52 protein-coding genes (1 of these 52 running past the window's edge) are annotated in these 56,969 nt (G+C 63.5%); 22 read left to right on the top strand and 30 right to left on the bottom strand.

Annotated elements, in window-relative coordinates; all coding sequences use genetic code 11:
* Positions 1-52 carry the start of a phosphotransferase family protein gene (locus tag FJ930_RS25175; protein WP_141840536.1) on the bottom strand. It extends 836 nt beyond the left edge of the window, so only the first 52 of its 888 coding nucleotides appear in the window; its start codon is at positions 50-52; its stop codon lies off the left edge, out of view.
* A 382-nt stretch (positions 53-434) separates the two neighbouring features.
* On the opposite strand from FJ930_RS25175, the gene FJ930_RS25170 reads away from it, so the two are divergent.
* Positions 435-1,211, top strand: a complete 777-nt coding sequence (locus FJ930_RS25170; protein WP_141840535.1) for a DeoR/GlpR family DNA-binding transcription regulator — start codon at positions 435-437, stop codon at positions 1,209-1,211.
* On the opposite strand, the gene FJ930_RS25165 is transcribed toward FJ930_RS25170, so the two are convergent.
* From FJ930_RS25165 to FJ930_RS25150, 4 genes are all read right to left on the bottom strand, one after another.
* Positions 1,208-2,107: an NAD(P)/FAD-dependent oxidoreductase gene (locus tag FJ930_RS25165; protein ID WP_141840534.1), complete on the bottom strand. Its 900-nt coding sequence runs from the start codon at positions 2,105-2,107 to the stop codon at positions 1,208-1,210. The two genes, FJ930_RS25170 and FJ930_RS25165, sit on opposite strands and share 4 nt — an antisense overlap.
* Positions 2,097-2,546, bottom strand: coding sequence for an Rrf2 family transcriptional regulator (locus tag FJ930_RS25160; protein WP_141840533.1), 450 nt, complete (start codon positions 2,544-2,546; stop codon positions 2,097-2,099). Before FJ930_RS25160 ends, FJ930_RS25165 begins: the two co-directional genes overlap by 11 nt.
* Positions 2,547-2,613: 67 nt before the next feature.
* Entirely contained in the window at positions 2,614-3,975 is a 1,362-nt protein-coding gene (locus tag FJ930_RS25155; RefSeq protein ID WP_141840532.1) for a HAMP domain-containing sensor histidine kinase, read from the bottom strand.
* A gap of 10 nt (positions 3,976-3,985) precedes the next feature.
* A complete protein-coding gene (locus FJ930_RS25150; protein ID WP_140744606.1) occupies positions 3,986-4,660 on the bottom strand; it encodes a response regulator transcription factor in 675 nt (224 codons plus the stop codon).
* Positions 4,661-4,945: 285 nt separating this feature from the next.
* On the opposite strand from FJ930_RS25150, the gene FJ930_RS25145 reads away from it, so the two are divergent.
* The 9 genes from FJ930_RS25145 to FJ930_RS25100 all read left to right on the top strand — a co-directional run bounded on the left by FJ930_RS25145 (position 4,946) and on the right by FJ930_RS25100 (position 13,686).
* On the top strand, positions 4,946-5,545 hold the full coding sequence (locus FJ930_RS25145; protein WP_141840549.1) for a methyltransferase domain-containing protein: 600 nt from the start codon (positions 4,946-4,948) through the stop codon (positions 5,543-5,545).
* The gene (locus tag FJ930_RS25140) at positions 5,542-6,159 is read left to right on the top strand and encodes a DedA family protein (RefSeq protein WP_141840531.1); all 618 of its coding nucleotides are present in this window, start codon (positions 5,542-5,544) and stop codon (positions 6,157-6,159) included. The genes FJ930_RS25145 and FJ930_RS25140 overlap by 4 nt, the downstream gene beginning before the upstream one ends.
* Positions 6,160-6,234: 75 nt before the next feature.
* Positions 6,235-7,146, top strand: a complete 912-nt coding sequence (locus FJ930_RS25135; protein ID WP_140744603.1) for a LysR substrate-binding domain-containing protein — start codon at positions 6,235-6,237, stop codon at positions 7,144-7,146.
* 217 nt (positions 7,147-7,363) lie between these two features.
* Positions 7,364-8,518: an ABC transporter substrate-binding protein gene (locus FJ930_RS25130; protein ID WP_140744602.1), complete on the top strand. Its 1,155-nt coding sequence runs from the start codon at positions 7,364-7,366 to the stop codon at positions 8,516-8,518.
* 191 nt (positions 8,519-8,709) lie between these two features.
* The gene (locus FJ930_RS25125) at positions 8,710-9,708 is read left to right on the top strand and encodes an ABC transporter ATP-binding protein (protein ID WP_141840530.1); all 999 of its coding nucleotides are present in this window, start codon (positions 8,710-8,712) and stop codon (positions 9,706-9,708) included.
* Between the two features lie 283 nt (positions 9,709-9,991).
* Positions 9,992-10,897 carry an ABC transporter permease gene (locus FJ930_RS25115; protein WP_210243453.1) on the top strand — a complete coding sequence of 302 codons (906 nt, stop codon included), beginning with the start codon at positions 9,992-9,994 and terminating at the stop codon, positions 10,895-10,897.
* The gene (locus tag FJ930_RS25110; protein ID WP_141840529.1) at positions 10,887-11,702 is read left to right on the top strand and encodes an ABC transporter permease; all 816 of its coding nucleotides are present in this window, start codon (positions 10,887-10,889) and stop codon (positions 11,700-11,702) included. Before FJ930_RS25115 ends, FJ930_RS25110 begins: the two co-directional genes overlap by 11 nt.
* Positions 11,703-11,728: 26 nt before the next feature.
* Positions 11,729-13,156, top strand: a complete 1,428-nt coding sequence (locus FJ930_RS25105) for a gamma-aminobutyraldehyde dehydrogenase (RefSeq protein ID WP_141840528.1) — start codon at positions 11,729-11,731, stop codon at positions 13,154-13,156.
* Between the two features lie 44 nt (positions 13,157-13,200).
* Positions 13,201-13,686, top strand: a complete 486-nt coding sequence (locus tag FJ930_RS25100; protein WP_141840527.1) for an ester cyclase — start codon at positions 13,201-13,203, stop codon at positions 13,684-13,686.
* Between the two features lie 82 nt (positions 13,687-13,768).
* On the opposite strand, the gene FJ930_RS25095 is transcribed toward FJ930_RS25100, so the two are convergent.
* The 12 genes from FJ930_RS25095 to FJ930_RS25040 form a co-directional block, all read right to left on the bottom strand.
* On the bottom strand, positions 13,769-15,178 hold the full coding sequence (locus FJ930_RS25095) for an FAD-binding oxidoreductase (protein ID WP_141840526.1): 1,410 nt from the start codon (positions 15,176-15,178) through the stop codon (positions 13,769-13,771).
* A gap of 312 nt (positions 15,179-15,490) precedes the next feature.
* Positions 15,491-15,805, bottom strand: a complete 315-nt coding sequence (locus FJ930_RS25090) for a hypothetical protein (RefSeq protein ID WP_140744595.1) — start codon at positions 15,803-15,805, stop codon at positions 15,491-15,493.
* A gap of 124 nt (positions 15,806-15,929) precedes the next feature.
* Entirely contained in the window at positions 15,930-16,292 is a 363-nt protein-coding gene (locus FJ930_RS25085; RefSeq protein ID WP_141840525.1) for a nuclear transport factor 2 family protein, read from the bottom strand.
* 79 nt (positions 16,293-16,371) lie between these two features.
* Complete coding sequence (locus FJ930_RS25080; protein WP_141840524.1) at positions 16,372-16,851, bottom strand: carboxymuconolactone decarboxylase family protein; 480 nt, start codon at positions 16,849-16,851, stop codon at positions 16,372-16,374.
* Positions 16,852-16,959: 108 nt separating this feature from the next.
* On the bottom strand, positions 16,960-18,513 hold the full coding sequence (locus FJ930_RS25075) for an alpha/beta fold hydrolase (RefSeq protein ID WP_141840523.1): 1,554 nt from the start codon (positions 18,511-18,513) through the stop codon (positions 16,960-16,962).
* A gap of 111 nt (positions 18,514-18,624) precedes the next feature.
* Entirely contained in the window at positions 18,625-18,936 is a 312-nt protein-coding gene (locus FJ930_RS25070) for a formate dehydrogenase subunit delta (RefSeq protein WP_140744591.1), read from the bottom strand.
* Positions 18,926-19,756, bottom strand: coding sequence for a formate dehydrogenase accessory sulfurtransferase FdhD (gene fdhD, locus FJ930_RS25065; RefSeq protein WP_140744590.1), 831 nt, complete (start codon positions 19,754-19,756; stop codon positions 18,926-18,928). Before fdhD ends, FJ930_RS25070 begins: the two co-directional genes overlap by 11 nt.
* 2 nt (positions 19,757-19,758) lie before the next feature.
* Positions 19,759-22,671 (bottom strand): formate dehydrogenase subunit alpha, encoded by a 2,913-nt coding sequence (gene fdhF / locus FJ930_RS25060; protein ID WP_141840522.1) that lies wholly within the window; start codon positions 22,669-22,671, stop codon positions 19,759-19,761.
* Positions 22,672-22,681: 10 nt separating this feature from the next.
* On the bottom strand, positions 22,682-24,238 hold the full coding sequence (locus FJ930_RS25055; protein ID WP_141840521.1) for an NADH-quinone oxidoreductase subunit NuoF: 1,557 nt from the start codon (positions 24,236-24,238) through the stop codon (positions 22,682-22,684).
* Positions 24,235-24,714: a formate dehydrogenase subunit gamma gene (locus tag FJ930_RS25050; protein WP_141840520.1), complete on the bottom strand. Its 480-nt coding sequence runs from the start codon at positions 24,712-24,714 to the stop codon at positions 24,235-24,237. Before FJ930_RS25050 ends, FJ930_RS25055 begins: the two co-directional genes overlap by 4 nt.
* A gap of 194 nt (positions 24,715-24,908) precedes the next feature.
* Entirely contained in the window at positions 24,909-25,808 is a 900-nt protein-coding gene (locus FJ930_RS25045; RefSeq protein WP_140744586.1) for a LysR family transcriptional regulator, read from the bottom strand.
* 105 nt (positions 25,809-25,913) lie between these two features.
* Positions 25,914-26,291 (bottom strand): VOC family protein, encoded by a 378-nt coding sequence (locus FJ930_RS25040; protein ID WP_141840519.1) that lies wholly within the window; start codon positions 26,289-26,291, stop codon positions 25,914-25,916.
* 216 nt (positions 26,292-26,507) lie between these two features.
* On the opposite strand from FJ930_RS25040, the gene FJ930_RS25035 reads away from it, so the two are divergent.
* Positions 26,508-27,680, top strand: coding sequence for an Mrp/NBP35 family ATP-binding protein (locus FJ930_RS25035; protein WP_246677021.1), 1,173 nt, complete (start codon positions 26,508-26,510; stop codon positions 27,678-27,680).
* Positions 27,681-27,910: 230 nt separating this feature from the next.
* Here FJ930_RS25035 and FJ930_RS25030 read toward each other — a convergent pair whose 3' ends face one another.
* Positions 27,911-28,363, bottom strand: coding sequence for a carbon monoxide dehydrogenase subunit G (locus FJ930_RS25030; protein WP_141840517.1), 453 nt, complete (start codon positions 28,361-28,363; stop codon positions 27,911-27,913).
* A gap of 150 nt (positions 28,364-28,513) precedes the next feature.
* Here FJ930_RS25030 and FJ930_RS25025 point away from each other — a divergent pair, with 150 nt between their 5' ends.
* The 3 genes from FJ930_RS25025 to chrA all read left to right on the top strand — a co-directional run bounded on the left by FJ930_RS25025 (position 28,514) and on the right by chrA (position 32,734).
* A complete protein-coding gene (locus FJ930_RS25025; RefSeq protein WP_141840548.1) occupies positions 28,514-30,319 on the top strand; it encodes an IlvD/Edd family dehydratase in 1,806 nt (601 codons plus the stop codon).
* 166 nt (positions 30,320-30,485) lie between these two features.
* A complete protein-coding gene (locus FJ930_RS25020) occupies positions 30,486-31,322 on the top strand; it encodes a chromate resistance protein ChrB domain-containing protein (protein WP_141840516.1) in 837 nt (278 codons plus the stop codon).
* The gene (gene chrA, locus FJ930_RS25015) at positions 31,319-32,734 is read left to right on the top strand and encodes a chromate efflux transporter (RefSeq protein ID WP_141840515.1); all 1,416 of its coding nucleotides are present in this window, start codon (positions 31,319-31,321) and stop codon (positions 32,732-32,734) included. The genes FJ930_RS25020 and chrA overlap by 4 nt, the downstream gene beginning before the upstream one ends.
* 87 nt (positions 32,735-32,821) lie before the next feature.
* On the opposite strand, the gene FJ930_RS25010 is transcribed toward chrA, so the two are convergent.
* From FJ930_RS25010 to FJ930_RS25000, 3 genes are all read right to left on the bottom strand, one after another.
* The gene (locus tag FJ930_RS25010; protein ID WP_141840514.1) at positions 32,822-34,051 is read right to left on the bottom strand and encodes an aromatic ring-hydroxylating dioxygenase subunit alpha; all 1,230 of its coding nucleotides are present in this window, start codon (positions 34,049-34,051) and stop codon (positions 32,822-32,824) included.
* Between the two features lie 63 nt (positions 34,052-34,114).
* A complete protein-coding gene (locus tag FJ930_RS25005) occupies positions 34,115-35,704 on the bottom strand; it encodes a trimethylamine methyltransferase family protein (protein ID WP_141840513.1) in 1,590 nt (529 codons plus the stop codon).
* A gap of 190 nt (positions 35,705-35,894) precedes the next feature.
* Positions 35,895-37,388 (bottom strand): PLP-dependent aminotransferase family protein, encoded by a 1,494-nt coding sequence (locus FJ930_RS25000; protein ID WP_140691141.1) that lies wholly within the window; start codon positions 37,386-37,388, stop codon positions 35,895-35,897.
* Positions 37,389-37,687: 299 nt separating this feature from the next.
* Here FJ930_RS25000 and pgi point away from each other — a divergent pair, with 299 nt between their 5' ends.
* The gene (pgi, locus tag FJ930_RS24995) at positions 37,688-39,331 is read left to right on the top strand and encodes a glucose-6-phosphate isomerase (RefSeq protein ID WP_141840512.1); all 1,644 of its coding nucleotides are present in this window, start codon (positions 37,688-37,690) and stop codon (positions 39,329-39,331) included.
* A 5-nt stretch (positions 39,332-39,336) separates the two neighbouring features.
* Entirely contained in the window at positions 39,337-40,059 is a 723-nt protein-coding gene (locus tag FJ930_RS24990; RefSeq protein WP_140744576.1) for an HAD family hydrolase, read from the top strand.
* Here the strand turns inward: FJ930_RS24990 and FJ930_RS24985 are convergent.
* On the bottom strand, positions 40,043-40,711 hold the full coding sequence (locus FJ930_RS24985; RefSeq protein ID WP_140744654.1) for a 50S ribosomal protein L11 methyltransferase: 669 nt from the start codon (positions 40,709-40,711) through the stop codon (positions 40,043-40,045). The genes FJ930_RS24990 and FJ930_RS24985 overlap by 17 nt on opposite strands.
* A gap of 98 nt (positions 40,712-40,809) precedes the next feature.
* On the bottom strand, positions 40,810-42,825 hold the full coding sequence (locus tag FJ930_RS24980) for a long-chain fatty acid--CoA ligase (protein ID WP_141840511.1): 2,016 nt from the start codon (positions 42,823-42,825) through the stop codon (positions 40,810-40,812).
* 472 nt (positions 42,826-43,297) lie between these two features.
* Between FJ930_RS24980 and FJ930_RS24975 the strand changes: the two genes are divergently transcribed.
* The 5 genes from FJ930_RS24975 (at position 43,298) to FJ930_RS24955 (ending at position 48,551) form a co-directional block, all read left to right on the top strand.
* The gene (locus tag FJ930_RS24975) at positions 43,298-44,890 is read left to right on the top strand and encodes an ABC transporter substrate-binding protein (RefSeq protein ID WP_141840510.1); all 1,593 of its coding nucleotides are present in this window, start codon (positions 43,298-43,300) and stop codon (positions 44,888-44,890) included.
* 50 nt (positions 44,891-44,940) lie between these two features.
* Entirely contained in the window at positions 44,941-45,948 is a 1,008-nt protein-coding gene (locus tag FJ930_RS24970; protein WP_140744573.1) for an ABC transporter permease subunit, read from the top strand.
* Between the two features lie 70 nt (positions 45,949-46,018).
* Positions 46,019-46,873 (top strand): ABC transporter permease subunit, encoded by an 855-nt coding sequence (locus FJ930_RS24965; RefSeq protein ID WP_210240615.1) that lies wholly within the window; start codon positions 46,019-46,021, stop codon positions 46,871-46,873.
* 2 nt (positions 46,874-46,875) lie between these two features.
* Positions 46,876-47,727 carry an ABC transporter ATP-binding protein gene (locus FJ930_RS24960; protein ID WP_141840547.1) on the top strand — a complete coding sequence of 284 codons (852 nt, stop codon included), beginning with the start codon at positions 46,876-46,878 and terminating at the stop codon, positions 47,725-47,727.
* Entirely contained in the window at positions 47,724-48,551 is an 828-nt protein-coding gene (locus FJ930_RS24955; RefSeq protein ID WP_140744571.1) for a dipeptide ABC transporter ATP-binding protein, read from the top strand. The genes FJ930_RS24960 and FJ930_RS24955 overlap by 4 nt, the downstream gene beginning before the upstream one ends.
* 167 nt (positions 48,552-48,718) lie before the next feature.
* Here the strand turns inward: FJ930_RS24955 and FJ930_RS24950 are convergent, their stop codons facing one another.
* From FJ930_RS24950 to FJ930_RS24925, 5 genes are all read right to left on the bottom strand, one after another.
* Positions 48,719-49,984 (bottom strand): cysteine desulfurase-like protein, encoded by a 1,266-nt coding sequence (locus FJ930_RS24950; RefSeq protein ID WP_141840508.1) that lies wholly within the window; start codon positions 49,982-49,984, stop codon positions 48,719-48,721.
* Positions 49,985-50,027: 43 nt separating this feature from the next.
* A complete protein-coding gene (locus tag FJ930_RS24945; RefSeq protein ID WP_140744567.1) occupies positions 50,028-50,702 on the bottom strand; it encodes an amino acid ABC transporter permease in 675 nt (224 codons plus the stop codon).
* 219 nt (positions 50,703-50,921) lie between these two features.
* The gene (locus tag FJ930_RS24935; RefSeq protein WP_141840506.1) at positions 50,922-51,719 is read right to left on the bottom strand and encodes an ABC transporter substrate-binding protein; all 798 of its coding nucleotides are present in this window, start codon (positions 51,717-51,719) and stop codon (positions 50,922-50,924) included.
* Positions 51,720-51,809: 90 nt separating this feature from the next.
* Positions 51,810-53,000 (bottom strand): pyridoxal phosphate-dependent aminotransferase, encoded by a 1,191-nt coding sequence (locus FJ930_RS24930; protein ID WP_246677018.1) that lies wholly within the window; start codon positions 52,998-53,000, stop codon positions 51,810-51,812.
* 159 nt (positions 53,001-53,159) lie between these two features.
* Entirely contained in the window at positions 53,160-53,957 is a 798-nt protein-coding gene (locus FJ930_RS24925; protein ID WP_141840504.1) for an HpcH/HpaI aldolase/citrate lyase family protein, read from the bottom strand.
* A gap of 123 nt (positions 53,958-54,080) precedes the next feature.
* On the opposite strand from FJ930_RS24925, the gene FJ930_RS24920 reads away from it, so the two are divergent.
* Positions 54,081-55,172, top strand: coding sequence for an LLM class flavin-dependent oxidoreductase (locus FJ930_RS24920; RefSeq protein ID WP_141840503.1), 1,092 nt, complete (start codon positions 54,081-54,083; stop codon positions 55,170-55,172).
* 60 nt (positions 55,173-55,232) lie between these two features.
* Here the strand turns inward: FJ930_RS24920 and FJ930_RS24915 are convergent, their stop codons facing one another.
* A complete protein-coding gene (locus tag FJ930_RS24915; RefSeq protein ID WP_141840502.1) occupies positions 55,233-55,628 on the bottom strand; it encodes a RidA family protein in 396 nt (131 codons plus the stop codon).
* Positions 55,629-55,706: 78 nt separating this feature from the next.
* Positions 55,707-56,855 (bottom strand): acyl-CoA dehydrogenase family protein, encoded by a 1,149-nt coding sequence (locus FJ930_RS24910; RefSeq protein ID WP_141840501.1) that lies wholly within the window; start codon positions 56,853-56,855, stop codon positions 55,707-55,709.
* Positions 56,856-56,969 lie beyond the last annotated feature (114 nt).

The raw sequence follows: 56,969 nt of genomic DNA, 5'->3' as shown, positions 1-56,969 counted from the left end.
CGATGCTGCCAGTCCAGCAGGGCAGGGCGCGGATGCGATCTTCGGCGGTCACGAGCTTGCCCCGGGTTTAGCCAGTCTTCGACATAGCGGCGGTGAGAAAGAACGGAAAATCTCGTCGGTGCGGGATACCGGGAACTGTATCCCGCACCGCACCGACGAGCCCCTTGGCCGGTTTTTGATTCCGGCATCCGCCCCCGCGGATCTGAAAAACCTGGCGCCAGGCACGTTCCAGACGAGCTGGTCAGTCGGTTGCGGCTCTGCCATCACCCTCCCGTGGCAGTTCCGAGCCTGTCACGAAGTCAATCTCACGCCAGCGTCGCGACGCTGTCAATAAAAAGCTGTGACTTTTTTTGGGTGTTTTGCCCGAAACCATCAGCTATCTCCTTTAAAAGCATTAGGAATGCCCTAGAATCGGTCAATTTCGGGACGTTCAGATGATCCACTCGAAACGGCATGGCGAAATCCTGCGGCTACTGCAGGAAGAGGGAACCATCACCATCACCAGCCTGGCCGACCGGCTGGGCGTTTCGCTCGAGACCGTGCGCCGCGATGTCAAGCCGCTCACCAGTGACGGCTCGGTGTTGAAGATGCATGGCGCCATCGGCCTGCCGTCGATGATCGGCGAAGCGCCCTTCGAACGCCGCATGCGCGAGAATGCCGATGCCAAGCGCGTCATTGCACGCATGGTTGCCGCCACCATCCGCGATGGCGAATCTATCATGCTCGACACCGGCACCACGACCTCGTTCCTGGCGCGCGAGCTGCTCGGCCACCGGCGCCTGACGGTGGTCACCAACTCGTCTGATATCGCCCGCACGCTGGCCACCATCAATGGCAACAAGGTCTACATGGCAGGTGGCGAGCTGCGCAACGATTCAGGGGCCGCTTTCGGAGCCTCGGCCATCGAGTTCGTCGGCCGCTTCTCGGTCAGCCATGCCATCATCTCCATCGGTGCCGTCGATGCGATGACAGGCGTCATGGACTACGATCTGGAAGAGGCCGAATTCGCCCGCGTGGTGCTGTCGCGCGGCCAGCGTTCGCTCGTCATCACCGACCACAGCAAATTCGGCCGTCAGGGTCTTGTTCAGGTCTGCGGCTTCGACGGCTTTTCCGAGCTTGCCACCGACCTGGCGCCGCCGCGTGACATAGCCGCCGCCCTGGCGCAGGCCGGAGCGCGGCTTAGCATCGCCGGCGGCGAAGCGGGATTTTAGCCGAAGACCAGCGATTGGTGGGCGCAAACACCCGCGAACGTCCCGCCCGACACGGCGAAGGCGATGTTGTGCATCGCGCGTGCCGCGTCTCCGGCGGCATAGACGCCGGGAACCGTCGTCTGCTGCCTGTCGTCGACGGATATCACCGGGCCGAGGAGGCCGTCCTTGAAGCCGCAGCCGAGCTGCTCGGCCAGCGGGCTCGCCATCGTATTGCGCGGCGCGGTGAACAGCGCCCTGACGCCCGCCTTCCGGCCGCCGTCGAGATGGACGATCAAGCCACCGGCGCCGTCTTCCCGCAATTCGCTGACGATCGCGGGCTCGAACCTGACATTCTTGCTCTCCAGGGCGAGCATCTGCTCGGCGTCAGGTTCGATCTGGCCGTTGCCGAAAAGCGTGACGTCGCCCCAGTCGGCGATCAGCTGCGCCTGATGCATCGACATCGGGCCGGTCGCGAGCACGCCAAGCGGCTCGCCGGAAACCTCGTAGCCATGGCAATAGGGGCAATGCAGAACGGTTTTGCCCCATTGCACGGCGAGTCCGGGTACTTCCGGCAGGATGTCGCGTACGCCGGTGGCCAGCACCAGTCGCGCGGCGCCGAAGGTATCGCCGCCATCGGTGGTGATCTCGAAATCGCTGCTGCTGTTGGCGACGGCCCTGTCCGCTCGTGCGTTGACAAGCCTGGCCGTCGGATAGGCAAGCAATTGCCGCCTGGCATCGTCGAGGATGGCGCCGGGCGTGCGCCCGTCCTGGCCGAGGAAGCCGTGCGAATGCGCGGCAAAACGGTTGCGCGGCTGGCCGGCGTCGATCACCACGACGTTGCGGCGGGCCCGCGCCGCCTGGATGGCGGCCGACAGGCCGGCAAAGCTGCCGCCAACGACGGCGAGATCATACTGCATGGGTGGAAACTCCAATGAGGTCGTAACGGCGGCGGAAATCGGCGGTCAGGTCGGCCAGCGTGATGCGGCTGAGCTTGTCGGCCAGCAGCTTTTCGGCCGCGATGCGAAAATCGTCGAGCACGGCGATCACCGCCTGTTCGACGAGACAGCCCGGGCTTTCCGGCTCCGTGCTGAACGGCAGCAGCGGCTCGCCGAGCGCGGCGCTGATTTCGGCCAGCGAGATGTTTTCGGGCGTCCGCCCGAGGAGCCAGCCGCCGCCATGTCCGCGGGACGAGGTGACGATGCCGGCGTCACGCAGCCCGGCGATGGTGCGGCGCACCACCACCGGGTTGGTGTGGATGAAGGTGGCAAGCTGCTCGGAGGTCAGTGCCTGCCCGGGCTTCTCGGCCATGTGGACGAGAATGTGCAAGGTGGCAGACAGCCGGCTGTTTCGCTTCATGTAACTTAATTAGTTACGATTCATCACGATGTCAAACGCATCGCCGTCGTTGGTGCTTACGGTGATGCTATGCTGGCAAAGCGCGAAAACTCATCCTGAAGCAGGCGCCGCTCGGCTTGCCATCGAAGATCTCGATGCGTCCGCCATGCAACTGCATGATTTCCTGCACCAGGTTGAGGCCGAGCCCGGCGCCGTGATCCTGCGGGCGCAGCCGGTAGAAGGGCTCGAAAATGCGCTCCCGCTCGGCTGGCGGCACGCCGTCGCCTTCGTCGCGCACTTCGATGGTGGCGCGTGTCGTGACGCTGACGGTGATCTTGCCCGCGCGGCCTCCATGTTCGATGGCATTCTGGACGATGTTGGTCACGGCGCGTTCGATCGCGATGCGGTCGCCGGTGGCGAAAACCGTGTCCCCTTCCGGCTCGAACGACATTTCGTAACCGGCCGAAAACGCCATCGGCGCGAGGTCGACGATGACGCCGCGCGCGATCGCCACCAGGTCGACCGTTTCGAACGGCGACGTCTGCCGGTCGAGGCGCTGCAGGTCGAGCAGCTGGTCGGTCAGCGTCGAAAGCCTGGCTGCGTCCTGCAGCAGCCGCGCCCGCTCTTGTGTCGGCGGCAGTGAGGCAAGGCGCGTGTTGAGGATGGCGAGCGGTGTCCTGAGCTCATGGGCGGCGTCGGTCAGGAAGCGCTTGTGGCGCTCATAGCCTTTGTCGAGGCGCGCAAGTGCGGCGTTGACCGCCTTCACCAGCGGTGTCACTTCCCGCGGCACGTCTTTCAGCGGCAGTTGCACGCCGCGCTGGTCGATGTCGATGCGCTCCGCCTCGGCCGCCGCATGGCCAAGGCCCGACAACGCGCCACGCACCACCCAGGGCGTCGCGAACAGCGTGGCCAGCGCCATCAGTCCGGCAAGCGGCAATATGCCTTGCAGGAAGAATTGCGGCGCTTGCCCGAGCACGCGCAACAGCGAGAGCCCGCCCTTGGTGCCGGTGAAGATCTGGACATTGCCGGCCGCCGTGTCGGTCCAGCGGATCTTTCCCTCCGGCGGCGCGCTTTGCCCGAGTGCGGGGTCGATGCGGGCGTCACTGATGTTGTCCAGCAGTCCGGCGAAAGGCTGGAAGACGGCCGGCACGGTGCCTTCCTGCAGCCGCTGTCCCTGCTTGTCGCGGATGATGAACCAGAGGTCGGGGACACCGGACCGCAGCTTCGTCAGATCCGAGGTCTCGCGCAGGATGAGCTTGCCGCCTGCGTCGCGCGCCACGGCATCCGCGAGCACGTCCATGGTGCCGTCCTCATAGTCGTGTGGGATGATGCCGGTGGCCAGCATGGCGCCGAGAATGCCGACGATGATCAGCGTCAGCATCGCACATTGCAGCAAGGCGATGCGCAGCACCAGGCTCCATTTCAGCGAACGCGGGCGCTCGATAGTCATCGCCTGGCGCTCAGTTCGTTTCGCGCAGGAGATAACCGACGCCGCGAATGCCGTTGATCGTCACGCCGGCATCTGCATCGGCAAGCTTGCGGCGCAGGCGCGAGACATGGGTGTCGAGGGCATTGGACTGAATCTCATCGTCGAGGCCGAACACCGCTTCCATCAATGCCTCGCGCTGGACCATGCGGCCGGTGCGCCGCATCAGCGCCTCCAGCACCAGGAGCTCGCGGCGGGGCAGGCTGAGCGGCTCGGCACGGATCGACGCCTCGCGATGGCCGACATCGAGCACCAGATGGCCGGCGCGGATGAATTGCGACTGCAGCGGCGCGGGGCGCCTCAGCAGCGCGCGCAGGCGGGCCAGCAATTCCTCGAAAGCGAACGGTTTTGCCAGATAGTCGTCCGCGCCCATGTCCAACCCATCGACCTTGTCCGCCGTATCGCCTCTTGCCGTCAGCATCAGCACGGGCGTGGTGTTCTTCGCCGAGCGCAATCTGGGCACCAGCGATAGCCCGTCACCATCCGGTAACTGGCGGTCGAGCAGGATGGCGTCGTAGCTGTCGGCGGCAACGAAGCCCTCCGCCTCGATGAGCGAGCCGGCGTGATCGACCACCATGTCGTGACGCTTCAGCGCGGCACGCAGGGCAGAGGCCATTTCAGCCTCGTCCTCGACCAGCAAGATACGCATCCACACTCCTCCAGCAACGGCCACGGCTTCGGGGCTACCGCGCCAACATTGCGCAAACATGGCAAAGCTGAACGGCCCGAGGCCCGCAAGGTCTTTCTTTGCATCCGTGATATTGCGCAATGTCTATGCAATCCAGTCGCGGCAAACAGCCCCGGCCGGCAAGAACCGCCCATGCCGGCGTCGAGGCGTCGGGCCCGAATACGCAACAGGTCGGGCCCGACGCTAAAATGAAATCGAGCGGCCACACCTCTGTCTAGCGTGCCGCTGTCCGGGATTGAGATTACCATGCCTGCAAGTGATGCTTTGTCCTTTCTCCTGGCTTGGGTCGCTGCGCCGCTGCGCGTTGCGTCGGTGACACCGTCCAGCGCCAGCCTGGCCGCGCTGATGACGCGCGACATTGGCCCCGACACCGGTCCCGTGCTTGAACTTGGTCCCGGCACCGGACCGTTTACGCGAGCGCTGTTGGCGCGCGGCGTCAAGGAAGAGGATTTGACGCTGATCGAGTCCGGTGTCGATTTTGCCGCCCTGCTCAAACAGCGTTTTCCGAAGGCCCGCACATTCGAAATGGATGCCACAGCCTTGCGCCATCTACGGCTTTTCGAAGGTCCAGTCGTCGGCGCCGCGGTTAGCGGCCTGCCCTTTTTGTCGATACCGACGCGCAAGACTCAGGCTATTCTCGAAGGCGTCTTTGCTAATCTTCGGCCCGGCGGCGCACTGTATCAGTTCACCTACGGCAGGCGTTGCCCGATCAACCAATCACTGCTTGACCGACTGGATCTGAAAGCCACGCGGATCGGCCTTACTCTTCGCAATCTTCCGCCTGCCACCGTCTATCGCATCGCCCGCATCAAGGCTGCCGAGAGCTACGACTGGCGCTTCGCATGATGGATCCTCTGTCGACCATCCTCAGCTTCGGTCTGTTCGGCGTCTTCTGTCTTGCCTTCACCGAGAAGATACTGCCGGTTCCGCCCTCGCATGTGCTGCTGCTGTTCCTCGGCATGACAGCGGCGGCTGATGGCGCGTCGCTGGCGATCCTGCTGGCGGTGACGACCTCCGCCTCCTTTGCCGGCTGCCTTGTGTGGTACACGGTGGGCCGCCGGATCGGATTTGACCGTGCCGGCAGGCTTATCGAACGTGCCGGCAGATATGTCTTCCTGCGTCCCGAAACGTACCACAAGCTTGGCCAGGCCTATCGCCGCAATCATATCAGGGTGTCCTTGCTGGCGCAGTTCATCCCGACGGTGCGCAATTACCTGCCGATCGCGGCAGGCGCGCTTCGTTTGCCGGCGTTGACGTTCGCCCTGGCGACGTTGCTCGGCGCCGCCATCTGGAACGCGGGCTTCCTCCTGACCGGCTACCTCCTGCGCGGCAGCGGCCAGGATTCCCTCACGATAGGCTTCCGCATCATTGTCATCGTCGTGATGCTGGAGACGGCGTTCATGCTGGCACTGCGCTACGGCCCCGCATGGCGGCGGCGCATCAGGCTGGTGCTCGGCTGATCGCCGGCTCTCCAGCCACGGGATAAGCACTGCCGCTGGCTTTTCTTCGTGGCTGCGGCGGTGTTTAGTCCGGCCATGGCCTTCACCATCCGCCAGTTGCAGTTCTTCGTCGCCGTCGCCGAGCAAGGCACGGTGTCGCGCGCGGCACAAAATCTCTCCATCTCGCAATCGTCGGTCACCGAAGCGATCAAGGAACTCGAAAGCGATCTCGGCGTCGAACTGTTCGACCGCCATCCGCGCGGCCTCAACATCACCCACAAGGGCCACCAGTTTCTGCGCCACGCGACGAAGATACTCGCCGACGTGTCCGACGCCCGCCGCTCTTTTTCCGGCGAGAAGGCTGCTTTCGGCGGCCGGCTGCAACTCGGCGTCACCTCACTGGTCGCCGGTTATGTGTTGTCGGACCTGCTTGCCCGCTACCGCCGCGCCTATCCCGGCGTCGAGGTCTCGGCCATCGAGGACAATGGCGACTATCTCGAACATCTGTTGATCGGCGGCAAGCTCGACATTGCCGTCATGGTCACGTCCAATCTGCGCGATCGCACGGCATTGCAGTCGGAAATCCTCGAAGTTTCGGCCTATCGCCTCTGGCTGCCGCTCGGCCATCCGCTCGCCGGTGCCGACATCATCGGCATCGGCGATATCGCCTCCGAGCCGCTGATCATGCTCACCGTCGACGAAATCGAGGAGAACACCGGCAAGCTGCTGACGGCGATCGGCGCCAAGCCGCATGTCGCCTTCCGCACCCGCTCCGTGGAAGCCGTGCGCAGCCTTGTCGCCACCGGCGCTGGCGTGGCGCTGCTGCCTGACCTTGTCTACCGGCCATGGTCGCTGGAAGGCGACCGTATCGAATCGCGCGATGTTTCCGGCGCTTTGCCAGTGGTCCAGGTTGGCATGGTCTGGCGGCGCGGCTCCGGTCTGCCGCAGGCGGCGCGCGACTTCATCGGGCTTGCCCAGTCGCAGCGGATGGTCCGGCAGCGCCCTTGATGACTTGTTTGACATATCGGAAAAACCGATACCGCATTTCTGATAAATGAATTTGCGAAACCGGAATTTTCCAAGCACCTTGCGCTCCAGGAACAAAGCCGCCACCAGAGCGGCATCAAGTCCATCGGACGAACTGACAGTTTTTCGGTCCGCGCATGACCTCTGGCGAAAACCGGAACCGGTTTTCGGGGGCAGGCGCCAAAATGGGAGATTGATGATGAATTCATTCCTGAAGTCATGCACTGCGCTGACGGTCGCGCTGACCTTCTCCGGTCAGGCCATTGCCCAGGTGAAGGAGCTCGGCAAGGGCGAAGGCCAGGTCAACATCGTTGCCTGGCCGGGCTATATCGAGCGCGGCGAAACCGACAAGGGTTATGACTGGGTCACGTCCTTCGAGAAGGAGACGGGCTGCACGGTCAAAGTCAAGACGGCCAACACCTCCGACGAGATGGTCTCGCTGATGAACGAAGGCGGTTTCGACCTCGTCACGGCTTCGGGCGATGCCTCGCTGCGCCTCGTCGCCGGCAAGCGCGTGCAGCCCATCAACACCGATCTCATCCCCAGCTGGAAGACGGTCGACGACCGCCTGAAGGATGCGCCATGGTTCACCGTCGGTGGCGTCCACTATGGCGTGCCCTATCAGTGGGGCCCGAATATCCTGATGTACAACACCGACGTGTTCAAGGAAGCGCCGAAGAGCTGGAACGTCGTGTTCGAGGAGATGAACCTGCCGGATGGCAAGTCCAACAAGGGTCGTGTCCAGGCCTATGACGGTCCGATCCACATTGCCGACGCCGCCAACTACCTGATGTTCCACAAGCCGGAGCTGGGTATCAAGGACCCCTACGAACTGAGCGAAGACCAGTACAAGGCAGCACTGGCGCTGCTGCGCGTCCAGCGCACGCTGGTCGGCCGCTACTGGCATGACGCGGCGATCCAGGTCGACGACTTCCAGAACGAAGGCGTTGTCGCTTCGGGTTCTTGGCCGTTCCAGGTCAACACGCTGGTCGCCGCCAAGAAGCCGATTGCCTCGACCGTTCCCGAGGAGGGCGTCACAGGCTGGGCCGACACCACCATGATGGAAGCCGACGCGGCCAATCCGAACTGCGCCTATAAGTGGCTTGAACACTCGCTGGCACCGAAAGTGCAGGGTGACGTTTCCGCCTGGTTCGGTTCGCTCCCGGTCGTGCCCGCCGCCTGCAAGGGCAATGAGCTGCTCGGCGAGGAAGGCTGTAAGACCAATGGCTACGAGAACTTCGACAAGATCAAGTTCTGGAAGACGCCGGTCTCGAAATGCGCCAGCCAGAATGACCAGTGCGTGCCCTACTACCGCTGGGTGTCGGATTATATCGGCGTCATCGGCGGTCGGTGACTTAGCCTTACTTTGCAGAGATTGGCGCCGCCCCTCACCCTTACCCTCTCCCCGTGAAGGACGGGGAGAGGGAGCGGCCGTCGTTGGAGCGCTTTCCTTCTCCCCGTCAATACACAGGGAGAAGGTGCCGGCAGGCGGATGAGGGGCAGCACTGCCGCTCGAATTGAAAGCCTGAAAGATCAGGACAGCCCATGACCTCAGCCGTCTCCTTCCAGAAAGTCTCGCGCCATTTCGGTAGCGTTCGCGCCGTCGATGCGGTCGATCTCGACATCGCGCCGGGCGAGTTCTTTGCCATGCTCGGGCCGTCCGGATCCGGCAAGACGACGTGCCTGCGCCTGATTGCCGGCTTCGAGCAGCCGACGGCCGGTTCGATCTCGATCTTCGGTGAACGTGCCGAGGGCGTGCCGCCTTACCGCCGCAACGTCAACACCGTGTTCCAGGACTACGCGCTGTTCCCGCATTTCGATGTGCTCGACAACGTCGCCTATGGGCTGATGGTCAAGGGCGTCGGCAAGGCCGAACGGCACAAGGCTGCCGAAGAAGCGTTGTCGCTGGTGCGGCTACCCGGCTATGGCGCCCGCCGGCCCGGCCAGCTTTCCGGCGGCCAGCGCCAGCGTGTCGCGCTGGCTCGCGCGCTGGTCAACCAGCCCAAGGTGCTGCTGCTCGACGAGCCGCTCGGCGCGCTCGACCTGAAGCTGCGCGAAAACATGCAGGAGGAACTGCAGTCGCTGCAGAAGGCGCTCGGCATCACGTTCGTCTTCGTCACCCACGACCAGGGCGAGGCGCTGTCGATGGCCGACCGTATCGCCGTCTTCAATGACGGCAGGATTATGCAGATCGGCACGCCGGAGGATATCTACCAGCGGCCGAGCACCCGCTTCGTCGCCGACTTCGTCGGCTCGTCCAACGTGTTGCCGCCGGACTTCGTCCAGCGTTATTCCGGCCAGCGCCGCTGGGGCAGCCTGCGCCCTGAATCCATTTGCGTTTCAAACGCAACGGACGGGGACGGTGTTGCTGCCCGCCTGGTCGGCACGAATTTTCTCGGCGCCACCACAAGGCTGGCGCTCGACGCAGACGGGCTGAGGCTTCACGCCATGGTGCCGGCCGGCATACCCCTGCCGGCTGAAGGCGAGGCTGTCATGCTCACCTTCAATCGCGAGAGCCTGCATCTGATGGATGAGCCTGCATGATGACGGTTTGCGAGAGGCGCCCCCCTCTGTCCTGCCGGACATTTCCCCCGCAAGGGGGGAGATTGGCTGTCGCCACGGGCTTCGCCAATTTTCGACGTTGCAGAACTGGCGGGGCAGACAAGCTGCTGATCTCCCCCCTTGCGGGGGAAATGTCCGGCAGGACAGAGGGGGGTGTGAAGGATCACGGCCTTGCCGCCATTGAACCAATCGCCACGGCTATGTCATGACAGTCGCGGCGCTCAACTCCAATCCAGCCCCCGCCATCCTGCCGGGCAGCGGCGGCATGCGCGGCGCGCTGTCGGACCTGTTATGGCGCAGGCCGCAATTCCTGCTCCTGCTGATGCTGATGCCGCCTGTGCTGTGGCTCGGCATCGTCTACATCGGCTCGCTGTTCGCCCTGCTGGCCCAGAGCTTCTTTTCCATCGACGAGTACTCCGGCCTCATCAACCGCCAGTTCACGCTGAAGACCTATGGCGACCTGTTCCAGGCCGCCAATCTCGACATCATCCTGCGTACGGTGACGATGGCGGCGCTGGTCACGTTGGCCTCGGCCATCGTCGCCTTCCCGATTGCCTACTATGCCGCGCGTTATGCGCGCGGCCGCTGGAAGGCGCTGTTCTATCTCGGCGTCATGCTGCCGCTGTGGTCGAGCTACCTGGTCAAGATCTATGCCTGGAAGCTGATCCTCGCCAAGGAAGGCATCCTGACCTGGCTGCTCGCCAAGCTCAATCTGTCGTGGCTGCTCGATGCATGGCTGTCGTTGCCGGTCGTCGGCGGCAACTCGTTGTCGGTGTCGTTCACCGGCACCTTCATCGTCTTCGTCTATGTCTGGCTGCCGTTCATGATCCTGCCGGTGCAGGCGGCACTCGAACGCGTGCCCGGCAACCTGGTGGAAGCCTCGTCCGATCTCGGTGCTTCGCCCGGCCAGACCTTCCGCAACGTGCTGTTCCCGCTGGCGCTGCCTGGCATCGTCGCCGGCTCGATCTTCACCTTCTCGCTGACATTGGGCGACTACATCATCCCGCAGATCATCGGCACCTCGCGCCTGTTCATCGGCCAGGCGGTCTATTCGCAGCAGGGCACGGCCGGTAACATTCCGCTCGCCGCCGCCTTCACCGTGGTACCCATCGTCATCATGGGGTTCTACCTCTGGGGCGCCAAGCGCATGGGAGCCTTCGATGCGCTCTGACCGTGGCCAATCCGCCCCCCTCGGCCTGAAGATATCAGCCGCCTGCGGCCTGCTCTTCCTGCACCTGCCGATCCTGCTGATCTTCGTCTATGCCTTCACCACGGAGGAGAAGAGTTTCGTCTGGCCGCCGCCAGGGCTCACCACCCAATGGTTCGCCGTCACCTGGAACCGGCCCGACGTCTGGCAGGCGCTGTCGCTGTCGGTGCGCGTCGCCGCCATCTCGACCACGATTGCGCTGGTGCTGGGCACGCTTTGCGCCGCCGCGGTGTCGCGGACGAAATTCTTCGGCCGCGAGACAATCTCGCTGCTGGTCATCCTGCCGATCGCTCTGCCCGGCATCATCACCGGCATCGCGCTGCGCTCGGCCTTTGCGCTGGCCGACATCCCCTTCTCGTTCTGGACGATCGTGCTCGGCCACGCCACTTTCTGCGTGGTCGTCGTCTACAACAACGCGGTCGCCCGCTTCCGCCGCACCTCGGGCTCGATGATCGAGGCCTCGATGGATCTCGGCGCCGACGGTTTCCAGACCTTCCGGCACGTCGTGCTGCCCAACATCGCAACCGCGCTTCTTGCCGGCGGCATGCTGGCCTTCGCTTTGTCGTTCGATGAGGTCATCGTCACCACCTTCACCGCCGGCCAGCAGCAGACCGTGCCGATCTGGATGCTGGAGGAACTGATCCGCCCGCGCCAGCGCCCGGTCACCAATGTCGTGGCCATGGTCGTCGTGCTGGTGACGCTGCTCCCCATCCTGCTTGCCTATTACCTGACCCGCGACGGCGACCAGATCGCCGGTTCGGGCAAATAACGCCAGTTCATAAGGGAGAGACGTCCATGGACACCCAGATGCTGATCGGCTCGAAATTCGAGAAGGGCACCGAAACCGAGGAGCCGATCCTTAATCCGAAGACCGGGGCCAACATTCTCAACCTGCCCGAAGCCAGCCCAGCGCAAATCGAGGCGGCCGTCGGTGCCGCCGAACAGGCGTTCGTCCTGTGGTCGCGCACCACGCCGGCGCAGCGCTCGGGTTACCTGCTCAAGATCGCCGACCGTATCGAGGCCGAGGCGAAGGACTTCGCGGCACTCGAGGCCCTGAACTGCGGCAAGCCGATCAATGCCGTGCTCAATGACGAGATCCCGGCGATCGTCGACTGCTACCGCTTCTTTGCCGGCGCGGTCCGCTCAATGCCTGGCCAGGTCGCGGGCGAATATCTGCCCGGCCACACCTCGATGGTGCGGCGCGACCCGATCGGCATCGTAGCCTCCATCGCGCCATGGAACTATCCGCTGATGATGATGGCCTGGAAGCTGGCGCCGGCGATCGGCGGCGGCAACACGGTCGTCTTCAAGCCGTCGGAACAAACGCCGCTGACGGCGCTGAAGCTGGCGAGGATCCTTGCCGAGATCCTGCCGGAAGGCGTGGTCAATGTCGTGCTTGGCCGTGGCGACAGCGTCGGCAACACGCTGATCAACCATCCCAAGGTCAACATGATCTCGATCACCGGCGATGTCGCCACCGGCAAGAAGGTGCTGCAGGCCGCCGCCAAGTCGGTCAAGCGCACGCATCTCGAGCTTGGCGGCAAGGCGCCCGTCATCGTCTTCGACGACGCCGATCTCGGTGCTGTGGTCAACGGCCTGCGCGCCTTCGGCTACTACAATGCCGGCCAGGACTGCACCGCCGCCTGCCGCATCTATGCCGGCAAGAAGGTCTACGACAAGCTTGTCGCCGACCTTTCCTCGGCCGTTTCGACCATCAAGTACGATCGCCCTGACGATACCGAGAACGAGATCGGCCCGCTGATCTCGCGCCGCCAGCGCGACCGCGTGTCGAGCTTCGTCGAGCGCGCGTCCGAATTGAAGCACATCGAGATCACCACCGGCGGCAAGCCGGGCGAGGGCACCGGCTTCTACTACCAGCCGACCGTCGTTGCCGGCGCGCTGCAGGAGGACGAGATCGTGCGCCGTGAAGTGTTCGGCCCGGTCGTCTCGGTCACCCGCTTCTCGGAAGTCGACGAGGCGGTGAAATGGGCCAATGACAGCGACTATGGCCTGGCGTCATCGGTGTGGACCAAGGACGTCTCGCGCGCCATGGCGACGGCTGCCCGCCTGCAATATGGCTGCACCTGGATCAACACCCACTTCATGCTGACCAACGAGATGCCGCATGGCGGACTGAAGCAGTCCGGCTATGGCAAGGACATGTCGCTCTACGCGCTGGAGGACTATACCGCCGTGCGCCATGTCATGGTGGCGCACACGTAACATTTTCGAAAAAGCGCAGGCATTCAACCAGGGAGGAACGAACCATGCATCGCCGCCAGTTTCTGACATCCGCAGCCGTCGCCGCCACACTATTGGCCGCATCGCCAACCTTCGCAGCCGATACCGCGCAAGCGGTGGTCGAAGCCTATGTCGCCGCCTGGAATGCGCATGACTCGGCCAAGGCCGCCGGTTATTTCGCTGACGAGGTCACCTATTACGATGCTTCCGTAGGCAAGCCGGTCACCGGCAAGGAAGCCGCCAAGACGGGCGTCATCGACAATTTCCTCAAGGCCGTCCCAGACGCGGTGTGGACGATGAAGGGCAAGCCCGTCATCGACGGTGACCGCGTTGCGTTCGAATGGGAATTTTCCGGCACCAACACCGGGTCCTGGGGCGATGGCACGGCCGCGACCGGCAAGAAGTTCTCCTTCACCGGCGCCTCGATGTTTTCCGTCAAGGACGGCAAGATCGCGACCCAGAGCGACTATTACGACGCGCTCGGCTTCTACAAGCAGCTTGGCCTGATGTAGTCACGGCTTCCATTCTCCCCGTAAACGCCGTTCACGGGGAGAATGTGACCCAAAGGACAGACGAGCACCAGCGGCCCGGCAGCTATGCGGCCGTCCTACCCGGCTCCGCCGATGTCGCGGGCTTGATGTTCTGGTTGACCCGGAAGACGTTGGATGGGTCATAGGTCCGCTTCACCTGGCTCAGCCGCTCGTAATTCGCGCCATAGCTCGCCCGCAAGCGTGCCTCCCCTTCGTCATCCATCATGAAATTCACGTAGCCGCCTTCGCCATTGTGGGGATGGATGCTCGCCCAGTAGTTCTTGGCCCATTTGGTCAGGTCGGCGGCCTTGCCTGGATCGGGATCGATGGCCGCTATGACCATTGACCAGCTTGCGTCGCGTGCGTTCCAGGCGGTCTCGTCCTTGCCGACGCGGCGCACGGCGCCGTCGATCGGGTAGAGGTGCATAAGCGACAATTCGCTGGGCGCCTGGGCGGCCTGCGCGATATGGGTCGCGATGGCTTCGTCGGGAAGCGATTTGACGAAGTCGCCCTTCCAGTACCATTGCAGGCCTTTCGGAAGGAGCGGGTCGAACAGCGACTGCAGCGCCGGGAACGGCATTACGCCCATCCAGTTGAAGATCGGCGGCGGCAAGGTGTCCAGCAGCGGTGCCATGGCCTTGCGCCCCTCCTCCTCCGTACCGTTGTAGCACGAGATGATGGCGCAGACGCGCTTGCCCCAATACTCGCGCGGGAAGGGATCTGTCGAGGGGACGGACTTCAACCCGACAAAGGCGCCGAGCTCTTCTGGTGCCTCGGGCAGATAATCGCGATAGGTACGCATGACCGCCGGCGCGTCCTTGGCCTCCCAGAACACCGGGCCGCCGAAGATCATGTTCACGGGATGGGCCTGGAACAGGAAGCTGGTGACAACGCCGAAATTGCCGCCGCCGCCCCGCAGCGCCCAGAACAGGTCGGGATTCTCGCTTTTGCTCGCCCTTACCATGCTGCCATCGGCCAGCACCAGATCGGCCTCGATCAGATTATCGATCGTGAGGCCATACTTGCGCGTGAGATAGCCCGTTCCACCGCCGAGCGTAAGGCCGGCGACGCCCGTGGTCGAGACGATGCCGAACGGAACGGCGAGCCCGAAAGGATGGGTGGCGTGGTCCACGTCGCCCGAAGTGCAACCGGGTGCGACCCTCACAGTCCGGGTTTTCGGATCGACATGAACTCCCTTCATCATCGACAGGTCGATGACGAGGCCATTGTCGCAAATCCCCAATCCGGCACCGTTGTGTCCTCCGCTGCGCACGGCGATCAGCAGGTCGTTGTCGCGCGCATACGTCACCGCGGTGATCACGTCGGCGACATCGGCACAGCGCGCAATCAGCAGCGGGCGCTTGTCGATCATGCCGTTATAGACCCTGCGCGCCTCGTCATATCCGCCATCCTCGCGCAGGATCAGCTCTCCGCGCAGGCCTTCACGCAGTTTTGCATGGGTTCCGTCGGTCATCGGTTTTCTCCCTGGTCGCGCCCGCGCCATGCGGCTTCGCCGCGAGGACTAATCTTGTTAGTTGTTTGTGCCGCCCATCCGGCGGGTGCGTAGGGATGGCGCAGGAACGGCACATTGCACCGATCTGATTCTCCGCTGCTTCGCCCGAAAGGGCCAATGGTATGATGGCCCATGAGAGCCATAGGCTGGCTCCCGCAAGCTGCGGGATGCCCGAGCCCTCGCGCTTGGGTTGCTTGCACCACGAAGGTGGCCGCCCGTCGCTGCTACCCTTTTCCATGGTGCTCGCAGACCTCTTCCGGCGCTCGACCGCTTCTATTCGACGATGCGGAAAATCTGCCAGAGACTGGTCCCCGACACGACATAGGGCTCCATCTCCTTGCCCCATTTGGCGTGCGCGTCGATCTTGGCGATCTTGGCGAATAACGCCTCCAACTGGGCCAGGCTCTCGACCTGGTGATGGGATTCGACCGTCGCCTCCCGGGCGCCGATCGAGCCGGTCATGATCCGAAACTCAAGGTCGGCGAGACCGACTTGTGAGCCGATCTCGCGCTCCCATTTCTTCATCAATTCGAGCACGGTCTGCTTGTGTCCGAACTTGGCATCGATCTGCCATCTGGCGCTGAACATTTTTCTTCTCCTCCGGTTACGGCCGAGCATGATCCCGAAAAGTGGCATCCGATTTTGAGGGCGTGCTCCGGCACTGAGACAGCTCCATCCCGTTCGATCGGGGTTGACAGGCTTCCGCGGTTGACTACTCGTCCCAGGCTTGCACGACGGTCTGCCGGGCGATGCGCCCGTCCTTCAGCTCGAGCATCGACGCGCAGAACACTTTCGTGCCGTCAGGATAGGCACAGGCCTGGGTGAAGGCGAGGCTGTCGCCCTCCGCGACGGTGGCGTCGACCTTGTGGGTCATGGCCCGGCTGCAGATGTCGTCCCAGAAGATGCTGATCGCCGCGCGGCCGCGGATCTCGCGCGGCTTGCTCGGCGGATTGTTGCGGTCGATCACCCGCACCGTTGCATCGTCGGCATAGAAGCCCGACAGCATCTTGCCGTCACGGCCTTCGATCGCCCTCTTGATCGCTGTGCCGTCCACTGCGTGGGTCTTGGTCAACATTTTATCCTCCATGGCCCGTCTTCGCGGTCGGGCGGTTGATGTCGGGAAGTGCCCGACGTCCATCGACGGGCAGTGTCGTTCATTGCGACTTTGCCTTGACCGCCGCGAACACGTCGTCGGTCTGCTTCTTGAAGGTCGCCAGATCGACCTGGCTGCCGTTGAGTATCGTCGACCAATGGCGCACGATTGCCGCCATCGCGATCGTCTCCTTGATCTCCTCGTCGCTGGCGCCGTTGAGCTTGGCCGCCTCGGTGTGGAAATAGATGCAGTACTGGCATGGGATCTGCGAGGCGACCGCGAGGCCCATCAATTCCTTGGTCTTGCCGTCGAGTGCGGTTTTGGGGTTGAGCTGCACGCCCTTGATCTCGGCCCAGGCGCCTGCAATGGCGACGTCAGGCAGTGTCTTGAACATGTCCGGCACCGAGCCGAGCGTCGCCTGGATGTCCTTGTAGGCGGCTGTCGCCGATGCGTCCTCGGCTTTTGCGGGAGAGATCGCGGACAGTGCGCCAATGCCTGCCGCGATCACAAGTGATCTGACATTCAGTTTCGACTTGAGCATTTCATCCTCCGTTCGCAGTGCTTTACCGGCTACATCCGCCTGGCCTGCATGGGGGAATTGATAGCGCCTGCATCGGTATGGCCGCTTCGCCCGAAAGCGCCATGGCCCTCATGGCCCATCCAGGCCAGTGTGCCTGACGGAAAATGCCGCCGCCGCCGCCCGCGATGGCAGGTCGAGCTTGAGCAGTATGTTGGCGACATGGCGCTTGACCGTATGTTCGCTCAGCCTGAGTTCGGCGGCGATCGCGGCATTGCTCTTGCCGGCGGCGATCAGATTCACGACCTCGCTCTCGCGCGCCGTCAGGCAAGCGGGCTCGGTCGCCTTGGCCTTGGGGCGGCAGGCCGGTTCCAGATGCTGTTCGGACATCGCCCGGACAAGTGCCATGGGCTCGTCCAACTCGTCGATGCTGATGCGGCCGGCGTCGGCGAAATGAAGCCCGGAGCCGGCTGCCAGGTCAGCGACCAGCCGCGACGCCAGTATGTCGCCGCGCCCGGCATGGGTGGCGAGGTGCATTGTCACGCGGCCTGTCAATCCGGCCGGTGGCCCGCGCGCCTCGATCTCGCCGACATGCGCGCCCTGGGCACTCGCCACGCCGATTTGCTGTGCAGCTTCGCGCAACGCCGCCGCGCAACGCAAGGCACGCCCTGGCCCGTCGAAACGAGAAATCATCATTTCGCCATGCATATCCACGCAGCGCCCGCCATGGCGCCCGACAAGCGTTCGCCATGTTTCCTGGAAGCGCTGGCTGCGTTCGCTCCACATCCGGTCGCCAAGCCTTGCCGTGTCGTAGATGCGCGTCACCAGCAGCGCTGCCAGGACGCGTTCGGCTTCCGTCACCGCGCATTCGCCGGTGAGGAATTCCTCGATCAGGTCGGCCACCCGGTCAACATCGCCGGTCCAGATTGGATGGTCGCGTCCCGGGATCTCGGCCAGCCGCGCATTCGGGATATTCCTGGCCAGGAATCGGCTGGCGTCGGGATCGACCCGGACATCGTTGCGGCGGTGGATCAGCAGCGTTGGCGCGCTGATCGCCGCCAACACGCCGCGCACATCGATTTCCGCGTTCATCCGTGCCAGTGCCGCCGCCGCGGTCGGGCTCGCCGACTGGCGCTCGAAGCGTGCCCACCAGGTCGAGAAATGCGGGTCATCCACCCGGCCGGGTGCGAAATTGGGCAAGGTGGCGCCGGTGCCCCAGCCCGTTTCGGCCGTTTCGATGAAGGCCTCGAGCCGTTCGGGCGGCATCACCCATTTGTGGAAATGCGCATAGCCGCCATAGAGCGCCAGTGCTCGCGTCCGCTCCGGATAGGTGGCGGCAAACAGCATTGCCATCGGCGCGCCCTCGGAGGCCCCGAGCAATGCGGCCCGGCCGCTGCCGGTCGCGTCCATCACCGCGCGCACATCGTCCATGCGGGTTTCGAGGCTGGGCAGGTGATGGATATCGACACGGTCGGAAAGACCCGTGCCACGCTTGTCGAACAGGATCAGCCGCGAGAATGCCGAAAGCCGTTTCAGGAGCCTGGTATAGCCCTCGTCTTCCCAATGCAGGTCGAGATTGGAAATGAAACCAGGGATGAAAACGAGATCAAGCGACCCCTGGCCGACCACCTGATAAGCGATCCGCACCTCGCCACTGACTGCATATCGAGTCTCGATCGGCCTCACGAGTTGTTCCGCCTGGCCTGACGATTTCTGATCGCCGACCATAGCAGAGCCGCGTCGATGGCGGCAGCTTAAACTTTAGCGGAAAGAAATATAAGGCCGTCAGGCCCCCGGCTATTTCTGCGATGCGGCAGCGTCGCCCGGAGGAACCTTGAGCCCGAGTTTCAAATCCGCCTCGGCCGGCGTGATTGGGCGCTTGATCCTGGCGGAGGCTACCACGACGAGTTCGTCGAAGCCTTCGGCGCCGCTGTCCAGCATCTCGAAGAACTGCCGCCGCATCCTCGGCTCCCAGAACTTGTTGATGTGCTCGGCAACGCCGGTAATGCCTTCCTCGCGCGGCCTGGAATGGAAAAAGGCAGCGATCTGGTTGGCCATGCGTATCAGCTTTTCGCTGGTGCTCATGATGTGATCTTCGTCATGCGACATGCTGGGTAACTCCGAAAACCACGCGGTCGGGCTGGGTGAAAACATCGAAATCGTCGCCGCGCACCAACGCCACCAACGTCATGCCGGCCTGTTGTGCGGTGCGGATGGCCAGCGCGGTCGGGGCCGAGACGGCGACGATGAAGGCAGAGCCGATCGCCGCCGTCTTCTGCACCATCTCGACCGAGACGCGTGACGTGACGATCACGGCACCCGAAGCGCCATCGACGCCGGCTTTCGCCAGCGCGCCGGCCAGCTTGTCCAGCGCATTGTGGCGGCCGACGTCCTCGCGCGCCATGACGACACCCTTGCCCGGTATGTAGAAGCCGGCGGCATGCACCGCGCCTGTTTCGCTGTGCAGCGGCTGCATCTTGGACAGCAGTTTGACCGAGCGGGTAATATCATTCGCCTCAAGCGTAAGCCTTGACGCACCGACGGCGTCGACCGAACGCATCGCTTCCTCAATGGATTCGATTCCGCAGAGCCCGCAGCCGACCGGCCCGGCAAGCCGCCGCCGCCGCGCTTCGAAGCGTGTATTGGCTTGATCCTTCAAGCGGATCTGGATGTCGATGCCGGCGCCGAGATCCTCGACCTCGATCGCCTCGATCTCGTCCGGAGCGGCGATGATGCCTTCAGTGAGCGAGAAGCCGAGCGCGAAATCCTCGAAGTCGGCCGGGCTTGCCATCATCACCGCATGGGTGGTGCCGGCGAAGGAGAATGCCACCGGCGTCTCCTCCGGCACCATGCGGTTGGCGGCAGCGGTGCCGCTGGCGCGGTGCGCCAGCCGCGAGATCTGTGTCGTGGCTTTGCGGCGCGCGCTCAAGACTACTCCGCCGCTTGCAGCGGAGCGATGCGCCGGCTGTTGCGCGCCTGCTCCTCATAGTCACGCTGCCAGTCCGACGGCCCGTTGGAGGCACCGACCTGGACCGCCGTCACCTTGTACTCCGGACAGTTGGTCGCCCAGTCGGAGAAGTCGGTGGTGATGACGTTGGCTTGCGTGTCCGGGTGGTGGAAGGTGGTGTAGACCACGCCGGGCGACACCCGGTCGGTGATCAGCGCCCGCAGCGTCGTCTCGCCCGAACGGCTGGTCAGCCGCACCCAGTCACCATCGCGCAGGCCGCGGTTCTCGGCATCGTGCGGATGGATTTCCAGCCGGTCCTCCGAGTGCCACATGACATTGTCGGTACGCCGCGTCTGCGCGCCGACATTGTACTGGCTGAGGATGCGCCCGGTGGTGAGCAGCAGCGGGAAACGCGGCCCGGTCCTCTCATCCGTCGCGACATATTCGGTGCGGATGAACTTGCCCTTGCCGCGCACGAACCCGTCGACATGCATGATCGGGGTGCCGAGCGGCGCCTTGTCGTTGCAGGGCCATTGCACGGATCCGACACGGTCGAGCAGTTCGAAGGAGACGTTGGCGAAGCTCGGCGTCGTCTTGGCGATCTCGTCCATGATTTCGGAAGGATGCTGATAGTTCCAGTCCAGCCCCATGGCGCGGGCAAGCACCTGCGTCGCCTCCCAATCGGCGTAGCGCGCCTTGGGCTCGAGCACCTTGCGCACCATGTTGATGCGGCGCTCGGCATTGGTGAAGGTGCCGTCCTTTTCGAGGAAGGTCGAGCCCGGCAGGAACACATGCGCGTAGTTCGCCGTCTCGTTGAGGAAGAGATCGTGCACGACCACGCATTCCATCGCGGCGAGGCCCGCGGCGACATGCTTGGTATCGGGGTCCGACTGCAGAATGTCCTCGCCCTGGATGTAGATGCCCTTGAAGGTGCCATCGACGGCGGCATCCAGCATGTTGGGGATGCGCAGGCCCGGCTCGTCGTCGAGCTTCACGCCCCACAGGCTCTCATAGATGTCGCGCACGGCTTCACCGGAGATATGGCGATAGCCGGGCAATTCGTGCGGGAAGGAGCCCATGTCACAGGAACCCTGCACATTGTTCTGGCCGCGCAACGGGTTCACGCCGACGCCGGGCCGGCCGATATTGCCGGTGGCCATGGCAAGGTTGGCGATCGCCATCACCGTGGTCGAACCCTGGCTGTGCTCGGTGACGCCAAGGCCGTAGTAGATCGCGCCGTTACCGCCAGTGGCGTAGAGGCGGGCCGCGCCGCGGATCAGTTCAGGATCGACGCCGGACAGCTTGCCGACGGTTTCGGGACTGTTTTCCGGCAGGGCCACGAACGATGCCCAATCCTGGAACTCCGCCCAGTCGCAGCGTTCGCGGATGAATTCCTCGTCGAAAAGACCTTCGGTGACGATGACATGCGCCAGCGCCGTGAGCACCGCCACATTGGTGCCGGGCTTCAAGGGCAGGTGGTACTCTGCCTCAACATGCGCCGACTTGACCATCTCGGTGCGCCGCGGATCGAGCACGATCAGCTTGGCGCCCTCGCGCAACCGCTTCTTCAACCGCGAGGCGAACACCGGATGGGCGGTAGCCGGATTGGCGCCGATGACGACGGCGACGTCGGTGAATTCGACGGAATCGAAATCCTGCGTGCCGGCCGAGGTGCCGTAGGTCTGGCCAAGGCCGTAGCCGGTCGGCGAATGGCACACGCGCGCGCAGGTGTCGACATTGTTGTTGCGGAAGCCCTGCCGAACCAGCTTCTGGACGAGGTAGGTCTCTTCGTTCGTGCAGCGCGAGGAGGTGATGCCGCCGATGGAAGCGCGTCCGTACTGATACTGGATGCGGCGGAATTCCTTCGCCGTATGGGCGATCGCCTCTTCCCAGCTCACTTCACGCCAGGGATCGCTCACCTTCTCGCGGATCATCGGCGACAGGATACGGTCCTTGTGGGTGGCGTAGCCGTAGGCGAAACGGCCCTTCACACAGGAGTGGCCGTGGTTTGCCTTGCCCTCCTTGTAGGGCATCATGCGGATGACCTCGTCGCCCTTTACCTCGGCCTTGAACGAGCAGCCGACGCCGCAATAGGCGCAGGTGGTGACAGCAGAACGCTCCGGCAGCCCCTTCTCGAGCACGGTTTTCTCGCGCAGCGCATCGGTCGGACAGGCCTGCACGCAGGCGCCGCACGACACGCATTCCGAGGCGATGAAATCCTCGTGCATGCCGGCGACCATGCGCGATTCGAAGCCGCGGCCTTCAATGGTCAGCGCGAAGGTGCCCTGCACCTCTTCGCAGGCCCGCACGCAGCGCGAACAGACGATGCATTGGGCCGGATCATAGGTGAAGTAAGGGTTCGATTCATCACGGGCGATGTAGTCGACCGCCAGCGAGCCATGGCCGGGCGCGATGCCGTCTTCCTGCTTGACGTGGTTGCGCCCCTCGATGCCGTAGCGGTTCTCGGTCAGGCCGACCGACTTCGCCACCGTGTCGAACTCGCTGGCGCCGGTGCCGGCCTTTTCGTTCCAGCCGGTCGGATGGTCGGAAACATAGAGCTCCATGACGCCACGGCGGATGGCGTCAAGGCGATCCGACTGCGTGTGTACAATCATACCTTCGCCGACCGGCGTCGTGCAGGAGGCCGGCGTGCCGCCGCGCCCTTCGATCTCGACCAGACAGACGCGGCAGGAGCCGAAAGAGTCCAGCATGTCGGTGGCGCAGAGTTTCGGGATTTCGACCCCGCCCTCCATCGCCGCGCGCATGATCGAGGTGCCTTCCGGCACGCTGATGCTGCGGCCATCGACGGTCAGCGTGATCTGCTTGGTCGCTTTCGATTCCGGGGTTCCGTAGTCGAGCTCTTCGATGAGCGTCGGGAAGTCGGCCTTGATGTTCATCTGCCAGCTCCTATTCAGCAGCCACGCGCGCCGGCGCGGGCTTGAAATCCTCGGGGAAATGCGTGATCGAGCTCATCACCGGGTAGGGCGTGAAGCCGCCCAGCGCGCACAGCGATCCGAACTTCATCGTGTTGCAGAGGTCGGTGACCAGAGCCAGGTTCTTTTCCGGTTCGATACCGGCGGCGAGCCTGTCGATGGTCTCCACCCCGCGCGTCGAACCGATGCGGCAGGGCGTGCACTTGCCGCAGCTTTCGATGGCGCAGAACTCCATGGCGAAGCGCGCCTGCTTCAGCATGTCGGCGGTGTCGTCGAAGACGGTGATGCCGGCATGGCCGATCAGACCGTCCCTCGCCGCGAAAGCCTCGTAGTCGAACGGAGTGTCGAACAGCGCGCGCGGGAAATAGGCGCCGAGCGGCCCGCCGACCTGCACCGCCTTCACCGGACGCCCGGTCGCCGTGCCGCCGCCGATATCGTCGACGATCTCGCCCAGCGTCAGGCCAAATGCCGTTTCGAACAGGCCGCCATGTTTGATGTTGCCGGCGATCTGGATCGGGATCGTGCCGCGCGAGCGGCCCATGCCGAAATCCTTGTAGAAGGCGGCGCCCTTGTCCATGATGATCGGGACGGAAGCCAGCGAGATGACGTTGTTGATTACCGTCGGCTTGCCGAACAAACCCTGGATCGCCGGCAGCGGCGGCTTGGCGCGCACCACGCCGCGCTTGCCCTCCAGGCTGTTCAAGAGCGAGGTCTCCTCGCCGCAGACATAGGCGCCGGCGCCGACGCGGATTTCCATGTCGAAGGCGTTGGGGGAACCCAGCACGTTGACGCCGAGCACGCCTGCCTCGCGGGCGATTTCGACGGCCTTGTTCATCGTCGCCACCGCATGCGGATATTCCGAGCGGATATAGACGAAGCCCTTGGTGGCGCCGGTGGCGATGCCGGCGATCGCCATGCCTTCGATCAGCACGAAGGGATCGCCTTCCATGATCATGCGGTCGGCGAAAGTGGCGCTGTCGCCCTCGTCGGCGTTGCAGACGATGTATTTGCGCTCGGATGTCGTATCGAGCACCGTCTTCCATTTGATGCCGGTCGGGAAACCGGCCCCGCCGCGTCCACGCAGGCCGGACTCCGTCACCTGCTTGACGATATCGGCTGGCGCCATCGCCACCGCGTTCTGCAGGCCCTTCAGCCCGCCGAGCGATTTGTAGGCGTCGAGCGACAGCGGGTCGTTGATGCCGCAACGGGCAAAGGTCAGACGGGTCTGCTTGGCCAGGAACGGGATCTTGTCCGGCGCGCCCAGCCAGCGCTTGTGGTGGCCGCCGGTGAGGAAGCCGCTGTCGAACAGGCTCTTGACGTCGGAGGGCTTCACCGGCCCGTAGGCGACGCGGCCATTGGCGGTCGCCACCTCGACCATCGGTTCGAGGAAATAGGCGCCGCGCGAGCCGTTCCGTACGATCTTGGCCTCGATGCCACGCTCGGCGAGTTCCGCGCGAACAGCCTTGGCGACCTTTTCGGCGCCGAGCGCGAGCGCACCGGAATCGCCGGGAATGTAGATGCGGGGGATCATGAGCGCACCTCGGCAACGATCTCGTCGATCTTGTCGTCATCGAGCCGCCCGATCACCTCGCCGTCGAGCATCGCCGATGGCGAACAGGCGCAAAGCCCGAGACAATAGACCGGCTCGAGTGTAACCGATCCGTCGCGGGTGGTCTCGTGGAAATCGATGCCGAGCAACTGTTTGACCTTGGCGGCGACCGCATCGGAACCCATCGACTGGCAGGCTTCCGCCTGGCAGAGCTTGAGCACGTGGCGGCCGGCCGGCCGGGCACGGAAATCATGATAGAAGGTCACGACGCCGTGGACTTCGGCCCTCGACAGGTTCAACCCGTCGGCGATGACGGGCAGGGCGTCCTGCGGCACATGGCCGAATTCTTCCTGGATGCCGTGAAGGATCGGCAGCAGCGGACCCTCGAGGTCCTTCAACTCCTGAATGATCGCCGCCGTGCGCGATGCGATCTCGGTACTTGCAGGCTGCATCGTCATGCAGCGCCCTCCCTGGTCGTGGCGTCCAATATATATATGTCGCCCAAAAGCTGAAGCGGTTTTGGGGCAACGACATGCATAGGCGCAATATCGCTAAGTGCTTAAGAAATCAGAGGAAACCTCCGAAATCAATAAAGCCATTCCGTTGTTCGATAGAAATATTCTATCAAGCGTCGTCAGCCGCCACTTCTAGCCTAGCGATGGGCACGGAAATCGTCTGCCAGCGCCATCGCCTCGTCCAGCAGCGCCTGCACCAGCGGCGTGTGGGGCTCGCGCGGCGCCGCCACCAGCCCGACCGTGTGGCTGGCGTCCGGCTCGACGATCGGGATGGCCCGGATCGGCTCGGAAAAGCCGAATGTTTCCGCGAGGTTGAGCGGCATGATCGATGACCATTTACCGGTCCGGATGTGCGAGAACAGGACGATCATCGAATTGGATTCCAGCGTCGGTCGCATCTGCACGCCCGCTTCGGCCAGATGTTGGTCGATGATGCGGCGGTTCTGCATATCCGGCGTCAAGAGGCAGAGCGGTAGGCTGCTGAGCTCCGCCCATGTCACTTTGTCGCGGTCGAAATAGGGGTTCCCGACAGCCGTGATCAGCTGATAGCGCTCATCGTAGAGCGGCACGCTGGTCACCCGCCCGAGCGGCTCGTTGTCGAGATAGGTGATGCCGGCGTCGATGTCGAAATTGCCGAGCAGCGACAGCACCTCTATTGATGTGCGCGACAGCACCGAAAAGGTGACGCCGGGGTGCTTGGCCCGAAACGGTGTCGTCAGCCGTGCCACCATGGCAAGGGCCGTGGGGATGGCGGCGATGCGGATGCGTCCGGAAAGGCCGTGGCGCGCCGCCCGCATCTCCTCGCGCATGGTTCTTGAGTCGCCGACGATGCGGCGCGCCCACACCAGCACCTGCTTGCCTTCCGGCGTCAGGCCCTGGAAGCGCGAGCCGCGCAGCACCAGCATCACGCCAAGCTGGCCTTCCAACTGCTTGATGCCGGCCGACAAGGTCGGCTGGGTGACGCCGCACACTTCAGCCGCCCGGCCGAAATGCTCCTCCTTGGCCAACGCGATGAAGAATTCCAGCTTGTCGATCATCGACGCAAGCTATCGGGCGCGGGACGGCTGCGCCAGATGGTGCCGGCGTCACCACGACACAATCCCGCCGTCAGGCAGGGGGTGGCCGTTGCTGCGTGGCCATCGCTATTTGTCCACGAGGTTCAGGATGTTGCCGTCAGGATCCTTGAACCAGGCAACCTTCATGCCGTGGCCGACATGGATGTCGCCTTCGAGCGACAGGCCGGGCATCTCGTAGTGTTCGAAGGCGACACCCTTCGATTTCAGCGACTTGACGATCGGCTCGATCTGGTCGCCGACAGTCCAGGTGACCGCCGTCGCCTTGTTGGTGCCGGCGAATTGCGAATGATAGACGTTGATGAGGGTGCCGCCGCTCTTGTACACGACCAGTTCGCCTTCCATGTCGTCGACCTGTTTGAGGCCGAGCGTTCCCTCATAAAAGGCCTTCGCTTTTGCCATATCCTTCACCGCCAGATTGGCCGTCGCGTTGCTGTTTTCGAGCATGACCGTCTCCTTTCCTGGTTGTCGTTCTCATGCCGATCATCGAAATAGCGCTGCATGGCCTGTTGACGACGGTCACATGCCGATTTGTCTGGCCGGCGGCGGGGAATGCGGCCGGATGGATGCGGCGATGTGCCTCTATCTTTTTCAGGGCAGGCCGATGCAGCTTGGTTCCGTCCGGAAACTGCATTATCTGAACCGGCAAAAGCCAAGGGAAAGATCATGGCCGTAACCAAGGAAATCGTCGTCGAGCGCCTGAAGACGGTCAACGGGCCGGATTTCACCGGCAACATCGTCGACCTGGGCATGGTGTCCGAGATATTCATCGCCGATTCGAAAGTGTTCTTCTCGATCACGGTTCCGGCCGCCCGTGCGCAGGAAATGGAGCCGTTGCGCGCCGCTGCCGAGCGGGTCGTCAAGGCGATCCCAGGAGTCGCCGGCGCCGTGGTGGCGCTGACGGCGGAAAAGAAGGGCGGCGGCATGGAAGCGCCGGTCCCGCAGCGCCAGGCGCCAAGGCCGACGCCATCCGCGGCGCCTCAACGTCCCGTTCCGCATGCCCCCGCCTCGCACAGCCAGGGCAAGCGCGGCGTGCCTGGCATCGAGGCGATCATCGCGGTTGCCTCGGGCAAGGGCGGCGTCGGCAAGTCGACCACCGCCGTCAACCTGGCGCTTGGCCTCGCCGCCAACGGCCTGCGGGTCGGCGTGCTCGATGCCGACATTTATGGCCCGTCGATGCCGAGGCTCCTCAACATCCACGGCCGGCCGCAGACGGTTGACGGCAAGATCCTGAAACCGATGGAGAATTACGGCCTCAAGGTGATGTCGATGGGCTTCCTCGTCGACGAGGAGACGCCGATGATCTGGCGCGGCCCGATGGTGATGTCGGCGCTGACGCAGATGCTGCGCGAGGTCGAATGGGGACGACTAGACGTGCTCGTCGTCGATATGCCGCCCGGCACCGGCGACGCCCAATTGACCATGGCGCAGCAGGTGCCGCTGGCCGGCGCCGTCATCGTTTCCACGCCGCAGGACCTGGCGCTGATCGATGCCCGCAAAGGACTGAACATGTTCAGGAAAGTCGACGTGCCGCTGCTCGGTATCGTCGAGAATATGAGCTACTTCATCGCCCCGGATACCGGCAAGCGCTACGACATCTTCGGCCATGGCGGCGCGCGCCGCGAGGCCGAGCGGCTAGGCGTCACCTTCCTCGGCGAAGTGCCGCTGGAAATGGGCATCCGCGAAAGCTCGGATGCCGGTGCGCCGGTGGTTGTCTCGAAGCCCGATGGCGCCGAGGCGAAAATCTACCGCGACATCGCCGCCAAGGTCTGGGACCGGGTCAACGAGGAACGGGGTGCTGCGGAAGCGGCGGTGCCAAGCATCGTGTTTGAGTAGTTTTCTGCTTGGTTGGCGCCGCCCCTCATCCGCCTGCCGGCACCTTCTCCCCGTATAGTGACGGGGAGAAGAGACCTAGCCTCAACCTCGGCGCCTAACCTGCCATGCCGGTGATTGGCCGAACCGTCGGCGCGGGCTTCTTCTCCCCGTCACTATACGGGGAGAAATGCCCGGCAGGGCAATAGGGGCGGCGCCGGCCTTAAATAGGTAGGGCTTCAATCGAGCCGCAACTAAGGCGCGCCCACCTTCTCACCGAATGTCGAAAAGAACTGCCCTGCCAGTTTCTTCGATGTCGATGCGATCAGCCGGCTGCCGAGCTGGGCGATCTTGCCGCCGACATCGGCCTTGGCCGCGTATTTCAGGACGGTGGCGTTCGGCCCATCCTCGGTCAGCGTCACGTCGGCGCCTCCCTTGGCGAAGCCGGCAACGCCGCCCTTGCCTTCGCCCTGGATGGTGTAGGCATGTGGCGGCTTCAGGTTTTTCAGCGTCACTTCGCCATTGAAGGTCGCCTTGATCGGCCCGATCTTCAACACGACCGTCGCCGTCAACTCGGTGTCCGATTTCTTCTCCAGGCTCTGGCAGCCGGGAATGCTCTCCTTCAGCACCGCCGGATCGTTCAGAGCCTCCCAAACTTTCTGGACGGGTGCGGCGATGCGTTCCTCGCCTTCGATCACCAAAGCCATCAAGACCTCCCGGATTGCTGATGCCGATTGGTCCTAGCGCGCGGCCAGATACATGTCTATCGCACCAAAGTCCGGATTCAGATCACGCGTGGCCCTTGCCTGCATCCGCGCGTTGTCATATCGATTTGTCATACAAATACGGAGACCATGATGGCTGGCGCCCCCACACACAAGAAAAAATTTCGCTCGCAGGAGTGGTTCGACAATCCCGATAACCCGGGAATGACGGCGCTCTATCTGGAGCGTTACCTGAATTACGGGCTGACGCGCGCCGAACTGATGTCGGGCAAGCCGCTGATCGGCATCGCCCAGACCGGCTCGGATCTTTCGCCTTGCAACCGCCACCATATCGAGCTTGCCAAGCGCGTGCGCGAAGGTATCGTCTCGATGGGCGGCATTCCCTTCGAATTCCCCTGCCATCCGATCCAGGAAACCGGCAAGCGCCCGACCGCCGCCCTTGACCGCAACCTCGCCTATCTCAGCCTGGTCGAAGTGCTCTACGGCTATCCGCTCGACGGCGTCGTTCTGACCATCGGCTGTGACAAGACCACGCCAGCGCTGCTGATGGCGGCGGCCACCGTCAACATCCCGGCCATCGCGCTGTCGGTCGGCCCGATGCTCAATGGCTGGCACAAGGGCAAGCGCACCGGTTCCGGCACCATCGTCTGGGAGTCGCGCCAGCGCCTGTCGGCCGGCGAGATCGATTATGACGAGTTCATGGACATCGTCGCCTCCTCGGCGCCCTCCACCGGCTACTGCAACACCATGGGCACCGCCACCACGATGAACTCGCTGGCCGAGGCGCTCGGCATGCAGTTGCCGGGCTCCGCCGCCATCCCGGCGCCCTACCGTGAGCGTGGCCAGATCGCCTACGAGACGGGCAAACGCATCGTCGACATGGTGCACGAGGATTTGAAGCCCTCCGACATCATGACGCGCAAGGCCTTCGAGAATGCCATCGTCGTCAATTCCGCGATCGGCGGCTCGACCAACGCGCCGATCCATCTCAATGCGATTGCCCGCCATCTCGGCGTGCCGCTCGACAATGACGACTGGCAGAAAATCGGCCTCAGCGTGCCGCTGATCGTCAACCTGCAGCCGTCGGGCGAATATCTCGGCGAGGACTATCATCATGCCGGCGGCGTGCCGGCGGTGGTGGCCGAACTCATGAAGGCCGGGCGTCTGCCGCATCCTGACGCCATGACCGCCAACGGCAAGACCATCGGCGACAATTGCCAGAACGCCGTCAACGAGAATGCCGACGTCATCCGCAGCGTCGACAAGCCGCTCAAGGCCAATGCCGGCTTCATCAACTTCAAGGGCAATCTGTTCGATTCCGCGATCATGAAGATGAGCGGCATCTCGCCGGAATTCCGCGAACGCTATCTGTCCAACCCGAACGATCCGGAAGCCTTCGAGGGCAACGCCATGGTCTTCGACGGGCCGGAGGATTACCACGCCCGCATCGATGATCCGGCGCAAGGTATAGACGAGCACACGATCCTGTTCATGCGCGGCGCCGGTCCGGTCGGCTATCCCGGCGGCGCCGAGGTCGTCAACATGCAGCCGCCGGCTTACCTGATCAAGAAGGGCATCCATTCGCTGGCCTGCATCGGCGACGGCCGCCAGTCCGGCACGTCGGGCTCGCCGTCGATCCTGAACGCCTCGCCGGAGGCCGCGGTCGGCGGTGGGTTGGCGCTGCTGAAGACAGGCGACCGCGTCCGCATCGATCTCCGGAAAGGCACTGCGAACATCCTTGTCAGCGACGACGAGATCGCGCGGCGCCGCGCCGAACTGCAGAACAATGGCGGCTATCACTATCCGAAGCACCAGACGCCGTGGCAGGAGATCCAGCGCGGCATGGTCGACCAGTTCTCGGCCGGCATGGTGCTGAAGCCGGCCGTGAAATACCAGGACGTCGCGCATACAATGGGCATTCCCCGCGACAATCACTGATTGTTGCATGCACAACGCAAGCGGCTTGATCGCGATCAGGCCGCTTGCCATCCTTGACAAGCGCGCCCGACAAATCCACCATCGGGGCAAGGGGTGTATCGCGACGACCCCGTGAGGCGTCAGCCCAACGTTCGCGTCCAAACTTCTCTATCAGGAGGTGGACGCCATGCCGTCAACAACCGCCATCACCGTTTCGCAACTGTCCCGTCTGGTCGGTCTGCCGGGCGCGCCCGCAATCGTCGACGTTCGCATCGATGAAGATTTCGACGCCGATCCGCGCCTGCTGCCGGCTTCGAGCCGGCGCGATTTCAAAACCGTTTCGACTTGGGCATCGGATTTCGCCGGCAAGCCGGTGGTGGTGGTCTGCCAAAAAGGCCGGAAACTCTCGCAAGGTGTTGCCGCATGGCTGCGGCATGAGGGAATTTCCGCCGAAACCCTCGAAGGCGGCTTTGAAGCCTGGCGCGAAGCGAAGGGGCTTCTGGCGCATTCAGGCAAGATACCGTCCCGCGACCCCAGCGGCCGAACCATCTGGGTGACGCGGGCCCGCCCGAAGGTCGACCGCATCGCCTGCCCCTGGCTGATCCGGCGTTTCGTCGATCCTGACGCGGTGTTCCTGTTTGTCGAAGCGGCCGAAGTGCCCGATGTGGCCGACCGCTTTCAGGCCGTGCCGTTCGACATCGACAATGTGTTCTGGAGCCATCGCGGCGAACGCTGCACTTTCGACACGATGATCGAGGAGTTCGGGCTGAAATCCGAGGCGCTCGATCGCCTTGCCTTGATCGTGCGCGCCGCCGACACCGCGAGACTCGATCTGGTACCCCAGGCTGCCGGCTTTCTGGCCGCCTCGCTTGGCCTGTCGCGCATGTTTCGCGACGATCTGGAACAGCTGGAAGCAGGCATGCCTTTCTACGACGCGTTCTTTCGTTGGTGTCGCGACGCCATCGAGGAAACGCACAACTGGCCCGGTGCGGGCGCGGACAAACAAATAGGGACGAGCCGATGAACAAGGCCGAGAGCATCAAGGCGACGCCGGCGAGACTTTCCGGCACGCCGGCTCATGGCATTCCGTTCAGCGAAGCCGTCCGCGTTTGGGCGCGGGTCGCGGCACTGAGTTTTGGCGGCCCGGCGGGGCAGATCGCAGTGATGCACCGTATCCTCGTCGAGGAGAAACGCTGGATCGGCGAGACGCGGTTCCTGCATGCGCTGAACTACTGCATGCTGCTGCCAGGCCCCGAGGCTCAGCAACTCGCGATCTATATCGGCTGGCTGCTGCACAAGACCAAGGGCGGGCTCGTCGCTGGTATCCTGTTCGTGTTGCCTGGTGTCCTTGCCATCATGGCGCTGAGCTGGATCTACGCAATCTTTGGCAATGTCGGCATGATCCAGGCTCTGTTCTTTGGATTGAAAGCCGCTGTGCTGGCCATCGTGCTTGAAGCTGTGGTCCGGGTCGGCAAGCGGGCGCTCAGGAACAACGTCATGGTGGCGCTCGCCGCCGCCGCCTTTATCGCGATCTTCTTCTTCCGCATGCCGTTTCCGCTGATCATACTGACGGCCGCGGTGATTGGCTTCATCGGCGGGCGGTCGGAACTGGCGCCGTTCATGGCCGGCAACGGGCATGGCAAGGTCGGCGGCCAGCAGGTTGCCGATGCCGACACGGCGCTGGGCGAAGACACACCAGTCCATGCGAGGCCGACCCTTGGCTGGTCGCTCAAAATCGCCGCCGTGTTTCTGGTGCTATGGTTCGCGCCGGTCCTCGGCCTGTTGGCGTTGTTCGGGCCCGGGGATGTCTTTACCGACATCGCCATCTTCTTCTCGAAGATGGCCGTGGTGACCTTCGGTGGCGCCTATGCGGTACTCGCCTATGTCGCGCAGCAGGCCGTCACGACCTATGGCTGGCTCAAGCCTGGCGAGATGCTCGATGGCCTCGGCATGGCCGAGACCACGCCTGGCCCTTTGATCATGGTTACGCAGTTCGTCGGTTTCATGGGTGCGTTTCGCGCGCCGGGCACGCTTCATCCGCTCGTTGCCGGAACCCTGGGCGGCCTTTTGACGACGTGGGTCACCTTTACGCCGTGCTTTCTCTGGATCTTTCTCGGCGCCCCCTACATCGAGAAATTGCGAAGCAACAAGGCGTTGTCCGCCGCGCTCGCGACGATCACCGCCGCCGTCGTTGGCGTGATCCTGAACCTGGCGGTGTGGTTTGGGCTCCACGTGCTGTTTCGCGAGCTGCATGAAAGGCAAGGTTTCGGCATGAATGTCGACGTGCCGGTGCTGAGTTCAATCAACATCCCCTCGCTGGTCCTGACGTTGGGGGCATTGCTGGCCGTCTTCCGCTTCAAGGTTGGCATGCTGCCGGTGTTGGCTGTCTGCTCGATGCTTGGAGTGCTCTACGGCTTCGCCACCGGCGCGATATAGGCGGAGCGATCTCGACCGCGCGGCAGGCTTGGTCCGTGCCGTGCGCTGGCTTTGTATTCCTTTGGCCAAAATGCCGGGACTAAACTGCTAAGGCCGACCTATCTCTTCCAGATACCAGCCGATGTAGCGCAGCTCGTTGTATTCCATCGGCGCGATCGGCCCCGGCACGAAGTAATGCGAGCGCACGCCGCGTGCGGTGTGCTCGATGATCTTCTTGTCCTCGTCGGTGGTGACCTTCCACAGCCAGGTCAGTTTTTCCAGGTCGTAGTCCTGGCCCTCGACCGCATCGCCCCGTATCAGCCAGATCAGCTCCATTTCGCAGGTCTGTGCCGTCTTCGGGATGAAGCGGTAGATCATGCCATGGTCCGGGTAGCAGACCAGGAAGGTCGTGCCGCCGAGATGGATGGACGTGACACCGCCATCGTAGTCGGTGAAGCGGCCCATCAGCGGCGCTACCGGCGAGCCATCCTGGCTGCCGCTCGAAACGCCGTCATAGAGAGCATAGCGGAAAGTGTGGATCGCTTCCTGACCGGCGGCCGAGTTCTGCCAGCGGTCGCCGCTGCCGATCTCGATGCCGAGCGCGCAGGTGCGCTGCTCCATCGCGGCGTTGAGCTGCTCGATCATCTCCGCCGGTTTTTCCAGCGCGTGCGTCTGCGAATATTCCGGATGTGCCGGTCCGCAGTGGTAGCACTCGACATAATTCTCGACGGCGAGTTTCCAGTTGGCATCGAGCGGATAGCTCTGCCTGTAGGCGACCTTGGCATCGCCCCAGCCATACTGGCCGCAGCTGGTGCGCAGCGACTGTTCGATCGGATCGAAATCGAGCGGCGTCTCGGCGAAGGAAATGAACACCAGCCCCGAGGCGACACGGACGTGGAGCTTCTTCAGCCCGTGCGCGGTGCGGTCGAACTCCTTTGGCATCAGGCGGGCGGCGCGAAGCGATCCGTCGTTTGAATAGGTCCAGGCGTGGTAGGGGCAAACGAAGACCTTCGCATTGCCCCTCTCCTTGGTGCAGACCTCGGCGCCGCGATGGCGGCAGACGTTCAGCATGGCGTGGATGGTGCCATCCATGCCTCGCGACAGGATCACGGCCTCGTCGCCGAGCTTGAACCGTTCGAAGTCGCCCGGGTTCGGAATGACGCTGGCATGCGCCAGGCAATGCCAGTGGCGGCGGAAGACGCGCTCCATGTCGCGCTCGAAAATATCCTGGTCATGGTAGAAGGCGCGCGTCAGGCCGTAGCCCGGCCGGTGCGAGGCGATCAAGCGGTCGATTGCGTCGGCGGCATTGGAGGTTTGCTGGATAGGATGGAGACTCATTTGTCGTTCTGCCCGATGGTTGGTCCTGGCTGGTGGCTGTATGGCTGCAAGCCTGTTTCCTGGCTAACCGCCCATGCTTGCGCGCGGCAAGTGGATCAGGTTGCCGAAACGGGCGCGTAATCTGTCGTCGACCGGTTTTGGCACATGGCGCGGAAATCGCTCGGCAAGAACGCGTTTCTTCTCGGCGATTGCCCGCGCCAATATATCAGGCCGGCCCTTTTCGTTCCATTCCTTCGGTGAGGAACGATCGCCGAAGGCGGGGTAGGAATTCTCGGTCTGCGTAAGCTTGAGCGTCTGCTCGTTGTCAAGATAGTGGCCTGGCCCCTTGAGGCAGACATCGGCGATGGTTTCGATCGACAGTGCTTCATCATTCACTTCGATGCCGCGCGCGCAGCGCAGGCACTCACCGAGCATATCGTTGTCGATGATCAGGCTTTCCAGGCAGAAGCCAAGCAGCGAGGCGTGCATGCCGGCCGCTTCATAGATGAGGTTGAGACCGGAAAGGCCCGCCATCACATTGGTGATACCCTTCTCGTAGCCGGACTGGATGTCGGGCAGTTTCGAATCGGTCATGCCAGCCGCGGAACCGCCCGGCAGGTCGTAGAACCGCGCCATCTGCGCGCAGGCCGCCGTCACCACCGCCTGTTCGGCCGACCCGCCGGCCATCGTGTTGGTGCGCAGGTCCGACATGAACGGCCATGCTCCGAAGATTGCCGGATGACCTGGCTTGAGGGCGTTGACATAGACGAGGCCGGCCAGCACCTCAGCCACCGCCTGCGCGATAGCGCCGGCCATCGCTGCCGGGGCGGTCGTCCCGGACTGGCCGGTGGAAAGGAGCAGGATAGGGATGCCTCCTTCCACGCAGGCCTCGAGCACGCCACAGGCATCCTCGGCGAACTTCATCGGCGGCACGACAAAGGAGTTGGAGTTGGAAACGAATGGCCGGGCGCGGAAATTCGCCTCGCCGCCGGCAATGGCATAGAGCATTTCGAGCGCCGGTTTGACGTTTTCGCGCACCGTGAAGGACGTGCCGACGTGTTTCGAAGTCCCCATCACGCACGCATAGAGCGTATTGAAATCCATATCGAGCGGATCGGCGATGTCGCGCGCCACCATCGGTCGCTGGAAGAAGTGGATGTTGTCCAGCCCATCGACGATGCGGGCGGCGTCATAAATGTCCTGCAGCTTGGATTCGCGATACTCACGCTTTTCGAGATCCACCAGATGCACGGCAATGCCGGCCGTACCGAAGTGCACACGGGTGCCCCGCATCACCATGTCGTGCCTTGCATCCTGGCCATGGAGCGTAAAATGCCGGGCTGCGCGCTTGATGGTATCGAGCACGAGCGCACGTGGGAAGCGGATGCGGCCGTCATCGCCATGGATGGCGCCTGCCTTGGTCAGCGCTTCAATGCACGAAGGGATGGCGTTGGCGAAGCCGACCGTTTCAAGAAGCGTCAGCACCCCCTCATGGATGCGTTCGCAGTCGTTCCCGCGCAAGGGCCCGTAGCTGCCGCCTTCGGTGGATTGGCCTCGTGGTCCAGTGTCTCCCGCCAGGGAAACTGATCGCATGGCATGGCCTGTTTCGCAGTCGCCGGAGCGCTGTGGACGACGGGTAGCCGACATGTCCTCCCTTTCAACAGCCGCTGGCATGAAGCACTCCACCTTTGTCGGCAGGAGCTCGCGGCGGTTGATCCACCATCGGCCTGCTTCTTCCCCTGACGCCGACTATGCCGCTGGCACTGGCCCATCCTATGAGCCAGCTGGCCCAGTTACATGTGCCAGTACTAAAACAAGCCGGAGCCGCCAAGGGCGGCTCCGGCGACGAGATCGAGGCGATTGATCAGGCGGCAGCGGGCCTGCGTCCCGCGGCCGTGGCAAGTTCACGGATGCCGGGCTCGATGTGCTGCAGCGCGATCGAGGAAATGCCCAATCGCATGAAACGCGAAGGCTTTTCGGTGCGGTCGAAGAAGCGGTCGCCTGGCTCGATGATGACGCTGCGCGAGGCGGCGGCCTCGGCCAAACCGCGGGAATCGGTACCCCGCGGCCCCTCCAGCCACAGCGAAGTGCCGCCGGCCGAGTCGGTCGAACGCCATTCCGGCAGGAAAGCGGAAATCGCATGGACCAGACGCTTGCGCCGTTCGTCGAAGGCGCTCGACAGCCGCCGCACCAGCGCTTCGTGATGGCCGAGCGACAGGAAGAGTGCCACGGCGCGCTGGTTGTTGGCCGGCGGATGGCGCAGCATGAAGCGGCGCAACGCCCTGAGTTCCGCGATCAGTCCAGCGGAGGCGACGATGTAGCCAAGCCGCAGGCCCGGAGCCAGCGTCTTCGACATCGAGCCGACATAGACGACGCGGCCGGAGCGATCGAGGCTCTTCAGCGCCTGCTGCGGCGCCTCGTCGAGAAGCTGACTGTCATAGCCGTCCTCGATGATGATCTGGTTGTGCCGGTTGGCGCGCGCCAGAAGGTCCTGCCGGCGCTCGGCCGACAACGGCACCATGGTCGGGCAATGATGGCTGGGCGTGACGAACACGAACCCGGAATCATTGGGAATAGAAGAGGTTACGATACCGGACTGGTCGACCGGAACTGGCTGGATGTCGGCTCCGGCAAGCCTGAAAATCGAGCGCGCGTCGGGGTAGCCCGGATCTTCCATCGCCACCTTCGAGCCCTTGGTCATCAAAAGCGACGCCAGCATGTAGAGCGCGTTCTGGGCGCCGAGCGTGACGATGATCTCGTCGGGGTTGGCGAAGATGCCGCGCCTGGGCAGCAGCCGCGCCTGGATCTGCTCGATCAGCAGCGGATCGTCACGGTCGACCATGTCGGACGCCCAGTTGCGGATCTCGAGCACGGCCAAAGCCATGCGGTTGCATTCGCGCCATTCGGCGGTCGGGAACAGCGCCGGGTCGAACTGGCCGTAGACGAAGGGATAGGACGACTTGATCCAGTTCTCGTGCTTGGCCGGGGGCGGCATGTCACTGGCCGCGATCTGCCGGCGTGCCTTCCAGTCGATCTCGTTGGCCTGGTCGGGCGCCTTCTGGTGCGGCTTGGCGGGGGTCGCCAGCACGTCTGGATTGACGAAATGGCCGCGCCGCTCGCGCGCCACCAGGAAACCCTGGTCGACGAGCTGCTGGAAGGCCAGCACCACGGTTCCGCGCGCCACGCCGAGTTTCTCGGCCAGGATCCGGCAGGAAGGAAGCGGCATCGAAGCGGCGATCTGACGGTCGAGAATGGCGGCCACGATCGCTTGGCGGATCTGCGCCTGCAGGGTCTGGCCGGATTCAGCCGATATCCGGAACAAGCCGGACCATATCGCCGTGTCGTTTCTCTGTGGCATGGGAGATGTTCCTCGATGGCCAGCTTTTTTCACTTGGCTGGACCAGTCGAATGTAACGGTGGCACAAGGGGTTGCGCCAATCAATTTTTCTGATCTTTGGGATTTATGCCAGTGATCCTTCGGCCGAATGAGGTGCTGTCACGTGGCTGGTGACACATTATGTCCTCACCGCGTGACAGAAAGTGTCGTCGCCGCGTATTGACCGGACGGAATTCGGCTCAATAGTTTTGCCGCGACGACACGCGCCGGAAACATCCGGTCTGATATGGTGTGTCGAAAAACGCCAGGAGCCCCCGCCAGTGGATCAGTCAGCCTTCCAGAAACAGCTCGCCGCCTTGCGCGATCATCGCGCCGCGGCGCCCGCCTCGATGCGCCAGGCCTTCGCCGCCGATCCGCAGCGATTCGCGACATTCTCCGCCGCCGACGGCGACCTGCTGCTCGACTGGTCGAAATGCGCCGTCGACGCGACCACCATGGATCTGCTGGAAAAGCTCGCCGTCGCCGCCGATCTTGAAGGCCGCCGTGCCGCCATGTTCGCCGGCAAGAAGATCAATATCACAGAGGACCGTGCCGTGCTGCACACGGCGCTGCGCAACCTCAGCGGCAAGGGCGTTACAGTGGATGGCCAGGACGTCAAGGCGGATGTCATTTCCGTGCTCGATGCGATGGGCGCCTTCGCTGATGCCGTCCGCTCCGGCAAGGCGACCGGCGCCACCGGCAAGAAGATCACCGACATCGTCAACATCGGCATCGGCGGCTCCGACCTCGGCCCGGCCATGGCGACGCTGGCGCTCGCTCCCTATCATGACGGTCCGCGCGCGCATTATGTCTCCAACATCGACGGCGCCCACATTCATGACACGCTGAAGGGCCTGTCAGCCGAAACCACGCTGTTCATCATCGCCTCGAAGACCTTCACCACCGTGGAGACGATGACCAATGCGCAGACCGCGCGCGATTGGGTGCAGAAGGCACTTGGCAAGGAAGCGGTCGGCAAGCATTTCGCCGCCGTCTCGACGGCGCTCGACCTGGTGGCGAAGTTCGGCATCGAATCGGATCGCGTCTTCGGTTTCTGGGATTGGGTCGGCGGCCGCTATTCGGTCTGGGGCGCGATCGGCCTGCCTGTCATAATCGCTGTCGGTCCGAGAAATTTTCGCGCTTTCCTCGATGGCGCCCATGAAATGGACGAGCACTTCCGCTCAGCAACGCTCCAGAAGAACCTGCCGGCGCTTCTGGGGCTGATCGGCTGGTGGCATCGCGTAATCTGCGGCTATCCGGCCCGCGCGGTCATCCCCTATGACCAGCGCCTGTCCAGGCTGCCTGCCTATCTTCAGCAACTCGATATGGAATCGAACGGCAAGGGCGTCACCCTTGACGGCGCTCCGGTGACGACGCCGACCGGGCCGCTGGTTTGGGGCGAGCCCGGCACCAATGGCCAGCACGCTTTCTTCCAGCTCCTGCATCAGGGCACCGACCTCATCCCGGTCGAGTTCCTTGCCGCCGCCATGGGGCACGAGCCTGACCTCAAGCATCAGCATGACCTGCTGCTCGCCAATTGCTTGGCGCAGTCGGAAGCCCTGATGAAGGGCCGCACCCTGGAGGAGGCGCGCGCGCAGATGCTGGCCAAGGGCATGAAGCCGGCCGATGTCGACAGAATAGCGCCGCATCGCGTTTTCTCCGGCAACCGGCCTTCGGTGACCATTCTCTATCGCAAGCTCGACCCGCGCACTTTCGGCCGGCTGATCGCGCTCTATGAGCACCGCGTCTTCGTCGAGGGCACGCTGTTCAACATCAATTCCTTCGACCAGTGGGGGGTCGAGCTCGGTAAGGAACTGGCGACCGGCCTGCTGCCTGTCGTGGAGGGCAAGGAAAGCGCCGCAAACCGGGACGCCTCGACGAGGGGCCTTGTGGAACGCATCCACCAATTGCGTGGTTCGGAGTGACTGATTTGGCAGACATCAAGGGGATATTGTTCGACAAGGACGGGACACTTGTCGACTTCAACGCGACCTGGCTCGGCGTCGCCGACTTCATGGCCATGGACGCATCCGACGGCGATCGCTGGAAGGCGGACAGGTTGCTTTCGGCCGCCGGCTTCGACTTCGCCAACCGGCGCTTCAAGCCGGACTCGATCTTTGCCTCCGGCACCAATCTCGACGTCGTCGAACTCTGGTTTCCGCGCCTGTCGAATGAGGACCAGATGCTGGCCGTCGCCCGCTTCAACGAGATCACCTCGGTACAGGGTTCGGCGATGGCGGTGGCGCTGCCCGGCATCGTCGACACCTTGGCCGTGCTGCACAAAAGATCCTACCGGCTTGGTGTCGCCACCAACGATTCGACCAGCGGCGCGGAAAAGACTCTGGTCACGCTCGGCGTCGCCCAGCTTTTCGACGCCGCCTATGGCTATGACGCCGTGGCCAGTCCCAAACCCGCGCCCGACACCATCCAGGCCTTTTGCGACCTCACCGGCCTGAAGCCGGCGGAGATCGCCATGGTCGGCGATAACAGGCACGATCTCGAAATGGCGCGCGCCGGTGGCTGTGGTCTGGCGGTCGGCGTGCTCTCCGGCACCGGTACACGCGAGTCGCTCGCCGAGATTGCCGACATCATCCTGGATTCGGTTGCCGATCTGCCGGATTTCCTTTCGGCGCGGGTTAGGGAGACTGTTTGATCGCTCCGGGCAGGGCGGGCGCGGTCCCGGCCTCGAAACGAAAGACGCCGCTCGGCTTCAGCGCGGACTCTTTCGCCTCGCCGAAATCCGGCACCTTGTACTCGGCAAGCAGGCGCAGCCGTGATCGTGGCAGACAGGTCCGGCCGGGATCGCCGACCAGGACCTCGATGCCGGCGGCGAGGCAGCGGTCGAGGAAAGGCATCACCCTCAGGGCGACATCCTGCCCGTAGAACACGTCACCGGCGAGCACCAGGTCGACGGCGGGTGGCGGCCCCGTGGTGATGTCGTGTCCAATTACGGCGATAGCGGTGCCATTGGCGGCAGCGTTGAGAGCCAGCGCGGCAACGCCATTGCGGTCGGTTTCGGCTGCGATCACCTCGCGCGCGCCAGCCTTCGCCGCGGCAATGCCCACGATGCCGGAGCCGGCCCCAAGGTCGAGCACGCGGCGGCCTGTCACGGTCGTCGGATGGTCGAGGATGTGGCGCGCCAGCACGGCGCCGCCGGCCCATGTATAGGCCCAGTAGGGCGGCTGTGGTTCCGACAGGTCGTCGTCCGCATCGTCCTCGGGGTCGACGAGGCGCCTCAAACCGCTGCCCGGGTGGGCGGTGTAAAGCTGGATTTCGGGAAGCGCGGGCACCCGCACGAGCCGCATGTTGGCCTTGATGAACGCCGCCGGGTCGAGGCGCGGGCGCCGGTCAGGCAAATCCTTATCCGGCGCCTCGTCGCCGACGGTATCGTCACCCACTGAAATCAGCCGCGCAGCGCCCGCCGCAGGATCTTGCCGACCGGCGTCTTCGGCAATTCGGTCCTGAATTCGATGTATTTGGGCCGCTTGTAGCCGGTCAGGTTCTCGCGGCAATAGGCGGTGATGGCTTCGACGGTCAGGGCCGGATCCTTCTTGACGATGAACAGCTTCGGCACTTCGCCGGAGTGTTCGTCCGGCACGCCGATCGCCGCCACTTCAAGCACGCCCGGATGCAGCGCCACCACCTCCTCGAGTTCCGTCGGATAGACGTTGAAGCCGGAGACGAGGATCATGTCCTTCTTGCGATCGACGATCTTGGTGTAGCCGCGCTCGTCCATGAAGCCCATGTCGCCCGACTTGAAGAAACCGTCCTTGGTCATCACCCTGGCGGTCTCGTCCGGCCGATTCCAGTAGCCGGCCATCACTTGCGGTCCCCGGATGCAGATTTCGCCGACCTCGCCCAACGGCACGTTGTTGCCGTCATCGTCGCGGATGGCGATTTCGGTCGAGGGCAACGGCAAGCCGATTGTGCCGGTGAACTCGCTGGACGAGAACTTGTTGGCCGTGGCCACGGGGGAGGTCTCCGAGAGACCGTAACCTTCGCTGACCGGACAGCCGGTCAGCGCTTTCCAGCGTTCGGCGACGCCCTTCTGCACTGCCATGCCGCCGCCAAGCGTCAGGATCAGCGGCTTGAAGTCGAGCTTGCGGAAATCCTCGTTGTTGAGCAGTGCATTGAACAGCGTGTTGAGGCCGGGAAAGATGTGGACCGGATATTTCCCGAGTTCCTTGACGAAGCCCGGAATGTCGCGTGGGTTGGGGATGAGGATGTTCTGGGCGCCTTGCTGCATGCCCATCAGCGCGTTCACCGTCAGCGCGAAGATATGGTACAACGGCAGGGCGCAGACGAAGTTGAGATGAGCAGGCTTCGGCTTGATCGTGTAGGCATCCTCGACCCACAGCGAATTCTGCGCGACATTGGCCAGCACATTGCTGTGCAGCAGGGTGGCGCCTTTCGAGATTCCCGTTGTGCCACCGGTATATTGCAGGAAGGCGACGTCATTGGCGGCCACCGTGGCCGGCTTGAAATTCATGCCGCTGCCGGCCTTCAAGGCGGCATTGAACCGGACATGGCCCGGGAGCGACCAGGCCGGCACCATTTTCTTGACGCGGCGCACGACCAGATTGACGATCGTGCCTTTCAGGCCGCCGAGCATGTCACCCATGGCGGCGACGACGACGTGCTTGACCGAAGTCCGCGCGACCACGGTCTGCAAGGTGCCGGCGAAGTTTTCCAGGATGACGATGGCCTGCGCCCCGGAATCCTTGAGCTGATGTTCCAGTTCTCGCGGCGTGTAGAGCGGATTGATGTTCACCACCGTGTAGCCGGCGCGGGCCACGGCCATCATCGCCACCGGATACTGCAGCACGTTCGGCATCATCAGCGCGACGCGTTCCCCCTTCTGCAGTCCTGTCGACTGGAGGTAGGCGCCGAAAGCCGCCGAGAGCCGCTCGAGCTCCGCATAGGTGATGGACTTGCCCATGCAGGTGAAAGCCGGCTGGCCGGAAAACTGCTTGCACGCCGCGACAAGGAAGTCGCCGATGGAGCTGTAGGGAAGGGGGCCGATCTCGGCCGGCATGTTCTTCGGATAGCTTTTCAGCCACGGCTTGTCCGGCAGGCCGGCGGCGAGCTCGGTGAGTGCCTTTGGCAGCCGCTGGCCGGCTGCCGGCGCCGGTATCGGTGCCTCTGGCGGTGCAGCCTTCGCCGCTCCGGACTTGTTCGCCCCGGTCTTTGTGAGAGCAACCTTTGTCGAAGAGGTCTTCGCCGAAGCGGGTTTCGCCACCGGTTTGGTGGTGCGCTTGGCCGTCGCCGCCGTTTTGGCCGCCGGTGCCTTCTTGGCAGGCTTTGCTGCCGTCTCGGAAGGCGCGGCTTTGGCGGCGGCTTTACCTTGGCCCTCGGCGGCGGTTGGTTTCGTGACTGCCTTGGCCGCCGCTTTCACCGGCGCCTTCGATGCTTTTGCCACCCGTTCCTCCTCGACAGTTCTTGTTCGCCCGTCTCTTGTCAGCCAGCGCCGCGCTCGCCTCCGAATTGACAGAGACATCCTCCGCTGCCGCCAGCATATCCATCTATGTATTGCCTCTATCGGCGGCGGTGCAAGCCTTGCCCTTGCGGCAGGGCGCCCGAAAGATTTGCCGCCGAAAATCTTTCCCGCCGGCGACACTTGGACCCGGTATCTTTCCACATCCGCGGTCGGACGAGGGCGAACACGGCGCCGATCTCACGGAACCGCCGATCAATAAAAAAATGCGGTCGTTAACAATATCGTGAATGGAAAAAACTGCTCATTTTTTCTGCCGTTTAGTGAAATCGCGGATTTTTTTCCTGCTTCCCGCCGGGTAAGCAAGCGGGGTGTTCCAAAGCCGGAAAAACGGTGCTTATATGCGCGCTTCGCGAGCCTGATAGAGGGGCTTGGAAGAACATCTAGGGAGTGCTCAATGAAGAAGAAATTGACTTTTGCAGCCGCGTTGCTGGCTGCAAGCGTCCTGGGGGGCGTGGCCAACGCGAAAACCTTGGTCTATTGCGCTGAGGCTTCGCCGGAAGGTTTCGACCCGGCGCCGTACACCGCGGGACAGACGTTCGATGCTTCCTCGCGTACCGTTTTCAACCGTCTCGTCGAATTCGATCATGGCAAGACCACGATCTCGCCCGGCCTGGCCGAGAGCTGGACGATCTCCGACGACGGCAAGGAATACACCTTCAAGCTGCGCAAGGGCGTCAAGTTCGCCCCCACCGACTATTTCACGCCGACGCGCGACCTGAACGCCGACGATGTGGTGTTCTCCTTCCAGCGTCAGGTCGACAAGAACGGTCCCTGGTTCCAGTACATTCCGGGTATCGCCTACCAGTACTACAACGACCAGTTCGGCGATAACATCACCAAGGTGGAGAAGGTCGACGACCTGACGGTCAAGTTCAGCCTGAAGGAGCCGGCGATCACTTTCATCCCGACGCTGGGCATGGATTTCGCATCCATCGTTTCCAAGGAATATGCCGACAAGCTGCAGGCGGACAAGACGCCTGAATTGTTCAATCAGAAGCCGATCGGTACCGGTCCGTTCATCTTCGTCGATTACCAGACCGACGCGGCCATCCGCTACAAGGCCAATCCGGATTACTGGGGCGGCAAGCAGAAGATCGACGATCTGGTCTTCGCCATCACCACCGATCCGGCAGTGCGCGCGCAGAAGCTCAAGGCCGGCGAATGCAACATCATGTCCTACCCGGCACCGGCCGACATCAAAGGTCTGCAGGCTGATCCGAACCTGACGGTCGCGGAGCAGGAAGGCCTCAACGTTGGCGCGTTGATGTACAATACCCAGCAGAAGCCGTTCGATGATGTGCGCGTCCGCAAGGCGCTCAACATGGCCATCAACAAGAAGGCCATTATCGACGCCGTGTTCCAGGGCGCGGGCCAGGTGGCGATCAACCCGATCCCGCCGACCATGTGGTCCTACAACAAGGAAGTGAAGGACGATCCGTACGATCCGGATGCGGCCAAGAAGCTGCTCGCGGAAGCCGGCGTCAAGGACCTCAAGATGAACGTCTGGGCGATGCCCGTGTCGCGTCCGTACATGCCGAACGCGCGCCGCACCGCCGAACTGATCCAGGCCGACTTCGCCAAGGTCGGCGTCACCGTCAACATCGTCAGCTATGATTGGGGCGAATACCTCAAGCGCGCTTCCGCCGTCGATCACGACGGCGCCGTCATCGTCGGCTGGACCGGCGACAATGGCGATCCGGACAACTTCCTCGGCGTCCTCCTGAGCTGCGCTTCCGTCGGTTCGAACAACCGCGCGGAATGGTGCAACAAGGATTTTGACGCGCTCATCAACAAGGCCAAGACGGTTTCCGACCAGGCCGAGCGCACCAAGCTCTACGAAAAGGCACAGGTCATCTTCAAGGAGCAGGCACCGTGGGCGACGCTCGCCCACTCGAAGGTGTTCATGCCGATGCAGAAGACCGTCACCGGCTTTGCGATGGATCCGCTCGGCATCCATCGCTTTGACGGCGTCGATATCGCCGAATAAGGTTCGCGAAACGGGGCGGTGCCACAGGGTGCCGCCCCACCTCGCCCGCCATGCTGCGTTATATCCTCGGCAAGCTCGCCCTCATCATCCCGACCTTCATCGGGATAACCATCCTCGCTTTCGGCTTCGTGCGCATCCTGCCCGGTGATCCGGTGCTGGTGCTTGCGGGCGAACGTGGCCTGTCGCCCGAACGTCACACGGCGCTGATGCACCAGTTCGGTTTCGACCAGCCGATCTGGCAACAATATCTGACCTATCTGACCAACATTCTCAGCGGTGATTTCGGCACCTCGTTCTCCACCAAGACGCCGGTGCTCAAGGATTTCCTGGTGCGGTTCCCGGCGACCGTCGAACTCGCCATCTTCGCCATGATCTTTGCCATCGTCTTCGGTGTCGCCTTCGGCATCTTCGCCGCGATCCGCCGTGGCTCCTGGTTCGACCAGCTGACCATGGGCACGGCCCTTGCGGGCTACTCCATGCCGATCTTCTGGTGGGGGTTGCTGCTGATCATCGTCTTCTCCGGCATGCTGCACTGGACGCCGGTCTCCGGCCGCATCGACCTGCTCTACTTCTTCAAGCCGGTGACCGGCTTCATGACCATCGATTCCCTGATTTCCGAACAGAAAGGCGCCTTCCGCTCGGCGCTGTCGCACCTGATCCTGCCCACCATCGTGCTCGGCACTATACCGCTCGCCGTCATCGCCCGGCAGACGCGCTCGGCGATGCTCGAGGTGCTGGGTGAAGATTATGTGCGCACCGCGCGCGCCAAGGGCCTGGCGCCACGCCGCGTCATCGGCCTGCATGCCTTTCGCAACGCGCTGATCCCGGTCGTCACCACCATCGGCCTCCAGGTCGGCACGCTGCTCACCGGCGCCATCCTGACCGAGAGCATCTTCTCCTGGCCTGGCATCGGCAAATGGATGATCGACGCCATTTCCAAGCGCGACTATTTCACCGTGCAGGGCGGGTTGCTTTTGATCGCGCTGATCGTCATGTCGGTGAATCTCATCGTCGACGTGCTCTACGCCGTCATCAACCCGCGCATACGGGCGAATTGACATGACCAATGAAGGCCCAGCCACTATCGAAGCCGCGACCGTCGTCAGACCGCAGGACGCGCGGCTGCAGATGTTCGCCGAGTTCTGGCATTACTTCTCCATCAACAAGGGCGCGGTGATAGGTCTCGTCGTCTTCGCGCTGCTGATCCTGATCGCCATCTTCGCGCCGCTGCTCGCGCCGCATTCACCGGACGACCAGTTCCGCGATTTCTTCCTGACGCCGCCGGCCTGGCAGGCGGGCGGCAACGCCCAGTTCCTGCTTGGCACCGACGCCGTCGGCCGCGACATCCTTTCGCGCCTGGTCTACGGTTCGCGCTTCTCGCTTGCCATCGGCTTCGTCGTCGTCACCACGGCGCTGATCTCCGGCGTCATCCTCGGTCTGCTTGCCGGCTATTGCCGCGGCTGGGTCGATACGTTGATCATGCGCGTCATGGACATCATCCTGGCCTTCCCGTCACTGCTTCTGGCACTGGTGCTGGTCGCGGTGCTTGGCCCCGGCCTCGTCAATGCCATGATCGCCATCGCCTTCGTGCTGCAGCCGCATTTCGCCCGGCTCACCCGCGCCGCCGTGATGGCGGAGAAGAACCGTGAGTATGTGATCTCGGCCAAGGTCGCCGGCGCCAGCCATCTCAGGCTGATGCTGGTCACCATCCTGCCCAACTGCATTGCGCCGCTGATCGTGCAGGCGACTTTGTCCTTCTCCAATGCCATCCTCGAGGCGGCCGCGCTTGGCTTCCTCGGTATGGGCGCGCAGCCACCGACACCCGAATGGGGCACCATGCTCGCCGAAGCGCGCGAGTTCATCCTGCGCGCCTGGTGGGTGGTGACCTTTCCGGGCCTCGCCATCCTCATCACCGTCTTTGCCATCAACCTGATCGGCGACGGCCTGCGCGACGCGCTCGACCCCAAGCTGAAGAGGTCGTGAGCATGTCACTGCTCGAGATCAAGAACCTCACCGTTTCCTTCGACACCGCCGCCGGCCCGTTCATGGCCGTGCAAGGCATCGACCTTTCGATCGAGCCACGCGAAGTGCTGGCGATTGTCGGCGAATCCGGTTCGGGCAAATCGGTGTCGATGCTGGCCGTGATGGGGCTTCTTCCCAACACGGCAACGGTCAAGGCAGACCGCATGGCCTTCGATGGCGTCGACCTGCTGAAGCTCAGCCCGTCCGAGCGGCGCAAGATCATCGGCAAGGACATCTCGATGATCTTCCAGGAGCCGATCGCCAGCCTCAACCCGTGCTTCACCGCCGGTTTCCAGATCGAGGAGGTGCTGCGCTTCCACATGGGCATGGACCGCGCCCAGCGCCGCGCACGCGCCATCGAACTTATGAAGCTGGTCGGCATCGCCGATCCGGAATTGCGGTTGAGTTCCTTCCCGCATCAGATGTCGGGCGGCCAGTGCCAGCGCATCATGATCGCAATCGCCATTGCCTGCAATCCGAAGCTTCTGATCGCGGACGAGCCGACCACCGCGCTCGACGTCACCATTCAGAAGCAGATCCTGGACCTGCTGGTCTCGCTGCAGGCCAAATACGGCATGGGTCTGATCATGATCACCCACAATATGGGCGTGGTGGCCGAGACCGCCGACCGCGTCATCGTCCAGTACAAGGGCCGCAAGATGGAAGAGGCCGACGTGCTGTCGCTGTTCGAATCGCCGAAAAGCAATTACACGCGCGCGCTGCTGTCGGCGCTGCCGGAAAACGCCGTCGGTGACCGGCTGCCGACCGTCTCCGAGGTGATGTTCGAGCCGGCGCCGTCGGGAGCCAGAGCATGACCAGGGTTGTCGAGGGCAAGAACATCGTGCGCGACTACCATGTCGGCGGCGGCCTGTTCACCGGACCGCGCACCGTGCATGCGGTCAAGGGCGTCTCCTTCAACGTGGACAAGGGCAAGACGCTGGCCATTGTCGGCGAAAGCGGCAGCGGCAAGTCGACGCTTGCCCGCATTATCACCCTGATCGATCCGGCGACAGCGGGCGAGCTGTTCATCGACGGTAAGAAGGTCGACATCGCCAGGGGCGGTCTGACCAGGGAGATGCGCCGCAAGGTGCAGATCGTCTTCCAGAATCCTTACGGCTCTCTCAATCCGCGCCAGAAGATCGGCGACGTGCTGGGCGAGCCGCTGCTGATCAACACCGACAGATCGGCGGCGGACCGGCGCGACCTCGCCATGAAGATGCTGAAGAAGGTCGGTCTCGGTCACGAGCACTACAACCGCTATCCGCACATGTTCTCGGGCGGCCAGCGCCAGCGCATCGCCATTGCCCGCGCGCTGATGCTGAATCCGAGCCTGCTGGTGCTGGACGAGCCGGTCTCGGCGCTCGACCTGTCGGTGCAGGCGCAGGTGCTCAACCTGCTCGCCGACCTGCAGGACGAATTCCAGCTGACCTATGTCTTCATCAGCCACGACCTGTCCGTCGTGCGCTACATCGCCGACGATGTCATGGTGATGTATCTGGGCGAGGCGGTCGAATATGGATCGCGCGAAGAGGTCTTCGCCGACCCCAAGCACAGCTACACCAAGACCCTGTTCGCCGCGACCCCGCGCGCCGACGTGGCCTCGATCAAGGCGAGGCTGGCGAAGAAGAAGGCTGCCTGAGTCGGCGTGTCGATATTCAGGTGAGGCCGGCCTGCGAATGGCAGCTTCCTGCGCTTCCGGTGCTCACGTACTTAAGTACGCTCCGCTCCGGTTCTCGGAATCCGCCACTCTCGACTCGGCCTGACCTGAATCTCGAAACGCCTTGGCCTCCCGCTGTGATCAGTCGGTTACGACAACTTGGCGATGATGGCGCGCAGCGCCTCGCCGAAACGGTGGATCTCCTCGACCGTGTTGTAATGGACCAGCGAGGCGCGGATGGCGCCGCTGTCCATCGACAGGTTGAGGCGCTTCATCAGCCGTGGCGCGTACATGTGCCCATCGCGGATGCCGATCTGCATGTCGGCCATTTCCTCGACGATTCGCTGCGGTGACAGCTTGCCGACGTTGAAGCAGAAGGTCGGCACGCGTTCGTTGATGCGGGCCTCGTCGGCAACGCCATAGATGGTTGCGCCGCAGCCCTTGAGCACGGCGAGCATTTCGCGCGCCAACACCAATTCATAGTCGCGGATGGCGCCCATGCCGGCGACGATGTTTTCGCGCCGCGAGCGGTTGTTCGAGGGCGCAAGGTTGCGTCCGATCAGTTCCAGATACTGCACGGCCGCGTCCATCCCGGAGACGTTCTCGTAGATGAACGTTCCGGCCTCGACCTTGTAGGGCGGTTCGTCCGGAATGAAATCCTCGCGGAAGGTCGGTAGCCGCTTCAGCGTCTCGAAGCGGCCCCACAGGAAGCCCATATGCGGCGAGAAATTCTTGTAACCCGAGCAGACGAGATAATCGCAGTCCCAGGCCTGGACGTCGATCAGCCCATGCGGCCCGTAATGCACGCTGTCGAGGAACACCTCGGCGCCGGCGGCGTGGGCGATCTTGGCCACCGAGGCGACATCGACAATCGAGCCGATCGAATGCGCCGTCACCGTGCAGGCGACAAGGCGGGTGCGATCGGAAACCAGCGGCTTGAGGTCGTCGACATGCAGGTTGCCGTCCTCGCGCATGCGCCACCACTTGAACTTTGCGCCGGCGGATTCCAGCGCCAACCAGGTGGCGATGTTGGCGTCATGGTCCATGTCGGTGACGACAATCTCGTCGCGCTCCTGCAGCATCTGGCCGATGCCCAGGCTGACGAGACGGATGAACGAAGTCGCGTTCATGCCGAAGCAGATTTCCGCCGGGCTGTAGGCATTGATCAGCAACGCAACGCTTGTCCGCGCATCGGCGACCGACTGGTCGACGCTGACGCTGCGGCCATAGCGGCCGCCGCGCTGCACATTATGCGAAACCAGGTGGTTGGTAACCGCGTCGAGCACGCTTTGCGGGATCTGCGCGCCGGCGGCGTTGTCCAGGAAGATGAAGTCGCCAGCTCTTTGCAATGCCGGGAACATCGCGCGGATGGTGTCGACGGGAAAGCCGCCGCCGGCGGATTGGGAATTGCTCAAGGTTGTCTCCTGCGAAATGTTTTTGCAGACGGGATTGGGGCGATCAGCGCGACTTTTCGGTCTTGAAGCGGCGCTCGAGCAGGCTGACGAGGCGCACCATCGGCCAGAGGAAGATAAGATAGACGAGCGCGGCGCCAATCAGTGGCGAGGGGTTGGCGTAGAGCGATTGCGCGTTGGTCGCTTCCTTCAAGAGCTCCGGCAGCGCCACGGTCGAGGCGAGCGAAGTGTCCTTGAACATCGAGACACAGTTGCTGGTCATCGGCGGGATGACCACGCGCACCGCCTGCGGCAGCACCACCTTGCGCAAGGTCAAGAGGAACGGCAGGCCGAGCGCCTGCGACGCCTCGAACTGGCCGCGCGGAATGCTCTCTATGCCGGACCGGAACACTTCCGCCGAATAGGCCGACATGATGATGGCGAATGCCGTCACGGCGGACGCCCAGGACGAAAGCCGGATGCCAAGGAAGGGCAGCGCGTAATAGATCAGGATCAGCACGACCAGCACCGGCAAGGCCCGGAAAATGTCGGTATAGCCGACCGCCAGCCAGCGCAGCGGCTTCGGCGCGTAGAGCCGCAGCAGGCTGATCACAAGGCCTATGGGAATGCCGATGCCGATGCTGAGCAGGCCGAGCAGCAGCGTGTTCAGGAAGCCGCGCAGCAGCGCCGGCAGGCTGGACGCAATGACATCGGCGTTGAAGAAGGTGTCGATCAGCGACATGGGAGCGTTCCCGAACCGTTTTGCGTCCCGTGACGCCGGAGCAATTCCAGGAAAAGTGCGAGACGGTTTTTCGTCCGGAATTGCGTCGAAACAAGGAGATGGAGCAAGGCCCGGAACATCAAATCGGTTTCTGCACCGACCTGCGGTTCCGGGAAGGAATGCATGAAATGAACCGTGCCGGCCTGCAAAGCCGGCACGGCTCCTTTTTTGCCGGTCCGCTCAAGCCTTCGGCAGCGGCATTTCCTTGACCGTCGAAGAGTCCGCCGGCGCGTCGCTGCCAAACCACTTCTTGTGGATCGCTGCCAGCGTGCCGTCCTTCTTCATCGCGCTCAGCGCATCGTTCAGCTTGCCGAGCAGCGGGTGGTCCTTGGTCATCATCAGGCCGTACTGCTCGCCGGTCTTGATGCGCTGCTTGACGGTCAGGTCCTTCATCTTGGTGAAGGAGTACTGCATGCCCGGAATGTCGCTGACGGCGGCATCGATGCGGCCGGCGCTGAGATCGAGCAGAAGGTTCTGCTGCGTGTCATAGCCCTTCACGTCGCTGAAGCCGTCGGCCTCCTGATGTGCCTTGACCCAGGTCTCGCCGGTCGAGCCGGACAGCACGCCGACGATCTTGCCCTTGAGGTCGGCCTCGGCGTTGATCGGGCTGTCGGTCTTCGTCGCGATGCCCATGTCGGAATCATAATAGGGCTGCGTGAAGGACTGCGACTTCATCCGCTCCGGCGTGATGGTGATCGACGAGATGGCGACATCGATGCGCTTCGACGTGGTGGCGGCGAACAGCGCCTGGAAGCCGAGATCGGCGATGTCGGTTGTCATGCCGACGCGCTTGGCTGCCTCGTTGACGATGTCGACTTCAAAGCCTTCGAAGGTGCCGCTCTCGTTCTTGTATTCGAAGGGCGGGTTGGTCGGGTAGGCACCGACATTGAGCACATCTGCGGCATAGGCGGTGGCCGGGCCGGCGGCGATGCCGATGGCGGCGGCGAACAGGATAAGATTGCGACGGGTGAGCTTCATTGGTGTTCCCTCTGGGGTGTCCCCTCTGGTTGTTGATCGGGCGGGGCTGGCCCCGCACGGTTTCTTGCCGTCCCACCTCCCAGCGGGGCGTCAATTCATGGCGACGACCATGCGGTCGAGCGCGGTCGCTATCTGGTCGCGATCGCGGCAGACGCACATGCGCAGGAATGCCGCCGAGGAGCTTCCGAACAAATGGCCGGGCGCCAGACCGACCCGCGCTGTTTCGAGGATCCTGGCGCAGGCCTGCCGGGCATCACTTTCGCCCTCGATCGCAAAGAACGCATACATGCCGCCGCGCGGTTTCCCCGGCAGGATGATGCCCGGAATCCGTGCCAGCCGGTCATAAGCAAGATCGAGGCCGGTCCTGATTCGCTGCCGGATCTTCTCGACCAGCGGCTCGCCCTGGCGGATGGCGGCAACCGCGCCGGCCTGAATCGGGGCGGCGGTGCCGCTGTTGATGTACTGGGTCATGGCGCCCAGCTGGTCGGCGACACCCGATGGATGGGTCAGCCAGCCAATGCGCCAGCCGGTCATTGCCCAGGCTTTCGAAAAGCTGTTGACCGACAGCACGCGGTCGCCGTCCTCGGCGATCGGCAGGATGGAGGGCGCGACGTCGCCATCGAAATAGAGCCGGCCATAGACCTCGTCTGATATGATCCAGATGCCGGTGCGCCGGCTGAAGTCGAGCAGCGCCTGCATTTCCGCGCGCGATGCGGTCCAGCCGGTCGGATTGGACGGCGTCGACAGGAAGATGGCGCGGGTGCGCGCGTCGCAGGTGGCGAACAGCCGGTCGAGATCGAGGTGCCAGTCGCCCTTGAAATCGAGCGAGAACGGCCGCGGTTCGCCGCCGATCAGGTGGATGGCGTTGTGGATGTTGGGCCATTGCGGCGCGACATAGACCACGTTGGTGCCGGTATCGACCAGCAGTTCCAGGGCAAGATACAGCGCCTGCATCCCGCCCGGCGTGACGGTGGTGCGTGGGATCGGGATCGGCCGGCCATGGATGCGCGTCTGGTATTCCGACAGCGCTTCATTCAACGGGCCATGGCCGCGCATATTGGGAACGTAGAAGGTCAGGCCTTCATCGAACGCCGCCTTTGCGGCGTCACGGATAAAGGCCGGTGTCACCATGTCGCCTTCGCCGTACCAGAGCGCGATGACATCGCCCAGTTCGCGTGCGCGCACCGCGAGGTTGGCGATGTTCTCGGTATGAAGGTCGCGGATCTGGGCGCGCACACCATCGAAAACATAGCGCGCGCTGGACGATGACTGGGGCAGCACGAACGACAAGGACTGAACCCCTCCACCCTAAGCATCATCACGGACTGGCCGGCAACCTCCTCGGCACGGCAGCCACCATCGACTTCGAATGCTTATCCAAAGTGGGGCGCTTTTCAAGGCGAAAGTTTTAAGCTTAAAAAGTTTGACCGGCCTGTTGCCTTAACGATACGTCTCTTTTGCATAGCTGCGCCCGTTTTGCGCCAGTTCGACGCGCGCGGCAGCACAGTTGGCCGCGGCGCCGGCACCGAGAAACATCGTGTCGCTGGCCAGCACGAAGAAGCTCGCTCCGATGGCTGCCCATCGGCCGATACTCTGTGGGCTGGCGCAGAATATGCCTGCGGTCCTGCCGTGCGCGATCGTAGCGCCGATGATCGTGCCGATCGCCTCGTTGAGCTTGTCCGCGCCTTTCGGTCCCACCGCATCGATCGACACCGAGAGATCGCCGGGACCGACGAAGATCATGTCGACGCCATCGATGGCCGCGATCGCTTCGATACTGGCGAGCCCCTCCGATGTCTCGACCTGCACCGCGACGACGATCCGCTCATTGGCGCCGGCAAGATATTCGGGAATGCGATAGCCGTAGCCGGCGGCCCGGCCGGGCCCGACGCCGCGCTCGCCCAGCGGCGGATAACGCGAGGCCTTCACCGCCATCGCCGCCTGGGCTGATGTCGAAACGCGCGGCACCAGCACGCCTTGCGCGCCGCTGTCGAGTGCGGCCTGGATGGCTTCCGGCGCATGGCCGGGAACGCGCACCATCGCCGGCACGCGGTGAACGTCGGCCGCGCGCACCATGGCCTCGATCGTGTCGCGCGAAATCTGCGCATGCTCCCAGTCGATGCAGACGAAGTCGAGGCCGGCGAGCGCCATCACCTCGACCGCGACGGGATGGGGAATGGCGGCGAACGAGCCGACGAGCCTCGTCTTGCCGATGCATTTCTGGCGGAATTCGCTCATGCCGATCCCCTTTTTGTGCTGCCCAATCCATATCCGCAAACGATGGCAAGGCGAAGCTATTTCAGGCTTGAAATATTTTCGCGCGGGCCTAGTCTGCGTGGTCTCCCGCCGCGAGTTCCCTAGGTGATCAAAGCCCATCCCCTGCACGGCCAAAACAAACTGAAACTCGGCGTCTTTTCGACCAATGCCGATGGCGGCCTTGCCATCACCGACGTGCCGGAACGCTGGACGGCAAGCTGGCAGGACAATCTGACAGCGGCCCAGATCGCCGACCGCGCCGGGCTCGAGTTCATGCTGCCCATCGCGCGCTGGCGCGGTTTTGGCGGCCGCAACAACGTGCGCGAATGGTCGTTCGAGACCTTCACCTGGGCGGCGGCCCTTGGCGTCGCCACCGAGCAGATCGGCCTGTTCATGACCGTGCACGTGCCGCTGGTGCATCCGCTTTATGCCGCCAAGGCGCTGGCGACGGTCGACCATATCAGTCAGGGCCGCGCCGGTCTCAACATCGTCTGCGGCTGGAACCCGAAGGAATTCGGCATGTTCGGCACGCCGCTGGTGGAAAAGGGCTATGAGCAGGCCGCGGAATGGATTGAGATACTGGAGCGGCTTTATGCCTCGAACGAACCACTCGACTATGAAGGCATCTATTATCGCCTGAAGGAAGCGGTCAGCCGGCCAGCCAGCCTGCAGGTGCCGCGCCCGGTGACCATGAATGCCGCTTTCGGCGGCCCGGGCCGCGATTTCGCCGCCGCCCATTGCGACTATCTGTTCACGACCTTTTCCGAGATGGGCGATGCCGGCAAGCATGTCGCCGACATCCGTGAACGGGCCGACAAGGCTGGCCGCGATGTCGGCGTCTACACCGTGGCGCATGTCGTCTGCCGCCCGACCATGGAGGAGGCGCAGGCCTATTATAACAGCTATGCCGTCACGATGGCCGACCATGAGGCGGTCGATGCCCATATGGCCGGCAAGAAGGAATTCTCGCAGTCGCACGACCCGCACGCCTACGACCGCTACCGCCAGCGCTTTGCCGGCGGCGCCGGCACCTACCCCTTGGTTGGAACGCCGGAATCAATTGCTGCGGAGATGGCCGCCATTGCCGGCCATGGCTACCAGGGCATCGCGTTGTCCTTCGTCAACTACACGCAGGAGCTGCCCTATTTCTGCGATCACGTGCTGCCGCTGCTGAGGCGGGCCGGGCTTCGCGAGTAGCAGCTGTGCTCCCCAATTTCGTCATCAATTCCCCAGAGTTGATGACGAAGCGATAGGCGTTTACTCCGGGATAACGGCGGTTGCCTGGATTTCTATCTTGGCGCGATTCTCGACCAGCGCCATCACCTGCATGGCGGCCATTGCCGGAAAATGCCGGCCGATCACCGCGCGATAGGCTTCGCCTAGCCCTTTGAGGTTGGCCAGATACTCGGCCTTGTCGATGAAATACCAGGTCATCGAAGTGATATGTTGCGGCGTAGCGCCAGCCTCCGCCAGCACCGCCACGACGTTTTCCAGCGTCTGCTTCACCTGGCCGACAAAGTCGTCGGTTTCGAACTGGCACTGTCCGTTCCAGCCGACCTGTCCACCGACGAAGATGAGACGCCCGCGCGCCGCCACGCCATTGGCGTAGCCGACCGGTTTTGCCCAGCCTTCCGGCTGCAGGATCTCGTGCATCTCAACTCTCCGTCTGTCCAATATCGGGTCCGCAATATCCGCGTTCGAAAACAATCCAGTCCGTCGACGCGACCTGTTTCAGGCCGCGCCCATCACCTGCCGCGCGATCACCACTTTCTGCACGTCGGATGCACCCTCGTAGATGCGCAGCGCGCGGATCTCGCGATACAGGCTCTCGATGATGTGGCCCTTGCGCACGCCGTCGCCGCCATGCAACTGCACCGCCTTGTCGATCACCTCCTGCGCCTTGTCGGTGGCGAACAGCTTGGCTATCGCCGCCTCGCGCGTTACCCGCGCGGCGCCCATGTCCTTGGTCCAGGCGGCGCGGTAGACCAGAAGGGCAGCCGCATCGACGTCGAGCGCCATGTCGGCGATATGGCCTTGCACCATCTGCAGCTCGGCCATGGGTGCCCCGAACAGCTTGCGCTCGGCTACCCGTTTGATGCTCTCGTCCAGCGCGCGGCGGGCGAAGCCGAGCGCCGCCGCGCCGACGGTCGAGCGGAATACGTCAAGCACCGACATGGCGATGCGGAACCCATCGCCAGGCTTGCCGATCAGCGCCGAGGCGGGCAACCGGACCTGGTCGAAGGAAAGCCGCGCCAGCGGATGCGGCGCGATCACTTCCAGCCGCTCGGCAATGCCGAGCCCCTTGGCGTCGCCAGGCACGAGGAAGGCGGAAAGCCCTTTGGCGCCCGGCGCCTCGCCGGTGCGGGCAAAGACCACATAGAGATCGGCAATGCCGCCATTGGAGATCCAGGTCTTCTCGCCGGTGAGAACATAATCGTCGCCGTCGCGGGTCGCCGTCATCTCGGTGTTGGCGACATCCGAGCCCGAGCGCGGCTCCGACAGGGCGAAGGCGGATATTGCCTTGCCGGCCCGTGTCTTCGCCAGCCATCGCTGCTGTTCCGGCGTGCCGAACAGGCTGAGCGCGCCGGTGCCGAGCCCCTGCATGGCGAAGGCGAAATCGGCGAGCCCGTCATGGCGCGCCAGCGTTTCGCGGGTGATGCACAAGCTCCGGACATCGAGTGGTCCCGGATTTTCGGTATCGAGCGCCGTCGGCTTCAACCAGCCGTCCTTGCCGAGCCTGGCCACCAATTCGCGGCAGGCCGCATCGACATCGTGATGATCGACCGGCAGGTTTTTTGCACACCAGGTTTCGAGGCGATCGGCCAGCTGGCGATGGCGGTCTTCGAAGAAGGGCCAGTTGAGGAAGGAACGGTCAGGCATTTCGGCCTCCGCTGTCTTTCCGATATCGCGCTCTACGGCGCCCCCCTCTGTCCTGCCGGACATCTCCCTCTCTAGGGGGGAGATTGGCAGTTCAAGGCTTGGCACCTGCCTTGC

The organism is Mesorhizobium sp. B2-4-15, from assembly GCF_006658505.1.
Classification (GTDB): domain Bacteria; phylum Pseudomonadota; class Alphaproteobacteria; order Rhizobiales; family Rhizobiaceae; genus Mesorhizobium.
This window is presented reverse-complemented; position numbering and strand designations above follow the sequence as displayed.

What these genes read in the sequence shown, in the direction of transcription:
- FJ930_RS24935 (WP_141840506.1), bottom strand. Translation starts at nt 51,719, where the DNA reads ATGAAGCTCACCCGTCGCAATCTTATCCTGTTCGCCGCCGCCATCGGC.
- FJ930_RS25105 (WP_141840528.1), top strand. Translation starts at nt 11,729, where the DNA reads ATGGACACCCAGATGCTGATCGGCTCGAAATTCGAGAAGGGCACCGAA.
- fdhF (WP_141840522.1), bottom strand. Translation starts at nt 22,671, where the DNA reads ATGAACATCAAGGCCGACTTCCCGACGCTCATCGAAGAGCTCGACTAC.
- FJ930_RS24975 (WP_141840510.1), top strand. Translation starts at nt 43,298, where the DNA reads ATGAAGAAGAAATTGACTTTTGCAGCCGCGTTGCTGGCTGCAAGCGTC.
- FJ930_RS24960 (WP_141840547.1), top strand. Translation starts at nt 46,876, where the DNA reads ATGTCACTGCTCGAGATCAAGAACCTCACCGTTTCCTTCGACACCGCC.
- FJ930_RS25080 (WP_141840524.1), bottom strand. Translation starts at nt 16,851, where the DNA reads ATGCTCAAGTCGAAACTGAATGTCAGATCACTTGTGATCGCGGCAGGC.
- chrA (WP_141840515.1), top strand. Translation starts at nt 31,319, where the DNA reads ATGAACAAGGCCGAGAGCATCAAGGCGACGCCGGCGAGACTTTCCGGC.
- FJ930_RS25090 (WP_140744595.1), bottom strand. Translation starts at nt 15,805, where the DNA reads ATGTTCAGCGCCAGATGGCAGATCGATGCCAAGTTCGGACACAAGCAG.
- FJ930_RS25025 (WP_141840548.1), top strand. Translation starts at nt 28,514, where the DNA reads ATGGCTGGCGCCCCCACACACAAGAAAAAATTTCGCTCGCAGGAGTGG.
- FJ930_RS25160 (WP_141840533.1), bottom strand. Translation starts at nt 2,546, where the DNA reads ATGAAGCGAAACAGCCGGCTGTCTGCCACCTTGCACATTCTCGTCCAC.
- FJ930_RS24945 (WP_140744567.1), bottom strand. Translation starts at nt 50,702, where the DNA reads ATGTCGCTGATCGACACCTTCTTCAACGCCGATGTCATTGCGTCCAGC.
- FJ930_RS25040 (WP_141840519.1), bottom strand. Translation starts at nt 26,291, where the DNA reads ATGCTCGAAAACAGCAACGCGACGGCCAATCTGGCGGTGAAGGATATG.
- FJ930_RS25135 (WP_140744603.1), top strand. Translation starts at nt 6,235, where the DNA reads ATGGCCTTCACCATCCGCCAGTTGCAGTTCTTCGTCGCCGTCGCCGAG.
- FJ930_RS24910 (WP_141840501.1), bottom strand. Translation starts at nt 56,855, where the DNA reads ATGCCTGACCGTTCCTTCCTCAACTGGCCCTTCTTCGAAGACCGCCAT.
- FJ930_RS25005 (WP_141840513.1), bottom strand. Translation starts at nt 35,704, where the DNA reads ATGCCAGCGGCTGTTGAAAGGGAGGACATGTCGGCTACCCGTCGTCCA.
- FJ930_RS25000 (WP_140691141.1), bottom strand. Translation starts at nt 37,388, where the DNA reads ATGCCACAGAGAAACGACACGGCGATATGGTCCGGCTTGTTCCGGATA.
- FJ930_RS25170 (WP_141840535.1), top strand. Translation starts at nt 435, where the DNA reads ATGATCCACTCGAAACGGCATGGCGAAATCCTGCGGCTACTGCAGGAA.
- FJ930_RS24925 (WP_141840504.1), bottom strand. Translation starts at nt 53,957, where the DNA reads ATGAGCGAATTCCGCCAGAAATGCATCGGCAAGACGAGGCTCGTCGGC.
- FJ930_RS25130 (WP_140744602.1), top strand. Translation starts at nt 7,364, where the DNA reads ATGAATTCATTCCTGAAGTCATGCACTGCGCTGACGGTCGCGCTGACC.
- FJ930_RS25030 (WP_141840517.1), bottom strand. Translation starts at nt 28,363, where the DNA reads ATGGCTTTGGTGATCGAAGGCGAGGAACGCATCGCCGCACCCGTCCAG.
- FJ930_RS25165 (WP_141840534.1), bottom strand. Translation starts at nt 2,107, where the DNA reads ATGCAGTATGATCTCGCCGTCGTTGGCGGCAGCTTTGCCGGCCTGTCG.
- FJ930_RS25145 (WP_141840549.1), top strand. Translation starts at nt 4,946, where the DNA reads ATGCCTGCAAGTGATGCTTTGTCCTTTCTCCTGGCTTGGGTCGCTGCG.
- FJ930_RS25085 (WP_141840525.1), bottom strand. Translation starts at nt 16,292, where the DNA reads ATGTTGACCAAGACCCACGCAGTGGACGGCACAGCGATCAAGAGGGCG.
- FJ930_RS25150 (WP_140744606.1), bottom strand. Translation starts at nt 4,660, where the DNA reads ATGCGTATCTTGCTGGTCGAGGACGAGGCTGAAATGGCCTCTGCCCTG.
- FJ930_RS25010 (WP_141840514.1), bottom strand. Translation starts at nt 34,051, where the DNA reads ATGAGTCTCCATCCTATCCAGCAAACCTCCAATGCCGCCGACGCAATC.
- FJ930_RS25125 (WP_141840530.1), top strand. Translation starts at nt 8,710, where the DNA reads ATGACCTCAGCCGTCTCCTTCCAGAAAGTCTCGCGCCATTTCGGTAGC.
- FJ930_RS25050 (WP_141840520.1), bottom strand. Translation starts at nt 24,714, where the DNA reads ATGACGATGCAGCCTGCAAGTACCGAGATCGCATCGCGCACGGCGGCG.
- FJ930_RS25155 (WP_141840532.1), bottom strand. Translation starts at nt 3,975, where the DNA reads ATGACTATCGAGCGCCCGCGTTCGCTGAAATGGAGCCTGGTGCTGCGC.
- FJ930_RS25115 (WP_210243453.1), top strand. Translation starts at nt 9,992, where the DNA reads ATGCGCGGCGCGCTGTCGGACCTGTTATGGCGCAGGCCGCAATTCCTG.
- FJ930_RS24955 (WP_140744571.1), top strand. Translation starts at nt 47,724, where the DNA reads ATGACCAGGGTTGTCGAGGGCAAGAACATCGTGCGCGACTACCATGTC.
- FJ930_RS25110 (WP_141840529.1), top strand. Translation starts at nt 10,887, where the DNA reads ATGCGCTCTGACCGTGGCCAATCCGCCCCCCTCGGCCTGAAGATATCA.
- FJ930_RS25095 (WP_141840526.1), bottom strand. Translation starts at nt 15,178, where the DNA reads ATGACCGACGGAACCCATGCAAAACTGCGTGAAGGCCTGCGCGGAGAG.
- FJ930_RS24915 (WP_141840502.1), bottom strand. Translation starts at nt 55,628, where the DNA reads ATGCACGAGATCCTGCAGCCGGAAGGCTGGGCAAAACCGGTCGGCTAC.
- FJ930_RS25045 (WP_140744586.1), bottom strand. Translation starts at nt 25,808, where the DNA reads ATGATCGACAAGCTGGAATTCTTCATCGCGTTGGCCAAGGAGGAGCAT.
- FJ930_RS24965 (WP_210240615.1), top strand. Translation starts at nt 46,019, where the DNA reads ATGTTCGCCGAGTTCTGGCATTACTTCTCCATCAACAAGGGCGCGGTG.
- FJ930_RS25055 (WP_141840521.1), bottom strand. Translation starts at nt 24,238, where the DNA reads ATGATCCCCCGCATCTACATTCCCGGCGATTCCGGTGCGCTCGCGCTC.
- FJ930_RS24985 (WP_140744654.1), bottom strand. Translation starts at nt 40,711, where the DNA reads ATGCGGCTCGTGCGGGTGCCCGCGCTTCCCGAAATCCAGCTTTACACC.
- FJ930_RS25020 (WP_141840516.1), top strand. Translation starts at nt 30,486, where the DNA reads ATGCCGTCAACAACCGCCATCACCGTTTCGCAACTGTCCCGTCTGGTC.
- FJ930_RS25070 (WP_140744591.1), bottom strand. Translation starts at nt 18,936, where the DNA reads ATGTCGCATGACGAAGATCACATCATGAGCACCAGCGAAAAGCTGATA.
- FJ930_RS25140 (WP_141840531.1), top strand. Translation starts at nt 5,542, where the DNA reads ATGATGGATCCTCTGTCGACCATCCTCAGCTTCGGTCTGTTCGGCGTC.
- FJ930_RS24970 (WP_140744573.1), top strand. Translation starts at nt 44,941, where the DNA reads ATGCTGCGTTATATCCTCGGCAAGCTCGCCCTCATCATCCCGACCTTC.
- FJ930_RS25100 (WP_141840527.1), top strand. Translation starts at nt 13,201, where the DNA reads ATGCATCGCCGCCAGTTTCTGACATCCGCAGCCGTCGCCGCCACACTA.